49 protein-coding genes are annotated in these 57,671 nt (G+C 55.9%); 29 read left to right on the plus strand and 20 right to left on the minus strand.

The window, feature by feature from the left end; translation table 11 throughout:
- Positions 1 to 42: 42 nt before the first annotated feature.
- The 3 genes from artI to ACWYRJ_RS07245 form a co-directional block, all read right to left on the minus strand.
- On the minus strand, positions 43 to 774 hold the full coding sequence (gene artI, locus ACWYRJ_RS07235; RefSeq protein ID WP_455507640.1) for an arginine ABC transporter substrate-binding protein ArtI: 732 nt from the start codon (positions 772 to 774) through the stop codon (positions 43 to 45).
- Positions 775 to 793: 19 nt separating this feature from the next.
- A complete protein-coding gene (artP, locus tag ACWYRJ_RS07240; RefSeq protein ID WP_023310942.1) occupies positions 794 to 1,522 on the minus strand; it encodes an arginine ABC transporter ATP-binding protein ArtP in 729 nt (242 codons plus the stop codon).
- Positions 1,523 to 1,748: 226 nt separating this feature from the next.
- Entirely contained in the window at positions 1,749 to 2,267 is a 519-nt protein-coding gene (locus ACWYRJ_RS07245) for a lipoprotein (RefSeq protein ID WP_455507641.1), read from the minus strand.
- Positions 2,268 to 2,364: 97 nt separating this feature from the next.
- Between ACWYRJ_RS07245 and ACWYRJ_RS07250 the strand changes: the two genes are divergently transcribed.
- The 3 genes from ACWYRJ_RS07250 (at position 2,365) to ACWYRJ_RS07260 (ending at position 4,397) form a co-directional block, all read left to right on the plus strand.
- A complete protein-coding gene (locus ACWYRJ_RS07250; protein ID WP_008500028.1) occupies positions 2,365 to 2,688 on the plus strand; it encodes a heavy metal-binding domain-containing protein in 324 nt (107 codons plus the stop codon).
- Positions 2,685 to 3,515, plus strand: coding sequence for an N-acetylmuramoyl-L-alanine amidase (locus tag ACWYRJ_RS07255; protein WP_149366241.1), 831 nt, complete (start codon positions 2,685 to 2,687; stop codon positions 3,513 to 3,515). The genes ACWYRJ_RS07250 and ACWYRJ_RS07255 overlap by 4 nt, the downstream gene beginning before the upstream one ends.
- Positions 3,516 to 3,773: 258 nt before the next feature.
- A complete protein-coding gene (locus ACWYRJ_RS07260) occupies positions 3,774 to 4,397 on the plus strand; it encodes a helix-turn-helix domain-containing protein (protein WP_111963886.1) in 624 nt (207 codons plus the stop codon).
- A gap of 19 nt (positions 4,398 to 4,416) precedes the next feature.
- On the opposite strand, the gene ACWYRJ_RS07265 is transcribed toward ACWYRJ_RS07260, so the two are convergent.
- Both ACWYRJ_RS07265 and ACWYRJ_RS07270 read right to left on the minus strand, forming a co-directional pair.
- On the minus strand, positions 4,417 to 5,031 hold the full coding sequence (locus ACWYRJ_RS07265) for a hypothetical protein (RefSeq protein WP_455507642.1): 615 nt from the start codon (positions 5,029 to 5,031) through the stop codon (positions 4,417 to 4,419).
- Positions 5,031 to 6,605 (minus strand): peptidoglycan-binding protein, encoded by a 1,575-nt coding sequence (locus tag ACWYRJ_RS07270; RefSeq protein ID WP_455507643.1) that lies wholly within the window; start codon positions 6,603 to 6,605, stop codon positions 5,031 to 5,033. Before ACWYRJ_RS07270 ends, ACWYRJ_RS07265 begins: the two co-directional genes overlap by 1 nt.
- A 300-nt stretch (positions 6,606 to 6,905) precedes the next feature.
- Here ACWYRJ_RS07270 and gspC point away from each other — a divergent pair, with 300 nt between their 5' ends.
- From gspC to ACWYRJ_RS07345, 15 genes are all read left to right on the plus strand, one after another.
- Complete coding sequence (gene gspC, locus ACWYRJ_RS07275; protein WP_223582409.1) at positions 6,906 to 7,637, plus strand: type II secretion system protein GspC; 732 nt, start codon at positions 6,906 to 6,908, stop codon at positions 7,635 to 7,637.
- Positions 7,638 to 7,650: 13 nt separating this feature from the next.
- Positions 7,651 to 9,576, plus strand: a complete 1,926-nt coding sequence (gene gspD, locus ACWYRJ_RS07280) for a type II secretion system secretin GspD (protein ID WP_149366244.1) — start codon at positions 7,651 to 7,653, stop codon at positions 9,574 to 9,576.
- Between the two features lie 12 nt (positions 9,577 to 9,588).
- A complete protein-coding gene (gene gspE / locus ACWYRJ_RS07285; protein WP_455507644.1) occupies positions 9,589 to 11,067 on the plus strand; it encodes a type II secretion system ATPase GspE in 1,479 nt (492 codons plus the stop codon).
- A complete protein-coding gene (gene gspF / locus ACWYRJ_RS07290; protein WP_149366245.1) occupies positions 11,067 to 12,275 on the plus strand; it encodes a type II secretion system inner membrane protein GspF in 1,209 nt (402 codons plus the stop codon). The genes gspE and gspF overlap by 1 nt, the downstream gene beginning before the upstream one ends.
- A gap of 2 nt (positions 12,276 to 12,277) precedes the next feature.
- Complete coding sequence (gene gspG / locus ACWYRJ_RS07295; RefSeq protein WP_111963893.1) at positions 12,278 to 12,727, plus strand: type II secretion system major pseudopilin GspG; 450 nt, start codon at positions 12,278 to 12,280, stop codon at positions 12,725 to 12,727.
- Positions 12,727 to 13,212, plus strand: coding sequence for a type II secretion system minor pseudopilin GspH (gene gspH / locus ACWYRJ_RS07300; RefSeq protein ID WP_149366246.1), 486 nt, complete (start codon positions 12,727 to 12,729; stop codon positions 13,210 to 13,212). Before gspG ends, gspH begins: the two co-directional genes overlap by 1 nt.
- Positions 13,205 to 13,588: a type II secretion system minor pseudopilin GspI gene (gspI, locus tag ACWYRJ_RS07305; RefSeq protein ID WP_127730215.1), complete on the plus strand. Its 384-nt coding sequence runs from the start codon at positions 13,205 to 13,207 to the stop codon at positions 13,586 to 13,588. Before gspH ends, gspI begins: the two co-directional genes overlap by 8 nt.
- Positions 13,581 to 14,261, plus strand: coding sequence for a type II secretion system minor pseudopilin GspJ (gene gspJ / locus ACWYRJ_RS07310; RefSeq protein WP_455507645.1), 681 nt, complete (start codon positions 13,581 to 13,583; stop codon positions 14,259 to 14,261). The genes gspI and gspJ overlap by 8 nt, the downstream gene beginning before the upstream one ends.
- Positions 14,258 to 15,277, plus strand: coding sequence for a type II secretion system minor pseudopilin GspK (gspK, locus tag ACWYRJ_RS07315; protein ID WP_455507646.1), 1,020 nt, complete (start codon positions 14,258 to 14,260; stop codon positions 15,275 to 15,277). The genes gspJ and gspK overlap by 4 nt, the downstream gene beginning before the upstream one ends.
- 15 nt (positions 15,278 to 15,292) lie before the next feature.
- Positions 15,293 to 16,438, plus strand: coding sequence for a type II secretion system protein GspL (gene gspL, locus ACWYRJ_RS07320; protein WP_455507664.1), 1,146 nt, complete (start codon positions 15,293 to 15,295; stop codon positions 16,436 to 16,438).
- Positions 16,435 to 16,920: a type II secretion system protein GspM gene (gene gspM / locus ACWYRJ_RS07325; RefSeq protein ID WP_455507647.1), complete on the plus strand. Its 486-nt coding sequence runs from the start codon at positions 16,435 to 16,437 to the stop codon at positions 16,918 to 16,920. Before gspL ends, gspM begins: the two co-directional genes overlap by 4 nt.
- Positions 16,917 to 17,714: a prepilin peptidase gene (locus tag ACWYRJ_RS07330; protein WP_111963899.1), complete on the plus strand. Its 798-nt coding sequence runs from the start codon at positions 16,917 to 16,919 to the stop codon at positions 17,712 to 17,714. The genes gspM and ACWYRJ_RS07330 overlap by 4 nt, the downstream gene beginning before the upstream one ends.
- A gap of 259 nt (positions 17,715 to 17,973) precedes the next feature.
- Positions 17,974 to 20,742, plus strand: coding sequence for a glycosyl hydrolase family 18 protein (locus tag ACWYRJ_RS07335; RefSeq protein ID WP_455507648.1), 2,769 nt, complete (start codon positions 17,974 to 17,976; stop codon positions 20,740 to 20,742).
- Positions 20,743 to 20,874: 132 nt separating this feature from the next.
- On the plus strand, positions 20,875 to 21,324 hold the full coding sequence (iagB, locus tag ACWYRJ_RS07340) for a type III secretion system invasion protein IagB (protein WP_455507649.1): 450 nt from the start codon (positions 20,875 to 20,877) through the stop codon (positions 21,322 to 21,324).
- Between the two features lie 139 nt (positions 21,325 to 21,463).
- Positions 21,464 to 23,284 carry a glycoside hydrolase family 19 protein gene (locus tag ACWYRJ_RS07345; RefSeq protein ID WP_455507650.1) on the plus strand — a complete coding sequence of 607 codons (1,821 nt, stop codon included), beginning with the start codon at positions 21,464 to 21,466 and terminating at the stop codon, positions 23,282 to 23,284.
- 67 nt (positions 23,285 to 23,351) lie between these two features.
- Here the strand turns inward: ACWYRJ_RS07345 and ACWYRJ_RS07350 are convergent, their stop codons facing one another.
- The 4 genes from ACWYRJ_RS07350 to poxB all read right to left on the minus strand — a co-directional run bounded on the left by ACWYRJ_RS07350 (position 23,352) and on the right by poxB (position 28,663).
- Entirely contained in the window at positions 23,352 to 24,365 is a 1,014-nt protein-coding gene (locus ACWYRJ_RS07350) for an NAD-dependent epimerase/dehydratase family protein (RefSeq protein WP_149366254.1), read from the minus strand.
- A gap of 92 nt (positions 24,366 to 24,457) precedes the next feature.
- A complete protein-coding gene (locus tag ACWYRJ_RS07355) occupies positions 24,458 to 25,894 on the minus strand; it encodes a DUF2867 domain-containing protein (protein ID WP_455507651.1) in 1,437 nt (478 codons plus the stop codon).
- Between the two features lie 10 nt (positions 25,895 to 25,904).
- The gene (gene ltaE, locus ACWYRJ_RS07360; protein WP_149366256.1) at positions 25,905 to 26,906 is read right to left on the minus strand and encodes a low-specificity L-threonine aldolase; all 1,002 of its coding nucleotides are present in this window, start codon (positions 26,904 to 26,906) and stop codon (positions 25,905 to 25,907) included.
- Positions 26,907 to 26,944: 38 nt separating this feature from the next.
- Positions 26,945 to 28,663: a ubiquinone-dependent pyruvate dehydrogenase gene (gene poxB / locus ACWYRJ_RS07365; protein WP_041910648.1), complete on the minus strand. Its 1,719-nt coding sequence runs from the start codon at positions 28,661 to 28,663 to the stop codon at positions 26,945 to 26,947.
- 151 nt (positions 28,664 to 28,814) lie between these two features.
- Between poxB and ACWYRJ_RS07370 the strand changes: the two genes are divergently transcribed.
- The gene (locus ACWYRJ_RS07370; RefSeq protein ID WP_115874615.1) at positions 28,815 to 29,249 is read left to right on the plus strand and encodes a DoxX family protein; all 435 of its coding nucleotides are present in this window, start codon (positions 28,815 to 28,817) and stop codon (positions 29,247 to 29,249) included.
- Positions 29,250 to 29,337: 88 nt separating this feature from the next.
- Here ACWYRJ_RS07370 and hcr read toward each other — a convergent pair whose 3' ends face one another.
- The 4 genes from hcr to aqpZ form a co-directional block, all read right to left on the minus strand.
- On the minus strand, positions 29,338 to 30,309 hold the full coding sequence (hcr, locus tag ACWYRJ_RS07375) for an NADH oxidoreductase (protein WP_249576430.1): 972 nt from the start codon (positions 30,307 to 30,309) through the stop codon (positions 29,338 to 29,340).
- Between the two features lie 10 nt (positions 30,310 to 30,319).
- Entirely contained in the window at positions 30,320 to 31,972 is a 1,653-nt protein-coding gene (hcp, locus tag ACWYRJ_RS07380; protein WP_033145071.1) for a hydroxylamine reductase, read from the minus strand.
- Between the two features lie 144 nt (positions 31,973 to 32,116).
- A complete protein-coding gene (locus ACWYRJ_RS07385) occupies positions 32,117 to 33,016 on the minus strand; it encodes a lysine exporter LysO family protein (RefSeq protein WP_111963907.1) in 900 nt (299 codons plus the stop codon).
- A 170-nt stretch (positions 33,017 to 33,186) separates the two neighbouring features.
- Positions 33,187 to 33,882 carry an aquaporin Z gene (gene aqpZ / locus ACWYRJ_RS07390; protein WP_455507652.1) on the minus strand — a complete coding sequence of 232 codons (696 nt, stop codon included), beginning with the start codon at positions 33,880 to 33,882 and terminating at the stop codon, positions 33,187 to 33,189.
- A 288-nt stretch (positions 33,883 to 34,170) separates the two neighbouring features.
- On the opposite strand from aqpZ, the gene ACWYRJ_RS07395 reads away from it, so the two are divergent.
- Positions 34,171 to 35,829 (plus strand): ATP-dependent endonuclease, encoded by a 1,659-nt coding sequence (locus ACWYRJ_RS07395; protein ID WP_455507653.1) that lies wholly within the window; start codon positions 34,171 to 34,173, stop codon positions 35,827 to 35,829.
- Here ACWYRJ_RS07395 and ACWYRJ_RS07400 read toward each other — a convergent pair.
- Complete coding sequence (locus ACWYRJ_RS07400; RefSeq protein WP_455507654.1) at positions 35,826 to 36,782, minus strand: VirK/YbjX family protein; 957 nt, start codon at positions 36,780 to 36,782, stop codon at positions 35,826 to 35,828. The genes ACWYRJ_RS07395 and ACWYRJ_RS07400 overlap by 4 nt on opposite strands.
- Positions 36,783 to 36,947: 165 nt before the next feature.
- On the opposite strand from ACWYRJ_RS07400, the gene macA reads away from it, so the two are divergent.
- Together macA and macB are read left to right on the plus strand one after the other, a co-directional pair.
- Positions 36,948 to 38,057 carry a macrolide transporter subunit MacA gene (macA, locus tag ACWYRJ_RS07405; RefSeq protein ID WP_455507665.1) on the plus strand — a complete coding sequence of 370 codons (1,110 nt, stop codon included), beginning with the start codon at positions 36,948 to 36,950 and terminating at the stop codon, positions 38,055 to 38,057.
- Positions 38,054 to 39,994: a macrolide ABC transporter ATP-binding protein/permease MacB gene (macB, locus tag ACWYRJ_RS07410; RefSeq protein WP_455507655.1), complete on the plus strand. Its 1,941-nt coding sequence runs from the start codon at positions 38,054 to 38,056 to the stop codon at positions 39,992 to 39,994. Before macA ends, macB begins: the two co-directional genes overlap by 4 nt.
- 70 nt (positions 39,995 to 40,064) lie before the next feature.
- On the opposite strand, the gene cspD is transcribed toward macB, so the two are convergent.
- Complete coding sequence (gene cspD, locus ACWYRJ_RS07415) at positions 40,065 to 40,286, minus strand: cold shock-like protein CspD (RefSeq protein ID WP_008499993.1); 222 nt, start codon at positions 40,284 to 40,286, stop codon at positions 40,065 to 40,067.
- Positions 40,287 to 40,553: 267 nt separating this feature from the next.
- Here cspD and clpS point away from each other — a divergent pair, with 267 nt between their 5' ends.
- Together clpS and clpA are read left to right on the plus strand one after the other, a co-directional pair.
- Positions 40,554 to 40,874, plus strand: a complete 321-nt coding sequence (clpS, locus tag ACWYRJ_RS07420; RefSeq protein WP_006174393.1) for an ATP-dependent Clp protease adapter ClpS — start codon at positions 40,554 to 40,556, stop codon at positions 40,872 to 40,874.
- A gap of 27 nt (positions 40,875 to 40,901) precedes the next feature.
- Positions 40,902 to 43,181 carry an ATP-dependent Clp protease ATP-binding subunit ClpA gene (gene clpA, locus ACWYRJ_RS07425; RefSeq protein ID WP_014831269.1) on the plus strand — a complete coding sequence of 760 codons (2,280 nt, stop codon included), beginning with the start codon at positions 40,902 to 40,904 and terminating at the stop codon, positions 43,179 to 43,181.
- Between the two features lie 195 nt (positions 43,182 to 43,376).
- On the opposite strand, the gene infA is transcribed toward clpA, so the two are convergent.
- The 5 genes from infA to trxB form a co-directional block, all read right to left on the minus strand.
- Entirely contained in the window at positions 43,377 to 43,595 is a 219-nt protein-coding gene (gene infA, locus ACWYRJ_RS07430) for a translation initiation factor IF-1 (RefSeq protein ID WP_002211347.1), read from the minus strand.
- 284 nt (positions 43,596 to 43,879) lie between these two features.
- Complete coding sequence (gene aat, locus ACWYRJ_RS07435; protein WP_008499991.1) at positions 43,880 to 44,584, minus strand: leucyl/phenylalanyl-tRNA--protein transferase; 705 nt, start codon at positions 44,582 to 44,584, stop codon at positions 43,880 to 43,882.
- A 45-nt stretch (positions 44,585 to 44,629) separates the two neighbouring features.
- Positions 44,630 to 46,351, minus strand: a complete 1,722-nt coding sequence (gene cydC / locus ACWYRJ_RS07440; protein ID WP_249576892.1) for a heme ABC transporter ATP-binding protein/permease CydC — start codon at positions 46,349 to 46,351, stop codon at positions 44,630 to 44,632.
- Positions 46,351 to 48,117: a heme ABC transporter permease/ATP-binding protein CydD gene (gene cydD, locus ACWYRJ_RS07445; protein WP_455507656.1), complete on the minus strand. Its 1,767-nt coding sequence runs from the start codon at positions 48,115 to 48,117 to the stop codon at positions 46,351 to 46,353. Before cydD ends, cydC begins: the two co-directional genes overlap by 1 nt.
- 114 nt (positions 48,118 to 48,231) lie before the next feature.
- The gene (trxB, locus tag ACWYRJ_RS07450; protein WP_455507657.1) at positions 48,232 to 49,200 is read right to left on the minus strand and encodes a thioredoxin-disulfide reductase; all 969 of its coding nucleotides are present in this window, start codon (positions 49,198 to 49,200) and stop codon (positions 48,232 to 48,234) included.
- A gap of 544 nt (positions 49,201 to 49,744) precedes the next feature.
- Here trxB and lrp point away from each other — a divergent pair.
- From lrp to serS, 5 genes are all read left to right on the plus strand, one after another.
- Positions 49,745 to 50,239 carry a leucine-responsive transcriptional regulator Lrp gene (gene lrp, locus ACWYRJ_RS07455; RefSeq protein ID WP_000228469.1) on the plus strand — a complete coding sequence of 165 codons (495 nt, stop codon included), beginning with the start codon at positions 49,745 to 49,747 and terminating at the stop codon, positions 50,237 to 50,239.
- Positions 50,240 to 50,374: 135 nt separating this feature from the next.
- Positions 50,375 to 54,106 carry a DNA translocase FtsK gene (gene ftsK, locus ACWYRJ_RS07460; RefSeq protein WP_455507658.1) on the plus strand — a complete coding sequence of 1,244 codons (3,732 nt, stop codon included), beginning with the start codon at positions 50,375 to 50,377 and terminating at the stop codon, positions 54,104 to 54,106.
- A gap of 128 nt (positions 54,107 to 54,234) precedes the next feature.
- The gene (gene lolA, locus ACWYRJ_RS07465; RefSeq protein ID WP_021240884.1) at positions 54,235 to 54,849 is read left to right on the plus strand and encodes an outer membrane lipoprotein chaperone LolA; all 615 of its coding nucleotides are present in this window, start codon (positions 54,235 to 54,237) and stop codon (positions 54,847 to 54,849) included.
- A 9-nt stretch (positions 54,850 to 54,858) separates the two neighbouring features.
- A complete protein-coding gene (gene rarA / locus ACWYRJ_RS07470) occupies positions 54,859 to 56,202 on the plus strand; it encodes a replication-associated recombination protein RarA (protein ID WP_455507659.1) in 1,344 nt (447 codons plus the stop codon).
- A gap of 92 nt (positions 56,203 to 56,294) precedes the next feature.
- A complete protein-coding gene (gene serS, locus ACWYRJ_RS07475; RefSeq protein WP_008499983.1) occupies positions 56,295 to 57,587 on the plus strand; it encodes a serine--tRNA ligase in 1,293 nt (430 codons plus the stop codon).
- Positions 57,588 to 57,671: the final 84 nt, after the last annotated feature.

Genomic DNA, 57,671 nt, shown 5'->3' on the forward strand with positions numbered 1-57,671 from the left:
CCCGGCGGCGCTTGCTAAAGGAAAAATTTCATTCATCAGGAATTACTTCTGGAACCATTTTTTGTAGATGGTTTCGTAGGTGCCGTCTTTCTTCACTTTTTCCAGCGCAGCGTTGAATTTCTGCTGTAGCTCAGTGTTGCCCTGACGAACGGCAATCCCCAGACCGGTACCAAAATAATCCTTATCGGTCACTTTGTCGCCCACTGGCGCCAGCTTGTCGTTAGCTTTCAGCCACTCGGTCACTACCGCGGTATCACCGAAAACGCCGTCGATACGGCCATTCTGCAGATCCAGCTTGGCGTTCTGGTAGCTGTCATACGGAACGGTGGTGATTTCCGGATGCTTATCCATGATGAATTTCTGGTGGGTGGTACCGTTCTGCACGCCCACTTTTTTGCCTTTCAGCTCATCGACAGAGGTGAATTTGCCTTTCTGACCAATAAACAGGGCGGAGTTGTCGTAGTAAGGGGTGGTGAACAGCACCTGCTTTTCACGCTCAGGGGTGATGTCCATACCGGCCATTACGGCGTCGATACGGCGGAACTTCAGGCTTGGGATCAGGCTGTCGAACGCCTGGTTGCTGAAGGTACAGGTTGCATCGATCTCTTTACACAGGGCGTTAGCCAGGTCCACGTCGAAGCCAACAATTTTGTTGTTCGCATCGATGGACTCAAACGGAGGGTAGGAGGCTTCCGTAGCAAAACGAATGGTCTGAGCTGCGGTAGCGGAAAGGGTAACGCCAGCAAGCAGCACGGCAAGTAATACTTTTTTCATTATATTTCCCCTGACACAATCAATGAGATAAATAGTTTTTGAAGGCATCGGTTTGCGGGTTAGCGAAGCAGCTCGCATCACCTTGCTCAACGATATACCCGTTTTCCATGTAGACCACACGGCTGGCGGTTTTGCGCGCCACTTCCACTTCGTGGGTGACGATAACCTGCGTAATGTTGGTTTCCGCCAGCTCGCGAATGATGCTCACGATCTGGGCGGTGATTTCCGGATCCAGCGCCGCGGTCGGTTCATCAAACAGCAGTACCGCGGGCTCCATCATCAGCGCACGGGCAATGGCCACACGCTGCTGCTGACCACCGGACAGGTGCAGCGGGTAGCGGTCGCTGTAGGGCTTAAGGCGCAGACGATCCAGCAGCTTTTCAGCACGGGCGATCGCCTGATCCTTGCTTAACCCCAGCACGCGGCACGGGGCTTCAATCAGGTTCTGCAGCACGGTCAGGTGCGGCCAGAGATTGTATTGCTGGAAGACCATGCCGACGTTTTGACGCAGCTCGCGAATCGCTTTATCAGACGGCGTCTTCGCGAAATCAAAGTGGTTACCGGCAATCGCCAGCGTACCTGAACGGGGCATTTCAAGCAGATTAAGGACGCGCAGAAGGGAGCTTTTGCCTGCACCGCTTGGGCCAAGCAAAACCAGCGTTTCGCCTTCCGGGCAGTTCAGCGTGATGTCAAACAGCGCCTGGTGTGCGCCGTAGAAGCAGTTAATGCCGTTTAGTTTAATACTCATCGGGGCAGTCTTTACTCATCCAGGCAATCTATAGCAATTGAGGCCGCAGATAGTACCGTTGACAGAATAGTTATGCAATATTTCTGCGTTAAAAGTTAAATATAACCCGTGTTTCCTCTTAAACATAGCACAAAATAGCGAACGGCAAAGTCGGCGAGTATAAATGTCGGCATTCCGCAAGAAATGCCGCACATTTTACGGGGGTTACCAGGTTATATCGGCGGGTTTAGCGATTTTCAATCGACTGGCGCAGCGTGCCTGCCGGGGCATGAACGCTGCCGCCCACGTAGCGCACGTCGTCTACCGCCCAGCACTGTCCTTCACGGATCATCAGCACTTCATCCTGCCAGGTTTGGGTTCCCTGCGTCAGCTTAACGCGCAGTGGAATATTGCGGGCATCCGTGTTCGGAATGGTTGACGCGCTCGCCACTTCGGCGCTGTCCGGCAGCGTGGCGCGGCTGGAGAACGGATCGGATTTCAGCAGGGCGTTATGCTGAGGATCGCGGATGGCATCGTTAAGCAGTTTTGCCAGACCATCGCTCAGATACGGGCGCAGGCCGGTGAGATCGTTGCTGCGGTGCTGAATGCGATAATCATAGAACTGCTGCGCCACGGTGTCCGGACCGCCCTCAATGCAGGGGCCGCTGCGGGTACCGATATCCTTAAAGGCTGGCGTGACCGTGGTGGTACAGGCGCTGAGCACCAGCGCGCAGGGCACTAAAAGTGTTAAAGCTGAATAGCGCATGTTGATTTCCTTATTTATTAACTATCCTTTCAATCATAGCGTAACGAACCGATAATGCTGTGCCTAAGGCATTGAACGCTAAAGAAGGAGAGAAACCATGCAGTTTTCAACAACGCCAACCCTGGAAGGGCAGACCATCACCGAGTACTGCGGCGTGGTCACCGGTGAAGCGATTCTCGGCGCCAATATCTTCCGTGACTTTTTTGCCGGCATCCGCGATATCGTTGGCGGCCGCTCGGGCGCATATGAAAAAGAGCTGCGTAAAGCGCGTGAAATCGCCTTTAAAGAGCTTGGCGAGCAGGCGGAAGCCCTCGGCGCTGATGCGGTCGTGGGGATTGATATCGATTACGAAACGGTCGGGAAAGATGGCAGCATGCTGATGGTGAGCGTAAGCGGTACGGCGGTGAAAACCCTGAGATGAGGCGTTCGTTTGCCGCGCTGCTGCTGGCGCTGCTGCTGGCAGGATGCGCCACGGAAAAAGGGGTTATCGACAAAGGCGCCTACGAGCTGGATACGCGTCATCAGGCTCAGGCGGCTTATCCGCGCATCAAGGTGCTGGTGATCCACTACACCGCGGATGATTTTGACAGCTCGCTGGCCACGCTGACGGATAAAAACGTCAGCTCTCACTATTTGATCCCTGCCAGGCCTCCCGCACCGGACGGCAAGCCGCGCATCTGGCAGCTGGTACCCGAGAGCGAACTGGCCTGGCATGCGGGCATTAGCTTCTGGCGCGGCACCAACCGCATCAATGATACGTCTGTCGGCATTGAGCTGGAGAACCGTGGCTGGCAAAAAACGTCGGGCGTTAAGCGCTTTACCCCTTTTGAGCCAGCGCAGATTGCGGCGCTGGTGCCGCTCGCCAAAGACATTATCACCCGCTACAACATCAAACCTGAAAATGTAGTGGCCCATTCTGATATCGCCCCGCAGCGCAAAGACGATCCCGGCCCGCTGTTCCCCTGGCGTCAGCTGGCGCTGCAGGGGATTGGCGCATGGCCCGACCCGGCGAGGGTGGCGTTTTACCTGAACGGCAAGCCGCGAGATGAGCTTGTGGAGCCGAAGGTGCTGCTCGATCTGCTGGCGCGCTACGGCTATGAGGTGACCGATAAGATGACGAACGCACAGCAGAAGCGCGTGATCGTCGCGTTTCAGATGCATTTTCGCCCGGCGCGCTGGGACGGCGTGGCCGATCGCGAAACGCTGGCTATCGCGGAGGCGCTGTTAGAGCGCTACGGGCAGGGGTAATCCTTCGGGTTACCCGACTCCACTTCTATACGGTCTCCTTTTGGACTAATTTTCTAATCACATTCGCGGAGTAAATGTTTATAGTTTCCTCAGTCGAAATTACTCGCTAACGTGTTTGACAATATATCAGCACGCGAAATCAGAAATACTGATGTGCTGACGTCTTAGCTTTATTTACATTTATTAAATGGACTACGCATTTATGCGCTGTGATTGCACACGTTCATCTTTTCCAATTTAATATTAATGGGTATAACTATGTTAAGTATCTATAGTAAAAATAGCCGTCCACAAGAAGAACTTGACGCCATTATCGCGGCAACTGAAGGTTTTGAAGAAAGAACCTTACGCAAATGGCAGCGTATCAGTACCGAGAATAACGAAGATATTCATTTTATCATTAGCGGTGAAGTTGAATTCCGCCGCAAGTCGGATGAACTGTGTGTATTCACCTTACATAATAAATGTATTTTCGGTCTCTCCTCTATTTATTACAATTCAGCGCATATGTACGGCCTGGTTCGTGCCAATACCGTGGTGCGCACTATTAAAAAAGATGATTTTTTCCGTCTGATGAGCGAAAAAAACCTGTGGGAAGCCTTGAGCAAAGTCCTCTCCTGGTATATTTGCATGCTCAGCAAACGTGACGAAGTGCTCGTCGCCCGCAGCGCGTACTCGATTGTTCGCGAGTTCTTGCTGGAAATTAACGAACTGATGGTGCACCATCAGCACGATATTAATATTTACGACTATATTCAGGAATATACCAGCCTTGCCCGCAGCACCATTATTAAAATCCTCGCTGACCTGAAAAAAGGTAATTATATTCAGGTTGATAAAGGTCGTCTGATGTATTTGTCGACACTGCCGGAGAAATATTAATCGCTTTTTACCCCCCCTTTTAACTGGAAGAGGGACTATGTGTCAGTGAATTATTTGCCTGCGTTCCTGCCGTGGTTTCTTCCACGGGGGGCGTGGGTATTTTCCCTTGCGAATAATCTTTTCCCTGCTCTTTTAACGCCTTCATCAATAATGCCTTGATTGCCCCATCATCAAGTGTGTGACTGGTATTATCCTGTTCGGGAGTAGCAGAAACGTTCATTTCGGTCCCTGGCAATGTATCTCGGGATATATCATGCGATAATTCACCGTCTGGCGCCTGCTGCCAGTCGGTATCGCCGCTATCAATTGACATCTCCTGCAGCAGCGGCATCTCTTTTGTCATCGGTTCTTGCTTTGCTTCAGGCTGCGGGAACGGTTTACTGACATAGACATAATGCATGTCCGATAGCTTCGTTTCTGGCTTAACGGCGCTCGTTTTTATTGGCTCTGGTACCGGATGGCGCAGATCCCAGTAAAGATGAGTATAGAGTCCCGCAGCGATCGTCATCACTATTCCCACCACCCAGATCAGGGTGGCACAGACCATTTTTTTCAGCGAGGGGCGCCGGTAAGAAAACCAGACCGGTGCGTTCAGGGTATAGCTGCGCTGGGCAGCCAGAGTAATCGTCGACATTATAAATGCTTCTCCTGCGCGGTGGGGGTCGCAGATATATTTGCGGACTGAATAAGCACGCTTGGCGTAGTCCTGGTTTCACGCATTAACTGCATCAATGTCTCTTCACCCGCAATCCCGTCCACATGCAGATGCATTTTCTGCTGAAACTCGCGGGTACGTTGCATCAGTTCCGCCGTCCACACTTTTGCGTGGGTTTCGGGCAGATTCAGCGCCAGGCTAAGCTGCTGATCCATCCAGCCCAAATCTTTGACGCTACTTTCAGCGCTCACGGCATCTTTCCCCTGCGGCGTAAGGCGGTGCAATAGGGTGTAATTGCCCGTTGCATGCTGGTTAAACCATTTGCGGCTCACCTGCCAGGTGCGATTATTCATCAGCAGATCCAGCGAGTTATCATCTACTCTGGCCACCACGGCATAGTTCAGGTGATCGCCTGTTCTGATCTCGCCGATCCACGGGTAACCCTCTTTTGCCAGCTCCTCGAGCGGAGCGCTGCCCTCCTTACACATCAGGTTGACCCGCCCGGCGTTCTGGCAGAGCGCCTCTTCCATCGTGGCGTCATAACCCCACATGGTATAGAGCTGATGCATCGCATCGGGCTTATTCACCACTTCATTCTCAATAACCGGCACCACTGGGGCGTCGGTTTTTGGGGTCTGCGGTTTCCAGCTGGCCATCACGGGCAGCTGTACAGGCAGTCTGGCGGTAATGGCGGGCATCAATGTCCAGCCGCAGGCGGCAAACAGTACAGAGGCAAAAAGGCCCATAACGGCAAGGCGTTTGCCCTTCTGTTTTGCCGGCAGAACTTCTCCTGCGGCGAGGCGCAGATGGCGCGGCGATACCTGCGCTGAACGTTCGGTCCAGGCGGCGAGCATCGCAAGGTGCGCCAGCTCGTTGAGTTTGCCTGCCTGTCCTTTGGTCAGAACATGCATCTTGCGCACGCGGGCCCGGGTGAACGGCGTCGCGTCGCTGCCATGCGCTTCACACTGGGCCTGAACATAGCTCAGGGATTCGCGGCAGGTGAGAGGCCGGAGCGTGTGACGCGTATGAAGAGATTCACGCAACCCGGACTGCTGGAGGGCGGCTTCCTGGTCGGCCGATCCCATCAGCACAACCGACAGAGGCACATCCAGCTCCTGCGCGCGGGTTAACAGCATGGACAGTGCTTCATGGCAATTCGCTTTCATCGACTGAATATGCGAGATGACCAGCACTTTACGTGAGGTTTTGCTGGACAACATCTCGTCCTGCCACTGACGCAGCACAGCATCAATAGCCTGGATCCGGGTTTTGCTCTCTTTAGTGGTGGCGTTGAGTTTATAGAGCAGGCCGCTGGCGCTGAGTTTCGGGAAGGCGTTAATGGCAATCAGCGTGCCGTCATGCTTTTTAAGCGCATCGCAAAACTGCGAGGTGAGATAGCTGTCGTCGCTAAAGAGCGCAGTAACGCCTGTTGTCTGGCACTTCTCTTTCAGCAAACCGAACACATCCTGATGATACGGAACAAAAAAATCACCTGGCATCCGGCTGATAGTCCGGAAAGGCTGGGTAGTGAAATTAAAATGGCGCATATACATAGCGTATTACCGTCTCTTTCATTCATAACAAGGAGACGGAAAAGTAAAGGATACGGGCGGAAGGGGCAATTTGAATGCAGGATAAAAATATTCGGCCTGCGCTTTTAGCATAGGTTTATTTAACGTTCAATCTTTTTCTAAATTATTGTTGGCGGAAGTATAAATGGGCGGGGGGTAGGGAACTCATTAGTATTTACGCCACTTACTCATACAGCCCTGTGCTGTGAATTACTGACTGGCAGAAAGGCTCGTTAAAAAATGCGGATGTCATTTGTTAATCAATTGATTATGCCCTGCGTCATGTTTGTGCTGCTCATTTTCTGCGGCCAGCAAGGGTATATGGTTTATAAAGATTATAAGAAAGTTACGAACAGATTGTCTGATCCAAAGCAGAAGATGCAAAAAAAAAGTCATGATGAAACTCAGTTTGTACTTTTTACGCCGGCGGTGATGCCAGCGAAACAGCCAGCGGCGTTGAAAAAGCCGCTCAGTGCGGAAATCGAAGGTATTCTCAGCAGCGACGAAGCCTGGCTGTCCTTTGCGGTGATAAAAACCCCCTCCGGACAAAAGAGCTATCGCGAGGGCGAAATGCTCGCCGGTTTTGACAATGCCTATATTGCCGAAATTCATCCCGATAATGTGGTGGTGAATTATGAAGGCGCACCGCAGGTTATTTCACTTAAAAAACCAGACTATTTTAAAGGCGGCGTTGACAGCAGCCCGGTAACCAAATCGAAGAAAGATGCAGGATTGGATAATCTGCATCTGGATGATTACCTGGTGTTAAAACCATTAATCGAGAAAGGCCAGCTGGAAGGCTACAACATTAATCCACGCAATGCGTCTCCTTTCTACAGCCATGCTGGCCTGGAAAAAGGTGATGTAGTGGTAAAAGTTGACGATGTGGATATGACTAAAGAGGCGCAGGCAAAAGAGATCGTTGCCCGCTGGTCAAAAATGAAAGAGGCGGATGTCATTATTCGGCGTCACGCTCACCTTGAAAATATTCGGGTCAATGTTCTAAACAATTAATAAGTGTACAGACATGAAGAAATTTCCATGGGCGTGCGTAGCGCTGACCGCATTGTCATTATATTCCGGTTCGCTGTTCGCGGCGAACTTTAGCGCCAGTTTTAAAAATACCGATGTCCGCGAATTTATCGATACCGTAGGGCGTAACCTCAATAAAACCATTCTGGTCGATCCTTCCGTTCAGGGAACGGTGTCGGTCCGTACCTACAACGTGTTGACGGAAGAGGAATATTATCAGTTCTTCCTGAGCGTTCTGGATCTCTATGGTCTGTCGGTGATCCCGATGGATAACGGGATGGTGAAAGTCGTGCGCTCTTCGGTGGCCCGCATGTCGGGCGCACCGATTGCCGACAGCAAAAACCCCGGCAAAGGCGACGAAATCATCACCCGCGTGGTGCGGATGGAGAACGTCCCGGTACGTGAGCTGGCCCCCCTGTTGCGTCAGTTGAACGACGCCTCCGGCATCGGCAACGTGGTTCATTTTGAACCGTCAAACGTGCTGTTGTTAACCGGCAAAGCCTCGGTGGTTAACCGCCTGGTCGATCTGGTGCAGCGAGTGGATCAAAGCGGCGTCCAGCGCCGTGAAATCGTGCCACTGCGTTTTGCCTCGGCCAAAGATCTTTCTGACATGTTGAACAATCTCAACAACGAAGAGCAGAAAGGGCAAAACGCCCCGCAGCTGGCGACCAAAGTGGTCGCCGACGATGAAACCAACAGCCTGGTGATTAGCGGCAGCCCGGACGCGCGTCAGCGCACCCGGATGCTGATCTCCCAGCTCGATCGCGAGCAGAACAACGAAGGCAACACCCGCGTCTTCTACCTGAAATACGCCAATGCCAGCAAAGTGGTGCCGGTGCTGACGGGGATCGGAGAGCAATTGAAAGATAAAGCGGGCGGCGGTAAGAGCAAAGCCGCGCCGATGGCAGGCGACCTGAATATTACTGCCGACGAGTCTACCAATTCGCTGGTGATCACCGCCCAGCCAAACGTCATGAATTCGCTGGAGAAAGTGATCGACAAGCTGGATATCCGCCGTCCACAGGTGCTGGTGGAGGCGATCATCGCCGAAGTTCAGGACGGTAACGGCCTGGATTTGGGCGTGCAGTGGACCGGTAAACACGGTGGGGTTCAGTTTGGTTCGACCGGCCTGCCGATCAGCCAGATCAAGAAGTCAAAAGTCATTGGCAGCTATACGGGCCTGGCGACTGGTTTCTTTAACGGCGATTTTGGTGCGCTGATGACGGCGCTGTCCACTAACGGCAAAAACGATATTTTGTCGACACCGAGCGTGGTGACGCTGGATAACAAAGAGGCGTCGTTCAACGTCGGTCAGGATGTACCGGTACTCTCCGGTTCGCAGACCACCAGCGGCGATAACGTGTTTAACTCGGTGGAACGTAAAACCGTCGGTACTAAGCTGAAAATCGTACCGCAGATCAACGATGGCGACATGATCCATCTGAAGATTGAGCAGGAAGTTTCCAGCGTGGATAACACCTCGACGGCCGATGCCAGCCTGGGCCCAACGTTCAACACCCGCACCATCAATAACGAAGTGATGGTCCACAGCGGACAGACGGTGGTACTGGGAGGTTTGATGGAAAACGTCACTAAACAGTCGGTCTCGAAAGTACCGTTGTTGGGCGATATTCCGGTCGTGGGGCAGTTGTTCCGCTATACCTCGCAGGACAGCGCCAAACGTAATCTTATGGTGTTTATCCACACCACCGTACTGCGCGACGACGACAACTACAGCGCGGCGTCGAAAGAGAAATACGATCAGATCCAGGCGCGTCAGCAGCAGCGTATGGAAGAGCACAAGCTGGGCATTGTAGAGAATTCTGATTCCCCGATGCTGCCGGCCTATCCGTCCCAGAGCCGCGCCGCGCCGGTGAGCGCCAGTGCGCCGGTGTCGTCCCGCAACCCGTTTAAAGAGTAAGGCGGACGCGACATGACCGAGATGAGTAATGCGCTCTGTACCAGCACCTGGGCGAAAGAGAACGGGGTCCTGTTCTATAACAATGAGGTTTATATCCGCGAGGATGCGCAGGCGTATGCCCTGCTGGAGATGCGCCGCGTGCTGGGGCGCTCCTATGCCCCGACGATCTTGACGGCGGAAGCGTTTGACGAACTGCTGACCAAAATCTGGCAGCAGAACAGCGGCGTCTCGCAGCAGCTGGTGGACGACATGGACGCCGATATTGACCTGATGGCGTTAACCGAGGAGATCCCTGACAACGAAGATCTGCTCGATAACGACGAGAACTCACCGGTGATCCGCCTGATCAACGCCATTATGGGCGAAGCGGTGAAAGAGGGGGCCTCCGATATTCATATCGAGACCTTCGAGCGCACCCTGAGCATTCGTTTTCGCGTTGACGGCGTGCTGCGTCCGGTGCTGCAGCCGGCGCGCAAGCTCGCGCCGCTGCTGGTGTCGCGTATCAAAGTGATGTCCAAACTGGACATCGCCGAAAAACGTCTCCCCCAGGACGGTCGTATTTCGCTGCGCATTGGTCGTAAGGCTATTGACGTGCGTGTCTCCACTATTCCTTCTCAGTACGGAGAACGCGTGGTGATGCGTCTGCTGGATAAAAGCAACCTTAAGCCGGACATCAACAAGCTCGGTCTGATTGACGAAGAGCTGGTGAAGTTAAAGGGACTGATTGAACGTCCGCACGGCATCATCCTGGTGACCGGCCCGACCGGTTCGGGGAAAAGTACCACCCTGTACGCGCTGCTGTCGGCGCTTAACGGTCATGAACGCAACATTCTGACCGTGGAAGATCCGATCGAGTATGAACTGGAAGGGGTAGGACAGACCCAGGTCAACCCGCGCGTGGATATGACCTTTGCACGCGGGCTGCGCGCCATTCTGCGCCAGGATCCGGACGTGGTAATGATCGGGGAAATTCGTGACGGTGAAACCGCGCAAATCGCGGTGCAGGCGTCGCTCACCGGTCACCTGGTAATGTCTACCCTGCACACCAACAGTGCGGCGGGCGCCATTACCCGTCTGCGTGATATGGGGCTGGAGTCATTTTTAATTGGTTCGTCGCTGCTTGGCGTCATTGCCCAGCGTCTGGTGCGTCGGCTGTGTACGCACTGCCGCACGACCAGTCCGCTGGATGACAATGAGAAAGCGCTGTTCACCTTTATGGAAACGCCGCCCAAAGCGATTTATCGCGCCGTGGGCTGCGAACAGTGTCGCCAGAGCGGCTACCAGGGACGCGCAGGCATCCATGAATTTCTGGTGGTCGACAGCGCCATGCGCCGTGCGATCCATGAAGATAAAGATGAGATGTCCATCGAAACGCAGCTTTTCAAAGAGGCCTACAGCCTGCGTGAAAACGGTCTGCTGAAGGTGATCTCCGGCGTGACCTCGCTGGAAGAGGTGATGCGCGTCACCGCCGAGCGCGGAGGGGATGCGTAATGGCCTGGTATGCGTGGTCCGCGACGGACGCCGCCGGAAAAACCCAGCGCGGCAACCTGCAGGCCGAAGGGCCAAAGCAGGTGCGCCAGATGCTGCGCGAACAAAAGCTGATACCGGTGAATATCTCCCCAACCAGCGATCCGGCGGCGGGGAAAAACGCCCGTAAAGGGGCAAAACTGTCGATTCCGGTGCTGTCGATGTTTACCCGACAGCTTGCGACGCTGGTCAATGCCGCGCTGCCGCTGGAGAGTGCGCTAAAGGCGATTGCGAAGCAGACGGAAGATAAAACCCTGGCGGCGATGGTGACCGAGATCCGCGACAAGATCGTGGAAGGCCACACGCTGTTCGACGCCTTCAGCCAGTTTCCGCGCAGCTTCGATAAGCTCTATTGCACCCTGGTGATGGCCGGTGAAAAGACCGGTCATCTCGGGGGCGTGCTGGAAAAGCTCGCCGAATACAACGAGCAGCGCCAGAAGATGAAAAGCAAGCTCACCCAGGCGATGGTGTACCCCATCACCCTGACGGTAGTGGCGATCGCGGTGATCTCCATTCTGCTGGTCGCCGTGGTGCCGCAGGTCATCGACCAGTTCACCCATATGAAACAAGAGCTGCCGATGACCACCCGCACGCTGATTGCGGTGAGCGACTTTTTACAGGCATGGGGCATCGTTATCGCCGGCGGCCTGTTCGGGGCGTCGGCGAGCTTTAAATTTTGGATAAAAAAAGAAAAGAACCGATTTGTTTATCATCGGTGGCTGTTGCTAAATTCACCGCTGAAAAAACTGGTCTGCGCCATCAACAGCGCGCGCTACATCCGCACGCTGAGTATTTTGCAGGCCAGCAGCGTTCCGTTGCTGGAAGGGATGTATATCGCGATGGACGGAATTGAAAACCTTTATGCCCGGCAGGTGCTTGAGCAGGCGGCGGACACCGTGCGCCAGGGGGCATCTCTCTACAACGCGCTGGAACAGGCGAAAATCTTCCCACCCACCATGCTTTACATGGTGGCCTCCGGGGAGGAGAGCGGCGAGCTGGGCTCGTTGATGGATCGCGCGGCGGAAAACCAGGAATCTGCATTACAGCATCGAATTACTTTAACGCTGTCGGTATTTGAGCCGGCACTGGTAGTAACTATGGCGACCGTTGTTTTATTTATCGTTCTTTCAATATTACAACCGCTTCTTCAACTTAATAATATGGTGGGTTAATCATGTCTTTGAAAAAGAATAGCCTGAAGCGTCAGGCGGGATTCACGCTGCTCGAATTAATGGTAGTTATCGTTATTCTCGGTGTGCTGGCCAGTATGGTGGTGCCTAATTTAATGGGCAATAAAGAAAAAGCCGATATTCAGAAAGCGACCAGCGATATTGTGGCGCTGGAAGGTTCGCTGGATATGTACAAACTCGACAACCATCGCTATCCGACCACCGAGCAGGGGTTGCAGGCGCTGGTGACCAAACCTGAAATTGCGCCCATTCCGAAAGGCTACCGTGACGACGGCTATATTCGCCGCCTGCCGCAGGATCCATGGGGCAATGACTATATTCTGGTCAGCCCGGGAGAGCATGGCGCTGTCGATATTTTCTCAGCCGGTCCGGATGGAGAAGCGAATACTGCCGACGATATCAGCAACTGGTCTTTTGATAAAAAAGATAAGTAATGAATAAGCAACGTGGATTTACCCTGCTGGAAATTATCGTGGCGCTGGTGATATTCGCCCTGAGCGCCATGATGGTGGTCACCACCATTCCATCACGCAGCGGCGCAGATACATTTGGTCAGCAGCTAAAATCCCTCGTTGAATATGGTTCTGACCGTGCGGTAATGGACGGAAATATTGTCGGGCTGGTGATGACCTCGTCAGAATTTGAACTGGTGACACAGGTTGGAAATAACGGCGAAAGCCACTGGGCACCGCTAAAGGCGGGACGGATCGCGACCCGCGGCGAGTTTCCTGAGGAGATGCACGTCTCCCTCTCGCCGCGAACGCTGGCGGCCACGCTGGACGATGAACCGCAAATCATTTTTTTGCCGGACGGCGAGCTGAGCCGCTTCACGCTCAGCTTCGAAAGCCTCGATAAAAAGCAGCGCTTTCACGTGACGTCACAGGGCTCTGTTCCCGTGGTGGTGGAAAACGATGACTAAACGCAAAACCAAAGAGCAGGGGATGACCCTGCTGGAAGTGATGGTGGCGCTGGTGATTTTCTCCACCGCGGCGCTGGCGCTGATGAACTCCGTCACACTGAACGTGCGCTTTACCCACAGCCTGTCGGAAACACTGCAGGCCGGCTGGGTGGCGGAAAATCTACTGGCACAAGCTCAGCTTGCTCAGACCGATTTTCCGGATGCCGAGCAGGTGGGTACCGAAACCATGGGCGGACAAACCTGGACCTGGCATATCCAGCGGGTGAAAACCGCCGAAAATACCTTTGCCGATGAGGTAAGGGTTTACAGCGAAGGAAGCGATGCGCAACCGGTGGTGGCACTTCAGCTAGACGAACCGGAGGTGGATCGTGAGTAAGGCGCAGCCTCAGCAGGGCTTTACCCTGCTGGAAATTATGATTGCGCTGGCCATCTTCGCGGTGATCAGCATTCTCGCCTGGCAAATTCTTGACGGTGCGATGCGCACCTCGACGGCCAGCGACGAGGCGGCGACAAAAGTGACGGCGCTTCAGCGCACGTACAATCTGCTCTCGCGTGACTTTTATCAGCAGCAGGCGCGCGCGCCGCGCAACAGCGGCGAGGTGTTCGTTCAGCAGCAGAATGGTCTGGAAATGACAACCCTTAACGGCATCAGCGGTCAGGTGCAGCTAGAGCGGGTGAGCTGGACGTTAAAGGACAAGCGCCTGTGGCGCAACGTCTGGGCTGCTATCGATGGTCCCGCCAGCGCGCAGCCGGAAGAAGTTCCGATTCTGAACGATGTGAAAGCGATGAAATGGCGTTTCTGGCACGAAGGCTGGCAGGAGAAATGGACCGACATCGCCCATCAGCCTGATGGCGCTGAGCTGAATCTGACTATGGAAAACGGCGAAACCTGGCGCTGGGTTTTTATCACTCCCGGCGATATGCCCGAGATCCAGACCGCGCCAAAAGAGACGAATGCGGACCCGGCGCAGCCGGCAGCGGAGAATGCGGCGCAGCCCGTAACCAACCCGCAGCCCGATACGGCAGCACAACCAGGAGTGAGTTCATGAGCGGTAAACCTGCGCGGAAAGAGCGTGGCGTGGCGCTACTGGTGGTGCTGATCCTGCTGGTGATGATGTCCGCCCTGGCGGCGAAAATCAGTCAGCAGTTCTGCCGCCACCTGCAAAAAACGCATTATCAGGTCAGCCAGCAGACGCTGCGCTGGGCCATTGCCCGTCAACAGAAGGTACTGGAAAACGTATGGCAGAAAGCGGCCAGTTCAGAAGGGGCGGGGCTTTCGCCGCGAGGTGACTGGGCACAGCCGATGGAAACCCATGGGGATAATTACACCGTGGTGAGTCAGGTGGAGGATGCCCGGACCTGCTTTAACGTCAATAGTCTGCTGGCCGTTGATGCGGCGCCAGCGGCCCCGGCCGACGCCACTGCGCTGCCGGAAAAACCGGTCAAAGAGCAGATTGTCGAACAGCTGCTGGCAGAAGGCGGAGTCGGTACGCTGGCGGCAGAAGAGATTTACCAGCAACTGGTGGATTATCTTGACGCCGACGACGTGACGGCGAAACAGGGCCAGGAGGCCGATGCCTGGGCGAGCGTGACGCCCGCCCGTGGTCCGGCGAATCAAATGATGCGCACCATCAATGAAATCAGACTGCTGCCCGCCTTTCCGCAGGCCGCATGGCCGAAGGTCAGCAAACTGCTGTGCGCCTTGCCGGATACGGATGGCACCATAAATGTGAATACCTTAACACGAGAACAGTCGCCGCTGCTGGCGGCGGTTTTTACCGGCGTGTTAAACACGGACGATGCTGCCCGCCTGATCGATTCACGCCCGGAAGAGGGCTGGGAGTCGCTGGAGGCATTCAGCAAAGTGCTGGAGAGCAACTATCCGCAGACCAAAGATATCCTGGCGCAGATTCAGGACAGGGTTGCGGTCAACAGTCGCTATTTTCGGGTGGATACCACCGGCAATACCGATGATTTAACGCTGCGCGTCGTCAGCCAGCTTCACGTTGACAGTGAGGCGGGCAAGGTCGTTACCTGGCAACGCCGCTACCGAATGGTTGAATAAGATAAGTAGAAGATGATGAAAAAGGTGCTTTTTATTCGTCCCGATACCCGTGAGGACGGCAAAATTTGGTGGTGTGAATCCGGTAACGATCGGGTGGAATATCTGACGGGCTGGAGCGCACTGAGCGAACTTTCCTGCCATCCGCTTTCTCAGCAGGTGTGCCTTTTGCTGCCGGCGAGCGAGACGATCTTTCGTCATTTTACCCTGCCGAAAAAGGGACTTTCAGCCCAGACGGCGCAGTTCTCGTGGATGGCGGAAGAGACATTGCTCGGCGAGGTGGAGACGCTGCACTGGACGGTGCTGAACAAAAAGGGGCCAGAAGTGGATGCCGTGGCCATCGACGCTGAACGTCTGCGCCACTGGCTTGAGCTGTTCGCTCAGGCGGGGCTCACGGTGGTCCAGGCGCTGCCGGATGCCTGGCTGCTGCCGGTGAGCGAAGGGGGCACTACGCTGGTGAGCCTGGAAGAGAGCTACTGGCTGCGTTTTTCCCCCAGCAGCGCTGGCGAAGCCGATGAGGTCCTGCTGCCGCTGCTGTTGAGTAAATGCCCGGCGGGTGAGGTGTGCTGCTATGGCGATGCGCCGCAGGAGGTACAGGTGGATGAGCTGCTGGCGTGGCAGCATCCGCTGGTGCTGATCCAGACCCAGTGGCAGGGCTGTCGTATCAACATGCTGCACGGAGAGTTTTCCGGGCGCAGCGCCAGCGGCCCGCGTTTTCGCCACGCGAAAACGGCCCTCGCTGCGGCGGCGCTGGTTTGCGTCGGCCTGCTGATCGGCCCCCGCGTAGGTATGGCGTTGATGCTCACTCACCAGCAAAACGAGATCCACCGTGAGATGACCACCGTAGCGCAGCACTATTTCCCGACCCTGCGCCAGACCAGCAACCTGAAATACTACGTCGGGCAGTATATCAGCAAGGCTAAGAAAGGGATCTTCCTGCAGCTCGAAGCGCTGAATCAAATCAAGCAGTCACTGCCGTCTCTGGAGATCAACAACGTGGAATATGACGAAACGCAAAATCAGCTGACGTTGAATGTGAAATCCATGGATAAACAGACACTGCAGGATTTTGTCGCCCGCAGCGCCGAAACCTTTGAATTTGCGATGCAGCCGATTTCCGGCGAGGCGCCTTATACCGCCATTATTACCGGGAGCTATAAATGAAAACGCAAATAGCCCAGTTAAAAAACCGCTGGCAAAATTATAGTCCACGCGAGCGTAATTTATTTAAACTCTGCGGTGGGGCACTCTGCTGTGCGATGGTTTATTACGGCGCGATGATTCCGCTTGATACTCTGATCAAAAATAACGAGGCCGTGTTATTTAAGCAGAAGCAGACGCTGAACTGGATGCGCCAGGAAATTGATAAAAACCATCTCCAGTCCAGAATAGTCAATACCCCGAATCCGCGCAGCGTGGTGGAAGAAAGTGCCAAAGTCGTGCACGTCGCGTTGACAGACGTGCGTCAGGAAGAGCAGTCGCTAACCTTTGTTGTCGAACGCGTCAACATTTCTGCCCTGCAAAACTGGCTGCGTGAGATGAACGTCTCTTCCGGTATACATCTGGAAAAACTCGCGTTAACGCCGGTGGATCGTCAGAGTGAGGTGAAAGCGCATATTACGCTGAGCTGGGCGAAAAGCGCATGAACCCGCTAATGCTTTTGCAGCAAGCGAATCTGCCGGGACTGTGCGTGATGAGCGGAGCGCTGGGGGCAATCCTCGGCAGTTTCCTGGGCGTAGTCGGGGAGCGTATTCCGCCGCTGGTAATGGAAGAAGAGGGGGCAGGCAATCTGCTGTTTCCCGCCTCTCACTGCCCGGAATGCCACCATACCCTGAGCGCGTGGGAAAATATTCCCATCATTAGCTGGTGTGCGCTGCGCGGTCGCTGCCGTCACTGCCATAGCGAGATTCCGCTGCGGTTGCTGCTGGTGGAAGTCTGTAGCGCCGTCTTCTTTGCCGCCAGCGCGGCGCTGGCACCGTCGTTTTCGGCGCTAATCGCGCTGTGGGTGATGTGGAGTTTTCTGCTGCCGCTGTCGGTGATCGATGCGCACCATATGCTGCTGCCGGACTGCCTGACCCAGCCGCTGCTGTGGACGGGGCTGATGTTCCATGCCCTGTTCCGGACGCTACCGCTGACCGATGCTATCTTTGGCGCGGTGGCGGGGTATCTGTCGCTCTGGCTGGTTTACTGGGCATTCCGTCTGCTGACCGGTCGGGAAGGGTTAGGCTATGGTGATTTTAAGCTGCTGGCAGCGCTAGGCGCGTGGTGCGGATGGCAGGCGTTACCCTCTATTTTGCTGATCGCGGCGCTGGGGGGTATTATTATGCATTGCCTGTTAAAACCCTTTGAGAATAAAAATAACCTTATTTCCTTTGGCCCATACATTGCCTTTTCCGGGCTGGCTGTATTTATTTCTCAAATCCCCTATCTCATCTTTTAAATAATGCAGTCAAGTTTTTTTTGAGGTTTTTTCATTGAGGGAAGGAAAGGAGAAAATAAATTCCCCATTGTATTCTCTTCTCCGCAATAACAGATTTGTTGAATGTTTTATGAGTGGAGGAAGGTACGGCGTAATAATAAGCAGGTCTTTGGTGAACCAGAAGCGTTCACGATTAATTTATCAGTAAATAACGTTCGTCCATGTTTAATGGAAAAGCATGGGTATTTAATTTCACAAATCGTATTATCAGGATCAAATAATGAAATTTCTGAAGCCTAAATATCTGGCACTCTTCGTTGCAGCGGCTGCAAGCCCGGTGTTCGCAGCAGTGCCCGGTAAAGCAACTATCGCCAGTGGTAATGATAAATTTGCCATTGTCGAAGTTGATCAGTCTGCTTCTGCTTACAATAGCCTGGTCAAAGTCCATGATGGCGCCGATGTTAAAGTGCAGTGGGACGTCTGGAGCGGCGCGGCGCCGACTTCAGCGAAAGTGCTGCTCGACGGCAAAACCGTCTGGACCGGCGCAGGCAGCATGTCCGGCACGGCTACGTTTAAAGTGAAGAAAGGTGGTCGTTATCAGGAAACGGTTGAGCTCTGCAATGCCAGCGGCTGCAGCACCAGCGCCAGCAAACTGATTATCGTCGCGGATACCGACGGTAGCCATCTGCTGCCACTCAACACCACCATGCAGGAAAATAACAAAACCCTCTCTAAGCACACCGATAAAGGGGTGGGTGCTTATTTCCCTGAGTGGGGTGTTTACGACCGTAACTTCCCTGTAGACAAAATCCCGGCGGCTAACCTTAACCACATTCTTTATGGCTTCATTCCAATCTGCGGCGGCGACGGCATCAACGACAGCCTGAAAACCATCGAAGGCGGTAACAGCTTCGAAGCGCTTAAGCGCGCCTGTGCTGGCCGTCAGGACTTCCAGGTGGCGATTCACGACCCGTGGGCCGCACTGCAGAAGCCTCAGGCTGGCGTAAGCGGCTGGGACGATCCCTACAAAGGTAACTTCGGCCAGCTGATGGCAATGAAAAAAGCCAACCCTGGCCTGAAAGTGCTGCCGTCGATCGGTGGCTGGACCCTTTCCGATCCGTTCTTCAAAATGCATGACAAAGCGATCCGCGATCGCTTCGTGGCTTCCGTTAAAGATTTCCTGAAAACCTGGAAATTCTTCGACGGTGTGGATATCGACTGGGAATTCCCGGGCGGCGGCGGTCAGAACGAAACGCTGGGCAACCCGCAGCAGGATAAAGAGACTTATACCGCACTGATGCGCGAACTGCGCGCCATGATGAATGAACTGTCAGCCGAAACCGGCCGTACCTTTGAACTGACCTCAGCTATCGGCTCAGGCAGCGACAAAATTGAAGACGTTGATTACACCACTGCACAGCAGTACATGGATCACATCTTCCTGATGAGCTACGACTTCTACGGCGGCTGGAGCAACACCGATCTGGGTCACCAGGCGGCACTGCGTGCGCCGGCGAACAAACCGGATACTAATTACACCACCGAAAACGGCGTGAATGCGCTGCTCGCGCAGGGTGTACAGCCTGGCAAAATTGTCGTGGGGACGGCCATGTATGGTCGCGGCTGGACCGGCGTTCACGGTTACAGCAATAACAACCCGTTCACCGGCACGGCAACGGGCATGGTGAAAGGGACCTGGGAACCGGGCGTGGTTGACTATCGTCAGATCGTTAACGAGTACAAAGGCAAAGCGGGCTGGGAATACAACTATGATGCTACCGCTGAAGCGCCGTATCTGTTTAACAAAACCACCGGCGATCTGATTACCTATGAAGATGCGCGTTCCGCAACGGCGAAAGGTCAATATGTGCTCGCGAAAAACCTGGGCGGTCTGTTTGCCTGGTCTATCGACTCCGATACCGGAGACATTCTGAACGCGATGAATGAAAGCCTGACAGGCGGTGGCGCTGCGCCGGTTGATCCGGTAGTGACCAACCATGCGCCTGTGGCGACTGCCGCTGACCAGAGCGTAACCGGTCCGGCGACGGTGACCCTGGATGGCTCGGCTTCCACCGATCCGGATGGCGATGCCATCACCTACAAGTGGACGCAGATCTCTGGCCCGTCGGTGACTATCACCAACAGCACCAAAGCGAAAGCGACCTTCAACGTTGCCGCTGTCACCAGTAACCAGACTCTGGCGTTCCGCCTGACGGTTACTGACGCGAAAGGGTTGAGCAGTACTGCTGACGTCCAGGTCGTGAACAAAGCGCCGAAAGCAAACCAGGCGCCGGTTGTGAACCAGATGGAAGCCGTGACGCTGGAAGCGGGCCAGAGCTACTCTCTGCACGCTCAGGCTAACGATCCTGATGGCGACGCGCTGACCTACTCCTGGAGCGTTCCTGCGAATATGCAGGCGACAGGCGCAGATACCGCGAACCTGAACATCACCGCGCCGGACGTGGACACGGAATCAACTTACACGCTGAGCGTGCTGGTAAGCGATGGCAAGTCCAGCGTACAGACTAACGTACAGGTGACGGTAACGCCTAAAGCAGCGGAAACGCCGTCTGACGAAGGCAACACCCCATCCGATGAAGGCAACGCGCCGTCTGACGAAGGAAATACCCCATCCGATGAAGGCAACACGCCATCTGACGAAGGTAACACCCCATCAGATGAAGGCAACACGCCGTCTGACGAAGGTTCTGCCACCAATAGCTGCGATAAGCCTGTTGACGCCAACGCCAGTAAATATGCTGCCTGGAGCGCAAGCAAGGTTTACAACGCGGGGAATACCGTCAGCTTCGACAACCTGGTCTGGAAAGCAAAATACTGGACTCAGGGCAACCAGCCGGGCTTCGGTGTGGATGCATGGGAGCTGGTAAGTCAGGTGAAATTCAACTGGCGCTCCGACGTGGTTTATAACGGCGGCGACACCACTACCTACAACGGTTACACCTACACCGCGAAATGGTGGACGAAGGGTGATAAACCAGGTAGCAGCGATGTATGGGTGAAAAAAGGCCCGGCGACTGACTGCCAGTAAGCCACTGCTATAACGATGCGGGTAAGAAATTTGCCCGCTATTACGGTCCACGTCCCGAGACGGACGTGGGCCGTAAATCAGGAAAAGAGTAATAACCGCGTAAGGAGACAATGAAAAAGAGCCGGACTGAAAATGAAAACGTTATTTTTATTGTTGCTGGTAATAAGCCATAGCGTCTTTGCCAACTGCTGGGATAAAGCCGCCAGTTATTATCATGTGGATCCTTATCTGTTATATGCCATTGCTAACGTTGAATCGGGAATGAATCCCAATGCGATTGGACTGAATCATGATGGCACGCGTGATGTCGGACTGATGCAGATTAACAGCTCACATTTTTTCGAGCTGGAGCGCAAAGGCATTAATGAATACCGGTTAATTACCGAGCCCTGCACCTCGATTATGGTTGGCGCATCGATATTATCCGGAATGATTAAAATTTATGGCTATAACTGGGAGGCGGTCGGCGCCTATAATGCGGGCCTGAAAAAAGAGAATTTCGCGCAGCGCATGGTCTATGCCCGTAAGGTCTGGAATAAATATCAGAAGTTAAAACGTAGCACCCGCACCCATTATTATTGATTTTTGTTTTTTGAAGAGTACCGAATGGTGTTCTTCATAAAACGAAAACTGCTCCCGGGTTTATTTATTAAATGATTAATAAATAAACCGCGAAAATTAACTTTTATTGACCCTTAATATAATTAAGAGGACTAGTGACATGAACAAAAGGACATTACTCAGTGTTCTTATCGCGGGCGCATGCGTTGCACCGTTTATGGCTCAGGCAACCCTGCTGCAGGCCAGCAGCGAACCTTACACCGTTAAGGCCAGCGATCTGCAAAAGAAAGAGCAGGAGTTGACCAACTTCCCGCTTATGGCTTCAGTGAAGTCAACCATCCGCACGCTGGACAACAGCCTGGTGGAACAAATTGAGCCGGGTAAATCGACAAACCCGGAAAACGTCAAGCGCGTGGAAGGGATTATCAAGGCCAGCGACTGGGATTATCTCTTCCCACTGCGTGCGCCGGAATATACTTACAGCAACTTCCTGAAAGCGGTCGGTAAATTCCCTGCACTGTGCCAGACCTATACCGATGGTCGTAACAGCGATGCCATCTGCCGTAAGTCTCTGGCAACCATGTTCGCGCACTTCGCGCAGGAAACCGGAGGCCACGAGTCCTGGCGGCCGGAACCCGAGTGGCGTCAGGCGCTGGTCTACGTGCGTGAGATGGGCTGGAGCGAAGGTCAGAAGGGCGGCTACAACGGTGAATGTAACCCGGATGTCTGGCAGGGTCAGACCTGGCCGTGCGGTAAAGACAAAGATGGCGATTTCGTTAGCTACTTTGGTCGCGGTGCGAAACAGCTCTCCTATAACTACAACTACGGCCCGTTCTCTGAAGCGATGTACGGCGACGTACGTGTACTGCTGGACAAACCTGAGCTGGTGGCGGACACCTGGCTGAACCTTGCTTCCGCGATCTTCTTCTTCGCCTACCCGCAGCCGCCAAAACCGAGCATGCTGCAGGTTATCGACGGCACATGGCAGCCGAACGATCACGATAAGGCGAATGGTCTGGTACCAGGCTTCGGCGTGACCACGCAGATCATCAACGGCGGCGTGGAGTGTGGCGGCCCGACTGAGATCGCCCAGTCTCAAAACCGTATCAAATATTACAAAGAGTTCGCCAACTACCTGAAAGTACCAGTTCCTTCTAACGAAGTGCTGGGCTGCGCCAACATGAAACAGTTCGACGAAGGCGGTGCCGGCGCGCTGAAGATCTACTGGGAACAGGACTGGGGATGGAGTGCGGATACTCCATCAGGCCAGACCTACTCTTGCCAGCTGGTGGGTTACCAGACGCCATTCAGCGCCTTTAAAGAGGGGGACTACACCAAATGCGTGAAGCATTACTTCAATGTGAACGTGGTGGGTGAAGACGGGACTTCCGACGGCGGTAACGTCACGCCAACCCCGGCGCCAACACCTACCCCGACCCCTGTCGACCCAACGGACGAAGGCAACACCACGCCGGTGCCAGACGATAATACGCCAGCGCCTGTAAACCATGCGCCAGTAGCAAAAATCTCCGGCCCGGTGGGAGCGGTTGAAGCGGGTAAATCAGTTTCTCTGAACGCGTCTGGCTCGACTGACGAAGACGGTAACCACCTGACTTATACCTGGACGGCTCCGAACGGCCAGACCGTAAGCGGCGAAGATAAAGCCATTATTACCTTCAATGCACCAGAAGTGGCAGCGGCGACGCAGTACCAGATCAACCTGACCGTCAGTGACGGCGAGCTGAGCAGCACCACCAGCTATACGCTGAACGTACAGCCTAAACAGGCCAGCGGCGGCCAGACCGGGACTTACCCGACCTGGACGTCCAAAACCAAATGGAAAGCAGGCGATATCGTTAACAACCGCGGCCAGCTGTTCCAGTGCAAACCTTACCCATACAGCGGCTGGTGCAATAACGCGCCATCCTACTACGAGCCTGGTAAAGGGATTGCATGGCAGGACGCGTGGACTGCGCTGTAATCAGCAAAATGACAAACGGCAACCTTCGGGTTGCCGCTTTTTTCATCGTAAAAATGCCGGACCCGATCTACCGAGGAAGTTTCCCGTGATCCCGCAGCCACGCCGCGGTGCGCATAATCCCTTCATCCAGCGTCACAATCGGTTTATACCCTAGCTCATTCTCCGCACGCGAAATATCCAGCGTGAAGTCAAAGTTAAGTTTAGAGACGCCGTAATGCGTCAGCGCAGGCTCTTTGGCTGATTTACTGCCAAAGCGCTCCATGCTGCGGGCAATCATATCCAGCATTGGATAGGGAACAGAACGGATACGGCAGTCGATCTGCAGCTCGTCAATTAAGCGCTGCACAATGCTGCGCAGCGTACAGGGTTCGCCGTTAGTGATGTTGTAGGCGCGACCGGAGGTAAGCTTATCGCAGTCCGGCTGGCTTGCCAGCCACATGGCGTGAACGGCATTTTCGTAATAGGTCATATCGACCAGCGCATCGCCGCCGCGCGGCAGCAGCACGCTGCCGTAGTGGTGCATCATCTGCGCCAGACGCGGAATAAACACCTTGTCGTGCGGCCCGAACAGGCTCTGCGGACGCAGGACCGTAAAGCGGGTATGCGGGTTTGACTGCGCCAGCAGGTCGATGACCTCTTCGCTGGCCGCCTTGCTGCGGGCAAACTCGCAGGCAAAGCGAGCAGGGCGGAAATCTTCCTGCACGTCACGATGGTGGTGATAGTCGAAATAGAGTGACGGTGACGAGATATGAATAAAGTTACGCACGCCCCAGGCAACGGCCCATTCACCCAGACGGCGGGTAGCCCGCACGTTGGCGAGATCGAAGGCTTCCTGGGTTCCCCACGGGGAGGTAAAACTGGAGCAGTGCCACAGCGTGTCGATACCGGCGAGCATCATTTTCGCCTGCGAGGAGACCAGCTCCGTCAGGTCGGCATGGACGAACTCTGCGCCCATTTTTTGCAGCAGTTTTCCCATCGCTTCGTTGCGACCGGTAGCCCTGACGCTGATGCCCTTGTTGCGCAGAAATTCGACCGCATTTCGGCCTAAGCCGCTGGTCGCCCCGGTAACCAGTACCTTCATATCAATCCACTGTGTTGAAAAGAATTTCGTGCGCATTCTTTCGTGAATTACGGCGCTATGCAATGGGAAAGGTGAAAGAAAGAGAGTTTTATTTAGATCTTTTCCGTCTTTTGTTCTGCCAGTTGCGCAATGCGTTTCGCCATCCCACGGAAGATAAACAGGTGGGCAGGGATCATCAACAACCAGTAGAACAGACCCGGCATTCCGTGCGGATGCCACCAGGCGCGCACGTCCAGTTCACGATAATCCCCTTTGTCTTTCAGGGTAAAGCAGAGTCGACCCAGCCCCGGGGCTTTCATACCGAACAGCAGCGCCAGCTGTTTTTCCGGCTCGACGATGATCACCTTCCAGCTGTCTACCGTGTCGCCCACCGCAAGATACGGGTTTGCCGGGCGGCCTTTTGCCAGCCTGTGGCCCACCAGCAGGTCCATCGCCCCGCGCGTTTGCCAGAGGATATTACCGAAGAAATACCGTTCTTTGCCGCCAATCTGGTTCACCACTTCCCACAGCGCGGCCAGGCTGGCGTGGGTTTTCACCGTGCAGCCCGCCTGTTTTGGGTAATAGCCGTACTCCGGGCGCCAGCGGGCAAACGCCTGAGCGTCGTAACCCCAGTCGCTGGAGTTCACCAGCTGTTCTTCTTCCTTGAGCGTTTTGCGCACGGCATCGTCAAAGCGGATCAGCTCCTGGGGAATGAGTGCCCGCAGTTCGCGATCGTCCGCCAGTAAATCGTGCTTCAGCCCCTGGATCAGCGCTTTGGCGGTCGTCGGCGGCACGGAGGTGATCACATTCAAAAACCACACCGAAATCCAGCGGGTCGGGAAGGGAATGGGGATCAGCCAGCGGCGGCGGCCGCTGACGCGCATGAAGTGTTCGAACTGCTCCTGATAGCTCAGCACTTCCGGGCCTGCCGCCTCCAGCACGCGGTGCTGCTCCGCCGGGCGATCCAGCAGGGCTACCAGATAATGCAGCAGGTTCTCCAGCGCAATCGGCGTGGTGCGCGAACGCACCCAGCGCGGCGGCGTGAGTACCGGCAGGTTGTAGACCATATCGCGCATCACTTCGAAGGCGGCGGAGCCTGCGCCAACGATGATCCCGGCGCGCAGTTCGGTGACGGGAATATTGGCGCCGCGCAGGGTCTCAGCCGTTAGCTGGCGGGCACGCAGATGATCGGATTGCTCATGCTCGGGAGCCTGAAGCGAGCTTAAAAAAATCACCTGCTTAACCGGGGTTTGCAGCAGCGCATCGCGGACGTTCATCGCCACCTGTCGCTCGTGGGCGATGAAATCCCCGCCTTCGCCCATGCTGTGCACCAGGTAGTAAAGCGTGTCGACCCCTTCCAGCAGGGCGGGAAGTTCCTTCGGCCAGTTGAGGTCAACGCTGTGGCAGGTAACGCCAGGCAAACCGAGTTTTTGCAGGCGTTCGGTGTTGCGTGCCGCAGCCAGCACCTGATGTCCCTGCTGGCTTAACGCCGCGGTGAGATGCTGACCGATATACCCGCTGGCGCCGAGCACCAGAATGCGTTGCGGCACGTGATGCTCCTTATCGCTGTAAAAACGCCTGCCAGTGTTTCACCACGTCCGCCAGCTGTTCGCGGCTCACGTCGAGATGCATGACCAGGCGCACGACAGGAGAGGCGTTGATCAGCACGCCACGTGTTTTCATAAATTCGCCAAGCGCAGCGGCGCGATCCTCGCCCACTCGGACGAACAGCATGTTGGTGTCGTGGCGCATCACGTCGGCGCCAATCTCGCGCAGCTGCGCCGCCATCCACGCGGCGTTGTCGTGATCGTTCTTCAGACGCGCCACGTTGTTTTTCAGGGCATACAGCCCGGCAGCCGCCAGAATACCCGCCTGACGCATCCCGCCGCCGGTCATTTTGCGCCAGCGGTTGGCGCGCTTGATGTAGTCCGTATTGCCAACCAGCAGTGAACCTACAGGCGTGCCCAGTCCTTTTGACAGGCAGATAGTGAACGAGTCGCAGTACTGCGTAATCTCTTTCAGCTCGCAGCCATACTCCACTACGGCGTTAAAGATACGCGCGCCGTCCACGTGCAGGGCGAGTTTACGCTCGCGGGTAAATTCCCACGCCGCCTTCAGGTACTCGCGCGGCAGCACTTTGCCGTTGTGGGTGTTTTCGAGGCTGAGCAGTTTAGTGCGGGCGAAGTGAATATCGTCGGCTTTGATTTTCGCCGCGACTTTATCGAGCGGCAGGGAGCCGTCCGGCGCGGCGTCAATCGGCTGCGGCTGAATGCTGCCGAGCACGGCCGCACCGCCGGCTTCGTAGAGATAGTTATGCGCGCCCTGGCCGACGATATACTCTTCACCTCGCTCGCAGTGGCTGAGCAGCGCGACCAGGTTCGCCTGTGTGCCTGTCGGCATAAACAGGGCGGCCTTCTTGCCGCTCAGTTCTGCCGCATAGCGCTGCAGTTCGTTTACCGTCGGATCGTCACCGTAGACGTCGTCCCCGACCGGAGCGGCCATCATCTCTTCGAGCATGGCCCGACTCGGGCGGGTAACGGTATCACTGCGTAAATCAATCATTTCACATCCCTTTAATTTAAGAGGTCATGCGAAATGTTTTACCTGAGCCAGTTGGTTTTTGCCAGTTCGATCACCTCGTCGCCTCGGCCGCTGATGATTGCGCGCAGCATGTACAGGCTAAAGCCTTTGGCCTGCTCAAGCTTAATCTGCGGCGGGATCGCCAGCTCTTCTTTGGCGACGACGACATCCACCAGCACCGGGCCGTCGATGGAGAAGGCGCGCTGCAGGGCTTCATCTACCTCGGAGGCTTTCTCCACGCGAATACCGGTGATGCCGCAGGCCTCGGCGATGCGCGCGAAGTTGGTGTCGTGCAGCTCGGTACCGTCCGTGAGATAGCCTCCGGCCTTCATCTCCATCGCTACGAAGCCCAGCACGCTGTTGTTAAATACCACGATTTTTAGCGGGAGCTTCATCTGTACCACCGACAGGAAATCCCCCATCAGCATGCTGAACCCGCCGTCGCCGCACATCGCCACCACCTGACGCTCCGGCGCCGTGGCTTTTGCGCCCAGCGCCTGCGGCATGGCGTTGGCCATCGAGCCGTGGTTGAACGAGCCGAGCAGGCGACGCTTGCCGTTCATCTTCAGATAGCGTGCCGCCCAGACGGTTGGCGTGCCCACGTCGCAGGTAAAAATGGCGTCGTCGTCCGCGAAATGGCTGATTTGCTGCGCCAGGTACTGCGGGTGAATGGCTTTGTCGCTTGGTTTTGCGAGGTCGTCCAGCCCCTTGCGGGCATCGCGATAGTCGCTTAGCGCCTTATCAAGGAACTTGCGGTCGGTTTTCTCTTCCAGCAGCGGCAGCAGGGCGGCAAGGGTAGATTTGATATCGCCCACCAGCGCCATATCGACCTTGCTGTGCGCGCCGATACTGGCAGGGTTGATATCAATCTGAATGATTTTGGCATCCGTCGGGTAGAACGCGCGATACGGGAACTGGGTACCAAGCAGGATCAGCGTGTCGGCGTTCATCATGGTATGGAAGCCGCTGGAAAAACCGATCAGTCCGGTCATGCCAACATCGTAGGGGTTGTCGTACTCGACGTGCTCTTTGCCGCGCAGGGCGTGGACAATCGGGGCTTTCAGCTTTCCGGCAAATTCCAGCAGCTCCTTGTGCGCGCCAGCGCAGCCGCTGCCGCACATCAGGGCGATATTGCTGGAGTAACGCAGCAGCTGCGCCAGCTTTTTCAGCTCCTCTTCTGCTGGTGTGACGACGGGCTGCGGGGCGTGATACCAGTGAGTGCTTGCCCCTTCTGGCGCAGCCTTGAGGGCCACATCGCCCGGAATAACGACCACAGAAACGCCGCGATTCAGCACGGCTTTACGCATGGCGATCGCCAGCACCTGAGGGATCTGCTCCGGGGATGAAACCAGTTCGCAATAGTGGCTGCATTCACGGAACAGCTCCTGCGGATGCGTCTCCTGAAAATAGCCGCTGCCGATTTCGGACGAGGGGATGTGGGCGGCAATCGCCAGCACCGGCACGTGATTGCGGTGACAGTCGAAGAGACCGTTGATCAGATGAAGGTTACCCGGTCCGCACGAGCCCGCACACACGGCCAGTTCACCCGTAAGCTGCGCTTCAGCGCCTGCGGCGAAGGCGGCAACCTCTTCATGGCGGGTCGGCATCCATTCGATGGTCTTCATCTTGTTAAGGCTGTCGCTGAGTCCGTTCAGGGAGTCGCCGGTGACGCCCCAGATACGTTTTACGCCAGCCTGTTCGAGCGTTTTCGCTATATATGCAGCCACGGTTTGTTTCATGGTTGTCCGTCTCCTTTTTGTGATAACGCTTACAAGCTTAGAAGAAAGTCTCCGTATTGCCCGTCGTATCCCCACAATTAAAAGGTGCTTTTCACGCGCAATTATTCGGCATAATCTGGCAGTGTCTCAGTTAAAACAGGAATAATTTCAAATGGTTAAATCATTGTTAATTGCTGTTAATGAAAAGCTATCGTGCGACGATCTTGGCAAACTCTTGTTACGACTTGCCGTCGGCGGGCTGATGCTTTTTCACGGTTTGCACAAGCTTTTTGGCGGCGTGGGGTTTATCAGCGGCATGCTGGTGGAAAAAGGGCTGCCGGGATTTATCGCCTACGGCGTGTTGGTTGGCGAAGTCGTGGCGCCGATCCTGATTATTGTCGGGTTGTTTACGCGGCCGGCCGCGCTGGTACTGGCGTTTACGATGATTGTGGCGTGGCTGATGGTGGGAATGGGTGAAACGTTCGCCCTTGATAAGGTTGGGGCATGGGCGATTGAAAGCCTGGTGTACTTCTTTATCGGCTCGCTGGCTGTCGCGTTTTTAGGGGCAGGGCGGTTTGCGCTGGGTAAAGCGCCCGCGTGGCGGTAAAATTGTTGGTCGGGTAAACGCAGTACCGCCCGGCAAAAAAGCCCGGTGGCGCTGACGCTTACCGGGCCTACGAACGAACGTTTATCGTTTATGCGAGGACCAAATCCCCCAGCGGATGGCACGAGCACGCCAGCACGTAACCCTCGGCAATTTCCGCGTCAGACAGCGTCATGGTGCTGGTGACGGTGTACTCACCGGAAACCACTTTGGTTTTACAGCAGCCACACACGCCAGCACGACAGGCAGCTGCTACCGGCACCTTGTTGCTTTCCAGCGCCTCCAGCAGCGTGGTCCCCACGCGGCCAAAGAAGGTCTGGGCAGGCTGCAGTTTGGTGAACTTAACGCCGCCGTTGCTTGCCGCTTCCGCCACCGGCGTGAAGAACTGCTCTTTGAAGAAGCGGGCTACGCCAAGCGCTTTCACTTCTTCTTCCACGATAGCCATGTACGGCGCCGGGCCGCAGGTCATCACCGTTCGGTTCGCAACATCCGGCACGCTTTGCAGCAGCTCGCGGCTCAGGCGACCAGGCACAAAACCGTGGGTCGCGTTGTGTTCCGCCACCAGCGTCACCGGATATTCACGCCACTCCTCGGCAAAAATCACATCTTCCGGGGAACGGACGCTGAAGATCGTCTGCACGTCGGCCTGGGGGCGGTTCTTCGCCAGCCAGCGGCGCATCGACATAATTGGCGTTACGCCACAGCCCGCCGCCAGCAGCAGGAATTTATCGTCATCTTTGTCGTCACAGGTGAATTCCCCCTGCGCGTCGGACAGCCAGATGTAATCCCCGCGCTTCACGTCCTGCGTCAGCCAGTGGGAGCCCGCGCCGTCGTCAATGCGGCGGACGGTGAGCGTAATGTATTCGCTCACGCCCGGCGTCGAGGAGATCGTGTAGGCGCGCAGGGTGTCCGCCGAATTGCGAATGCTGACCAGCGCATACTGGCCTGCACGATATGGATAGTAGTCATGGCAAAGCAGCGACAGCGTCCACACATCCGGCGTCTCCTGATGGATGTGATGAACCTGCATCCGCCACGGGCATTGTGAGGTTGGCATGGTCATGAATCCCTCCTTACGCGCTCAGCAGCTGCTTCATATCGTCTTCAACGTTGGTCACGGAACGCAGACCGAATTTCTCGTTCAGCACGGCCAGCAGGTCCGGCGTCAGGAAGCCTGGCGCGGTCGGTCCGGTCACGATGTTGGTGACGCCAAGAGAGAGCAGGGTCAGCAGGATGACAATCGCTTTCTGCTCAAACCATGACAGCACCAGGGACAGAGGCAGATCGTTCACGCCGCAGCCCAGTTTCTCCGCCAGGGTGACCGCCAGAATGATGGCCGAGTAAGCATCGTTACACTGGCCCGCATCAATCAGGCGCGGCAGGCCTTCGATATCGCCGAAGTCCAGCTTGTTGAATCGGTATTTACCGCACGCCAGGGTCAGGATCAGGCAGTCTTCCGGCACGCTGGTGGCGAAATCGGTGAAGTAGTTACGCTCGCCGCGCGCGCCGTCGCAGCCGCCGACGAGGAAGATGTGGCGCAGCTTTTCACGGCTGACGAGATCGATCAGTGAATCGGCGGCGCCGAGAAGCGTCTCGCGACCGAAGCCGACGGTGATCAGGTGCGGGATCTCGCTGTACGGGAAGCCCGCCATCTGCTGCGCCTGGGCGATAACCGGACCGAAATCATCACCTTCAAGATGGCTCACGCCCGGCCAGCCGACGATGCTGCGGGTCCAGATGCGGTCATCGTACGCGCCGACGGTAGGGTCGATGATGCAGTTAGATGTCATCACGATAGGGCCTGGGAAGCGGGCGAACTCAACCTGCTGATTCTGCCAGCCGCTGCCGTAGTTACCGATCAGATGCTTAAATTTACGCAGCTCCGGGTAGCCGTGCGCGGGCAGCATTTCACCGTGGGTATAAACGTTAACGCCGGTGCCTTCGGTTTGCTTCAGCAGGTTGTAGAGATCTTTCAGGTCGTGACCGGAGATCAGGATGCACTTGCCTTCGGTAGCCTTGACGTTGACCTGCGTTGGCGTCGGGTGGCCGTAGGTGCTGGTTTCACCGGCGTCCAGAATGCTCATCACCCTGAAGTTCATCTGGCCGATTTCCATTGAGCACTCAAGCAGGGCATTCATATCGGCAGGCCAGGTGCCCAGCCACGCCATGATTTTGTGGTACTGCGCATAAATCTCATTGTCGTACTGACCCAGAACGTGCGCGTGCTCCATATACGCCGCAGCGCCTTTCAGGCCGTACAGGCACAGCAGGCGCAGGCCGAGAATGTTCTCCCCAATCGCCGCTTTGTCTTTGTTCGGGGTGAATTCTGCCGCCTGGCGCTGGAGGTCGCCGAGATCGTCGCTGACCAGCTGAAGTTCTGACATCGGGTTTTCCACGCGGGCGCTGGCATCCGCCTTCAGACACTGTGCCTTCAGCGCTTCACGCAGGGCAATCGCTTCGCGGGCGTAGCCGACAATGCGCGGAGAGTCGAAGTTAACGTTGGTCAGCGTGGAGAAAAACGCGCGCGGGGCGAAGCTGTCGACGTAGTGGTCGACTATGCCGTATTCGCGGGCTTTGAACGCCCAGGCGGAAAGGCCTTGCAGAGCCGCAATCAGCAGGTCCTGCAGGTCAGATGTTTCTGCGGTTTTGCCGCACATACCCTGTGCGTAGGAGCAGCCGTTGCCTGCCGGGGTACGGATGGTTTGTTCACATTGCACACAAAACATAATCACACCTGTTAAAGTTATATTTGATATACATGTTTAAGGTTATGCTCGTGCCGGAACGGTGAAAAGGGCTTTCTGCTACAAAATAGAGGGAGATTGATTTAGCGCAATTTTGGCGGCAGGAAACCTACCGCCAAAGAAGTATCAGGCTGAGAAAAAGGCCATCAGAACCGGAACCAGCAGGCTTAAAATAAAGCCGTGAACGATAGCCGCGGGCACCATCTCCAGCCCCCCGGAGCGTTGTAATACCGGCAGGGTAAAGTCCATCGACGTCGCACCGCACAGGCCCAGCGCGGTAGAACGACTGCGGCGAACCAGGCTCGGGATCAGCATGATGGCGATCAGCTCTCGCGCCAGATCGTTAAAGAAGGCGGCGCTGCCGATCACCGGGCCGAATGATTCAGTAAGCAGAATACCGGAGAGGGAGTACCAGCCAAAACCTGACGCCATCGCCAGGCCGGTTTTCAGCGGCAGATCGAGCACAAAGGCATTAATGACGCCCGCCACCATTGAACTGGCGACAACAATGACGGCAACCATCATTCCCCGACGGTTCAGGACAATTTGCCTCAGGGTCATGCCATTATTTCGCAGCTGAATACCAATAAGGAACAGCAGGAAGATCAGCGTATATTCGCTGGCCTCAGTTGCGTGCTGCAAAAAAGCCCAACCGGTCAGCCCAAGAAGAAAACCGAGCACCACGACGCCGCATAATTTTAATGATTCAAGCGCCATTGCAATTCGTGAAGGAAGCTTTTCCTGATGATGGTGATTTTTCCATGGAATAGTGCGTTCCAGCCACAGCAGCGCGGCAATATTGCACAGCAAAATAACGACTACGGTGACGACAGAATAATGGAGAATTGAGAGTAAATTCGCTGACAGGTTGTCCAGAAATGCCAGGCTAATCCCCATAAAGAAAAGAATCACGTAGACAATCCAGCTGAGAAATCGATTAATGAGCCTTAATGCGGATTCACGATGGAGCGGAATAAGATAGCCCACGATCAAGGGCAACAAAATGATGAGGAGTCCTGAAAACATGAACAGCCGGTCCTTTTTGAGTATCGGTTAAGCGCCAGAGACACTACCCAATAAAGGCTGTTCAGTAAAGCGGCAAAAGAGAGCCGGGTAGCGGCTGCGCCTTACCCGGCCTATAAGTGCACTCTCACGTAGGTCGGGTAAGCGTTAGCGCCACCCGACACCGCGAGCAATTAATCGCGTTTTTCCAGCATGGTGCGGTACAGCACGCCGCCCAGGATACCACCGATAATTGGCATCACCCAGAACAGCCACAGCTGCTCGAGTGCCCAGCCGCCCTGGAAGATGGCGACGGCGGTACTGCGTGCCGGGTTAACGGAGGTGTTGGTGACCGGAATAGAAATCAGGTGGATAAGCGTCAGCGCCAGACCAATGGCAATCGGGGCAAAACCAGCTGGCGCATGTTTGTCGGTTGCGCCGTGGATCACCAGCAGGAAGCCGGCGGTCAGCACAATTTCAATCACGATGGCAGACAACATGGAGTAGCCGCCCGGAGAATGCTCGCCGAAGCCGTTAGAGGCAAAGCCGCTGGCCGCCGCGTCGAACCCGGCTTTACCGCTGGCAATTACGTACAGAACGCCAGCCGCAATAATACCGCCAACCACCTGCGCCACAATATAACCAATTACCTCTTTCGCCGGAAAACGACCGCCAGCCCATAAACCTAACGTCACGGCCGGGTTAAAATGACCGCCGGAAATATGCCCGACGGCAAACGCCATGGTTAACACGGTTAAACCAAAAGCCAGCGCGACGCCGACAAAACCAATGCCTAATTCCGGGAATGCTGCTGCCAGAACGGCACTACCGCAGCCACCAAATACCAGCCAGAATGTACCAAAGCATTCTGCTGCCAATTTTCTAAACATAACCACCTCAAAAATTTCCGCACGCTTTCCCGCGCGCGGGATATATCGCCATAAAGGGATGACGACTCGAAGAGCCCGTATTTTAGAAACCAACAACATCCCTTCGCCACTTAAATAAATTCGATTAATTTGATTTAAGGCAATGTGATGTCAATCCTTGTTCAAATCAGCGGTAAATAGAGCATAGACCAATTCTTGTAAGGGTGAATGTTATGCTGTCGTGACAGAGCACCTCCCGCTATACTGCTGATAACTTGAAGGAAAAAGTGATCATTTGTCGGGGGATTTATGCTTCTCGAACGTGTGGAAATTGTCGGGTTTCGCGGTATTAACCGCCTGTCACTGCAGCTGGAGCAAAACAACGTCCTGATCGGCGAGAACGCGTGGGGCAAGTCCAGCCTGCTGGATGCATTGACGCTACTGCTTTCGCCCGAGGACGATCTGTATCACTTTGTCCGCGACGATTTCTGGTTTCCACCCGGCGACGTGACGGGGCGCGAGAAGCACCTGCACATCATCCTGACGTTCCGCGAATCCGAGCCCGGACGTCACCGCGTGCGTCGCTTCCGCCCGCTGTCACACTGTTGGGTGCCGTGCGATGACGGTTTTCAACGGATTTTCTATCGGCTGGAAGGTGAGATGGCGGAGAACGAGGGGGTACTCACCCTGCGTGATTTTCTCGATGAGAAAGCTAACCCCATCCCGCTGGACAATATCGACGATCTGGCCCGTCACCTGATCCGTCTGACGCCGGTGTTACGCCTGCGCGATGCGCGATTTATGCGGCGTATTCGTAACGGTACCGTACCCAATATGCCGGAAGTGGAAGTCACCGCCCGCGAGCTGGATTTTCTGGCAAGAGAGCTGGTGTCGCGTCCGCAGAATCTTACTGATGGCCAAATTCGTCAGGGGTTGTCCGCAATGGTACAGCTTCTGGAGCACTATTTTTCCGAACAGGGAACGTCTGAGTCGCGCCATCGCCTGATGCGCCGCCGCTCTCATGATGAGCAGCGAAGCTGGCGTTATCTCGACATCATTAACCGGATGATCGACCGGCCCGGAGGTCGTACCCATCGGGTGATTCTGCTGGGGCTGTTTTCAACGCTTCTGCAGGCCAAAGGCACCGTTCGTCTTGACCGGGACGCCCGGCCGCTGCTGCTGGTGGAAGACCCGGAAACGCGCCTCCATCCCATCATGCTCTCCGTGGCATGGCATCTGCTGAATCTGCTGCCGCTCCAGCGTGTCACGACCACCAATTCCGGGGAGCTATTATCGCTGACGCCGGTAGAACACGTCTGTCGCCTGGTGCGTGAATCCTCCCGCGTCTCCGCTTTCCGGCTTGGGCCGGGCGGTTTGAACGCGGAAGACGGGCGGCGCATCGCTTTCCATATTCGCTTTAACCGGGCGTCGTCGCTCTTTGCCCGCTGCTGGCTGCTGGTTGAGGGGGAAACAGAAACCTGGGTCATCAACGAACTGGCGCGCCAGTGCGGCCACCATTTTGATGCGGAAGGCATCAAGGTTATCGAGTTCGCCCAGTCGGGATTAAAGCCACTGATAAAATTTGCCCGCCGGATGGGGATCGAGTGGCACGTTCTGGTCGACGGCGATGAGGCTGGCAAAAAATATGCCTCGACCGTGCGAAGCCTGCTGAGTAACGAGCGAGAGGAAGAGCGCGACCATTTAACAATGCTGCCCGCCATGGACATGGAACACTTTATGTATCGTCAGGGGTTTGACGACGTATTCCACCGAATTGCCATGGTGCCGGTCGATGTCCCGATGAATATGCGGCGCGTGATCGCCAAAGCTATTCATCGTTCCTCAAAACCGGATTTAGCCATTGAAGTGGCGACGGAGGCGGGGAGGCGGGGCGTGGAGGCTGTACCGACCCTGTTGCGGAAGATGTTCTCCCGCGTGCTGTGGCTGGCTCGCGGGAGAGCGGATTAACGTTGGGTCGCCTGTTTCACCTGCTGAATCAGGCTATCCAGCAGCTCGTAGCGGCGGCGATATTCGGAACGCTTTTTGCTGGCGATCTCTTCCATCGGTTTACGCGGCATGACGAGCGGCAGCATAAAGTTACCGCTGTCCTGCTTTTCACCGCCGATGGAGAGCCAGAAACTGTCGTAATCGGCCAACAGTTTCCCCTCTTTTTTCTTGCGGTAGCGCCAGCTGCGGTAAATGTGCGTATCGTTACTGACGGCGACAATTTGCTCTACCGGGAACGCGGCGCCGAGGGTCATGGCGGCCTCGACCAGCAGACGTTTCGGGAACAGGCCATGGCAGGCTTTCGTCGCACCCTGGATCAGCTCATGGGGAACATGCGCTTTTGCGCCCTGCAAACCGCCAATGAACAGCGTCGATTTTCCCTCAAACTGGCAGAGGGTAAAGGTCATCTCCGCCAGCGCCGTATTTTGACCGTCACAGAAAACGAGGGTAGCTTCTCCCTCTTTATCCATAAACGCATCGGCACACAGACGGACGGTAAATTGCTGTTCATCTTTTCCGGTTAAGGTCAGCAGAGTCACGCCCTGCTTTGAAAGATAACCACTGGTCAGCTTTGCCGGCAGCTGGCGACACATCATCTGATAGTGCCATGACAGCGATTCCAGCGTACGCTGTCTATCCATATTGACCGTCAACCACGGACGATGAAGGCGGCAGGGCAGTCCCGGCTGAACCTGGAGCATTTGCATCAGGTGCGGATGTTCTGCAAGGTCAGACAGCAGGCGAGCGGTGCTGAGCGGTGTCGCCAGTGAACGCAGCATGAACTTACGTCTGTAGGCGGTTTTTTCCCATGCCAGCCCGGGCGCGATCTCACCGAAAGCCAGTTTTTTGAAGAGTTGCCAGCCGGATTTAGGCTGCGGCAGGTTTGAAAGTGATGTGTCGACGATAGAAGACATGGTAGATCCTGATCCTTTTGGAATATCGCTATTTCAACAGGAGAAATGTCAACGTCTCGTAAACAAATTAGGGCGATTTCAGAGAACAGGGGTTTCGTTGAGGAGTCGTGTATATAGAATAAACATTTATAATTTACAGGACAGTTGTTTTGTATATTTTTTTATATAAATGGAAAAAGCAGAACGCTGGTTCTGCTGCTGGCGGTCGTGGTTTTAGCCGGTGGGTACTGGCTATGGCAGGTGCTGAATGCGCCGGTGCCGCAGTATCAGACACTGATTGTTCGCCCGGGGGAACTGCAGCAAAACGTCCTTGCGACGGGCAAGCTTGACGCTTTGCGCAAGGTTGACGTCGGCGCGCAGGTTAGCGGCCAGCTGAAAACGCTGTCGGTTGAGATTGGCGATAAGGTGAAAAAAGGCCAGCTGCTCGGCGTTATCGACCCTGAGCAGGCTGAGAACCAGATCCGCGAGGTGGAAGCCACGCTGATGGAGCTGCGCGCGCAGCGTGCGCAGGCGCTGGCAGAACGTAACCTGGCGCAGGTGACGCTGACCCGACAGCAGGCGCTGGCCAAAACCCAGGCGATTTCGAAGCAGGATTTAGACACGGCCACCACGGAACTGGCGGTGAAACAGGCGCAGATTGGCACGATTGACGCGCAAATCAAGCGCAATCAGGCCTCGCTGGATACGGCGAAAACCAACCTCGACTACACCAAAATCGTTGCGCCGATGGCGGGTGAAGTGACCCAGATCACTACGCTGCAGGGCCAGACGGTGATTGCCGCGCAGCAGGCGCCAAACATTCTGACGCTGGCGGACATGAGCACTATGCTGGTCAAAGCCCAGGTTTCAGAGGCGGATGTTATCCATCTTAAGCCGGGACAGAACGCCTGGTTTACGGTGCTGGGCGATCCGCAGACGCGCTACGAAGGCGTGCTGAAAGACATTCTGCCGACGCCGGAAAAAGTTAACGACGCTATTTTTTACTATGCCCGCTTTGAGGTGCCAAACCCGCAGGGCGTGCTGCGTCTGGACATGACCGCACAGGTGCATATCCAGCTGACCGGCGTGAAGAACGTGCTGACCATTCCGCTCTCTGCGCTCGGCGAATCCGCCGGGGATAGCCGTTATAAAGTGAAAGTGCTGCGCAACGGCGAAACGCGCGAGCGTGAGGTTGTGATAGGCGCGCGCAACGACACCGACGTGGTGGTGGTGAAAGGGCTGGAAGAGGGCGAGGAGGTTGTTGTCAGCGAAAGCCTGCCCGGAGCCGCCAAATGACGGCGCTGCTTGAGCTGAAGGACATTCGTCGCAGCTATCCGTCGGGCGACGGCCCGGTGGAGGTGCTGAAGGGCATCTCCCTGCGCGTGGAGGCGGGCGAGATGGTGGCGATTGTCGGGGCATCGGGTTCCGGTAAATCGACGCTGATGAACATTCTCGGCTGTCTGGATAAACCCACCAGCGGCACGTACCGCGTGGCCGGAACGGATGTCTCCACGCTGGACGGCGACGCGCTGGCGAAGCTGCGCCGGGAACATTTCGGCTTTATCTTCCAGCGTTACCATCTGCTTTCTCATCTTAATGCGGCGCAGAACGTTGAAGTGCCCGCGGTGTATGCGGGCGTCGAGCGGAAAAAGCGACTTGAACGCGCGCAGATGCTGCTGACGCGTCTGGGGCTGGCGGAGCGGGTGGAATACCAGCCCTCGCAGCTGTCCGGCGGCCAGCAGCAGCGCGTGAGTATTGCCCGTGCCCTGATGAACGGCGGGCAGGTGATCCTCGCGGATGAGCCGACCGGGGCGCTTGACAGCCATTCCGGCGAAGAGGTGATGGCGATCCTGCATCAGCTTCGCGATCGGGGGCACACGGTTATCATCGTGACCCACGATCCGCAGGTGGCGGCACAGGCGGAGCGCATTATTGAGATCCACGACGGCGAGCTGGTCAGCAACCCGCCGCCGCGTGAGTCCAGAGCAGCGGCATCTAAAGAAGCGTTGCCAGCATCAACCGGCTGGGGACAGTTTTCCAGCGGCTTTCGTGAAGCGCTGACCATGGCCTGGCTGGCGATGGCGGCCAATAAAATGCGTACCCTGCTGACGATGCTCGGCATCATCATCGGTATTGCCTCGGTGGTGTCGATTGTGGTGGTGGGCGACGCGGCCAAGCAGCTGGTGCTGGCAGATATCCGCGCTATCGGCACCAATACCATTGACGTCTATCCCGGCAAAGACTTTGGCGATGACGAGCCGCAGTATCAACAGGCACTGAAATACGACGACCTGGCGGCCATTCAGAAGCAGCCGTGGGTGAACTCCGCCACGCCAGCGGTGTCGCAGAACCTGCGTCTGCGCGTGGGTAATGTTGACGTTGCCGCCAGCGCTAACGGCGTGAGCGGAGACTACTTCAACGTCTACGGTATGACCTTCAGCGAAGGCGCCACCTTCAACGCCGAGCAGCTGGCTGGCAGGGCGCAGGTGGTGGTGCTGGACGCGAATTCGCGCAGACAGCTCTTCCCCAATAAAGCCAACGTGGTGGGCGAAGTGATCCTGGTCGGCAACATGCCTGCCACGGTTATCGGCGTGGCGGAAGAGAAGCAGTCGATGTTTGGCAGCAGCAAGATCCTGCGCGTCTGGCTGCCCTATACCACCATCTCCGGGCGGATTATGGGGCAGTCCTGGCTCAACTCCATCACCGTGCGCGTGAAGGAGGGCTACGACAGCGCGCTGGCCGAACAGCAGCTTGAGCGGCTGTTAACCCTGCGCCACGGGAAGAAAGATTTCTTCACCTGGAATATGGACGGCCTCTTGAAAACGGCGGAAAAGACCACACGTACTCTTCAGCTGTTCCTCACGCTGGTGGCGGTGATTTCGCTGGTCGTCGGCGGTATCGGGGTGATGAACATCATGCTGGTGTCGGTAACCGAACGTACCCGGGAGATTGGCATCCGCATGGCGGTCGGGGCCCGGGCCAGCGACGTGCTGCAGCAGTTTTTGATTGAAGCCGTGCTGGTGTGTCTGGTCGGCGGTGCGATGGGGATTGCGCTCTCGATGATGATCGCCTTCGCGCTCCAGCTCTTTTTACCCGGCTGGGAGATTGGCTTCTCGCCGGTGGCCATTATTACCGCATTCTTGTGTTCAACCTTTACCGGCATTTTGTTTGGCTGGTTGCCCGCCCGCAACGCGGCGCGGCTGGATCCGGTGGACGCGCTGGCTCGGGAATAACCCGAAAATAAAAATGCCAGCCGATCGGGCTGGCATTTTGACTGCGGGATGTACACAATAAAACAGAGAGCTATGCAACCGTCTCAGCTTCAATGGGGACGATAAGGCTGGCATGATTGCCTTTTGGTCCCTGGTGAACATCGAACCGGACGGACTGCCCGGCTTTGAGCGTTCTGTAACCATCCATCTGAATGGTGGAATAGTGAGCGAAGATATCCTCGCCGCCGCCTTCGGGGCAGATGAAGCCAAACCCTTTGGCGTTGTTGAACCACTTAACAGTACCCATTTCCATGCTTCGACATCCTTCGTAAATCTTATAAGTTAAGATGGAATGAACCGGTGGTGGAGTGGGGGCTGTTCAAAACCTCGCCATCTCACGCTTGTACAATTTAGAGAAACGAAAGAAGTCGTCAAGCGTTTGGCGCTGGAGATGGGACAATAATCAACCAAAGTTTGAAGCAGTTAACGCTATTGCAACAGTTTGTGACAGACATCGCGGATGACAGTAATAGATGATTGTTATCTAACATCTGAGGTAGATTCAAAGTGGTTATGCATAATGGGTAAGACCAACGATTGGCTGGATTTTGACCAGCTGGCGGAAGACAAAGTGCGCGACGCGCTAAAACCGCCATCTATGTATAAAGTTATGTTAATGAACGATGATTACACGCCGATGGAATTTGTTATTGACGTGCTACAAAAGTTCTTTTCTTATGATGTAGAACGTGCAACGCAACTGATGCTTACCGTTCATTATCGTGGCAAAGCTATCTGCGGCATCTTCACAGCCGAAGTGGCGGAAACCAAAGTGGCGATGGTGAACGACTATGCGAGGGAGAACGAGCATCCGTTGCTGTGTACGCTGGAAAAGGCCTGATAAGGCATAAAATTGGGGGAGGTGCCTATGCTCAATCAAGAACTGGAACTCAGTTTAAACATGGCTTTCGCCAGAGCGCGTGAGCACCGACATGAGTTTATGACCGTCGAGCATTTACTGCTCGCACTGCTTAGCAACCCATCTGCCCGCGAAGCGCTGGAAGCCTGCTCCGTGGATCTGGTGGCGCTACGTCAGGAACTCGAAGCCTTCATCGAACAAACCACACCGGTGCTGCCAGCCAGTGAAGAAGAGCGCGACACGCAGCCGACGCTCAGCTTCCAGCGCGTGCTGCAGCGCGCGGTATTCCACGTCCAGTCTTCCGGGCGTAGCGAAGTGACTGGCGCAAACGTCTTGGTCGCCATCTTCAGCGAGCAGGAGTCACAGGCTGCCTATCTGCTGCGCAAACACGAAGTCAGCCGCCTCGACGTGGTTAACTTTATCTCTCACGGAACGCGCAAAGACGAGCCTAACCAGGCATCGGATTCCAGCAATCAGGTCAATAACAATGAAGAGCAAGCAGGCGGGGAGGATCGTATGGAAAACTTCACCACCAACCTTAACCAGCTTGCTCGCGTTGGCGGTATCGACCCGCTGATTGGTCGCGATAAAGAGCTGGAGCGCGCGATCCAGGTGCTGTGCCGTCGCCGCAAGAACAACCCGCTGCTGGTGGGGGAGTCAGGCGTGGGTAAAACCGCGATTGCCGAAGGGCTTGCCTGGCGCATTGTCCAGGGCGACGTGCCGGAAGTGATTGCCGACTGCACCATCTACTCGCTGGATATCGGCTCGCTGCTGGCGGGTACGAAATACCGCGGTGATTTTGAAAAACGCTTCAAGGCGCTGTTAAAACAGCTGGAGCAGGACACCAACAGCATCCTGTTTATCGATGAAATTCACACCATCATCGGGGCAGGTGCGGCCTCCGGTGGCCAGGTGGATGCGGCTAACCTGATCAAACCGCTGCTCTCCAGCGGCAAGATCCGCGTGATTGGCTCCACCACCTACCAGGAGTTCAGCAACATCTTTGAGAAAGACCGTGCGCTGGCGCGCCGCTTCCAGAAAATCGACGTGACCGAACCGTCCGTCGAGGAAACGGTGCAGATCATCAACGGCCTGAAGCCGAAGTACGAAGCGCACCACGACGTGCGTTACACCGCGAAAGCGGTACGTGCGGCGGTGGAGCTGGCGGTGAAATACATCAATGACCGTCATCTGCCGGATAAGGCGATTGACGTGATTGATGAGGCCGGGGCGCGTGCGCGCCTGATGCCGGCCAGCAAGCGTAAGAAAACCGTTAACGTGGCGGATATTGAGTCCGTGGTGGCCCGCATCGCGCGTATCCCTGAGAAGAGCGTCTCTCAGAGCGATCGCGACACGCTGCGCACCCTCGGCAATCGCCTGAAAATGCTGGTCTTTGGTCAGGATAAAGCCATTGAGGCCTTAACCGAAGCGATCAAGATGGCCCGTGCCGGACTGGGGCATGAGCACAAGCCTGTCGGTTCCTTCCTGTTTGCCGGCCCGACCGGCGTGGGGAAAACCGAGGTAACGGTTCAGCTTTCCAAAGCGCTGGGCATTGAGCTGCTGCGCTTTGATATGTCCGAGTATATGGAGCGTCACACCGTCAGCCGTTTGATTGGTGCGCCTCCGGGCTACGTGGGCTTTGACCAGGGCGGCCTGCTCACCGACGCGGTGATCAAGCACCCGCACGCGGTACTGCTGCTCGATGAAATCGAGAAAGCGCACCCGGACGTGTTCAACATCCTGCTACAGGTGATGGACAACGGGACGCTGACCGACAACAACGGGCGCAAAGCTGACTTCCGCAACGTGGTGCTGGTAATGACCACTAACGCCGGGGTGCGAGAAACCGAGCGTAAGTCCATCGGCCTGATCCACCAGGATAACAGCACCGATGCGATGGAGGAGATCAAGAAGATCTTCACGCCGGAGTTCCGTAACCGTCTGGACAACATTATCTGGTTCGATCACCTGTCTACCGAGGTGATCCATCAGGTCGTGGATAAGTTCATCGTCGAGCTGCAGGTTCAGCTGGATCAGAAAGGCGTGTCGCTGGAAGTGAGCCAGGAGGCCCGAAACTGGCTGGCCGAGAAAGGCTACGACCGTGCGATGGGCGCCCGTCCAATGGCGCGTGTAATTCAGGACAACCTGAAGAAACCGCTGGCGAACGAGCTGCTGTTTGGCTCGCTGGTGGACGGCGGCCAGGTGACCGTGGCGCTGGATCAGGCGAAGAACGAACTGACGTACGATTTCCAGAGTGCGGCGAAGCACAAGCCGGAAGCGGCTCACTGATTTCTTACGTAGGTCTTAAAAACCGGGCAATAGCCCGGTTTTTTTTATGCCTGCCTTTCGCCCTCTCTCTGTGGGAGAGGGTATCGGCTGCCCTAAAATATATCTTCCCGCAGACCCACTTTAAAGCCACAAATAAAAAAGGCCGGGATTAACCCGACCTTTTATATATTCATCTGCCATTACAGGCGAAAACAATTAGCGACTACGGAAGACAATGCGGCCTTTGCTCAGGTCGTACGGGGTCAGTTCAACAGTCACTTTGTCGCCCGTCAAAATGCGGATGTAGTTTTTGCGCATTTTACCGGAGATGTGCGCAGTTACCACGTGACCGTTTTCCAGCTCTACGCGAAACATGGTATTAGGCAACGTATCAAGTACGGTACCCTGCATTTCAATATTGTCTTCTTTGGCCATCTAATCCTCTGGGGTATCACTACCAAGTTTTGAACCGGCAAGATAATGCCGAAATTCATCAATTAAGTAAAGAATTGCGCGATTAAAACGCAGCAAAACAGTTTCGGCGCATTGCCCAAGCGTCACGGTACAACCGAACAGGAAGCGCATTCGTAAAGGGGAGACAACAGGATAAACGTCAGGACGTTATCTGAAGCGAGGGTCCCAAACGGCGGCGGGGCAACAGGCAGAAGCTACTCTGCGGCATAATTATAACACCCTCACAAAAAATATGCGGAAAACATTTAGGCATTGGGCATAAAGAGCGTTCTCGGTATCCAGAAGTCGCGGGGGAGCTTCTCCTGACGGCTGGCATCCAGATGCTCAATGTACTGGCGTCGCGGGATCTCAACGGCACCGAGAGAGGCCGTGTGCTCGTTGAGCACCTGACAATCGATCAGGCGTCCGCCGCGCTGGGCAAATGCCTGGCAGAAGACCAGCAGCGCCGTTTTCGAGGCGTTAACCGCGCGGGAGAACATCGACTCGCCGCAAAACAGCGTACCCTGCGCCACGCCATACATGCCGCCGACGAGTGCTCCGCCGTCCCACACCTCGATTGAGTGGGCGTAGCCAAGCTCATGAAGCTGATGGTAGGCGGTAATAATATCGCGGGTTATCCATGTTCCCTCAAAGCGGTCTTCGGCACAGCCTTCAATGACCTGACCAAAGGCATGATTAAGGGTGACGCGGTACGGTGATTTTGCATGGAAACGCTTCATGCTGCGGCTCAAGTGAAACTGCTCTGGCCACAGCACTGCGCGCGGATCGGGAGACCACCATAAAATGGGGTCGCCGGGAGAAAACCAGGGGAAGATACCGCGCTGGTATGCCATCAATAGTCGAGCAGGACTGAGGTCACCGCCAAGGGCCAGCAGCCCATTGGGCTCACGCAGCGCCCCTTCCGGAGAAGGGAACGCGATGTTATGACGAGAAAGCTGGACCAGGCGCATGACAGCAAAACTCCAGTACGCGAGTGAGGACGCTACAAATATAGTCTACAGACGCTGTTTAAACTGGTAGTAGCGACCCTGTTTCGCCAACAGCTCTGCGTGACTACCTTGCTCAATAATGTGTCCGTTGTCCATCACAATTATCCGATCAAAACTCGCCAGTCCGCGCAGGCGGTGCGTGACCATCAGGACGGTTTTACCGGTCATGACATTGGCCAGCAAATCAAGGATTTGACTCTCGGTCGTGGCGTCCAGCCCTTCGGTGGGCTCGTCAAGCAGCATCAGCGGCGCATCGTGCAGCAGCGCGCGCGCAATTGCCAGACGGCGCAGCTCACCGCCGGAAAGCTGACGGCCGCCTTCACCCAGCCAGCTGTTCAATCCCTCGTCTTCAAGCAGCTTATGCAGACCAACCTGTTCCAGCACGGCGCGAAGCGCATCATCAGTGGCCTCTGGGGCTGCCAGCAGCAGGTTATCGCGCAGTGTGGCGCTAAACAGATGCACGCGCTGCGGAACGACGCTGACGGTTTTGCGCAGGGCTTGCTCGCTAAAATCGGTCAGCGACGTGTTATTAAAACGAATCTGACCGCGCTGCGGATCCCAGGCGCGGGTCAGCAGCTGCAGCAGCGTCGATTTACCGCAGCCGGTACGGCCGAGGATCGCAATCCGCTGTCCGGCATTAACAGAAAGGGTGATACCCTCCAGCGCGTTCTGTGCCTGTTTGTCATAGCTGAAGGTGACATCGTCAAGCGTCAGCGCAACCTGCTCAGGTACCGCGGTCTGCCCGGCACTGAACGTAACTTCCGGTTCCTGCTCGGCGATCTGGGTGATGCGCAGGGCAGAGGCGATCACCTGACCCAGGTGCTGGAAGGCGCCCGTCACCGGAGCCAGTGCTTCAAATGCGGCCAGCGCACAGAAAACGAAAAGGGCAATAAGAGGACCCGGCTGTGTATTTCCCCCGATATCGCCGGAAGCCAGCCACAGCATGGCAATCACCGCCACACCGCCGATTAGCATCATTAGCGCCTGAGAAAAGGCCGTCAGTTCCGACTGGCGGCGCTGGGCTTCATGCCAGTTTAGCTCCGTACTTTCCATGCGGGCGCGGTAGCGCTTGCTGGCACCAAAAATGGTCAGCTCTGCCTGGCCCTGAAGCCAGGAGGTCAGCTGCTGACGATAGTCCCCACGCAGACGAGTCAGGTTTTCCCCGGTGGATTTCCCGGCGCGGTAAAACAGCGGCGGCAGAACGATAAGCGTTAACAGCATTATCCCGCCCAGCGTCAGCGCAACGGGAACATCCAGAACAGACAGCCCCAGCGTGACCACCACAATCACCACAAACGCGCCCACGATGGGGGAAATTACGCGCAGATAAAGGTGATCCAGCGTGTCGACATCCGCCACCACGCGGTTAAGCAACTCGCCCTGACGAAAACGCGCCAGCCCGGCAGGGGAGAGGGGCAGTAGTTTGCTGAAGGTGTAGATACGCAGGTGCTGCAGCACGCGGAAGGTGGCGTCGTGGCTCACCAGGCGTTCGAAATAGCGTCCGGCAGTACGGGTGATGGCGGTACCGCGAACCCCAGCAGCCGGAAGCATATAGTTGAAGCTGTATAAACCGGCGAACCCTGCGACGGCCGAGGCCGACAGGAACCAGCCGGAAAGCGTGAGCAGACCGATGCTGGCGAGCAGCGTGACAATGGCCAGCACAATCCCCAGCGTCAGCATCCATTTGTGGCGTTTATAGAGCGCAAGATAAGGCAGCAGAGCGCGCATCAGATATCCTCCTGACGGTTCGCCAGCAGGGCGGCAAATGGTCCCTGGGCGGCAACGAGAGAGGCGTAATCGCCTTGCTCAACAATACGACCGTTCTCCATGACCCAGATCTGGTCCCAGTCGGCAATGCCTTCCAGCTGGTGGGTAACCATCAGGGTGGTTTGCTGCCGGGAGGCAGCGTTCAGGGCCTCCATTACGCGCTGCTCGCTGTGGGCATCCAGGCTTGCTGCGGGCTCGTCCAGCAGCATCAGCTGGCATGGGTTAAGCAGCGCTCGGGCAACGGCCACGCGCTGCGCCTGCCCGACCGACAGCCCGGCGGACTGATCGCCGACCACAGTATCCACCCCTTTCGGCAGCAGAGGCAGAAATTCGCTGACCCAGGCGCGGTCGAGAACCGATTGCAGCTCATCTTCACGCGCGTCCGGGCGCGCCAGAAGCACGTTTTCATGCAGCGTAGAAGCCGGGAGCTGCGGGTTTTGTCCTACCCAACTGAGCTGTTTACGCCAGGCGTCAGGCTCGAGGTTGCGCAGTTCGGTTTTGTTGATCCGCAGTGAACCCGTGTAGGCCATAAAACCGGATAGCGCGTTCAGTAGAGAGCTTTTCCCGGAACCGCTGGTGCCGACGAGCACCACGCGTTGTCCGGCAGGTAAAGTAAAGTTCAGCGGACCGGCGAGGATTTTGCCTTCGGGCGACAGAATGGAAAAGTCCTGCGCTTCAATCGTCACCGGATCTTTAGTATTCAGCGTTACGTCACCCCGCTCCGGGTGGGCCAGCGGCGTTTCCAGAAACGTTTTCAGGCTATCGGCGGCGCCAACCGCCTGCGCTTTGGCGTGATAGAAGGCTCCCAGATCGCGAAGCGGCTGGAAAAATTCCGGCGCCAGGATCAGCGCCAGGAAACCGGCAGAAAGGGTCACCGCCGTGCCGTAATGGCCGAAATCCAGCGCGCCAAGGTAGGAGAAGCCGAAGTAGACCGCCACGAGGGCGATCGACAGCGAGGTGAAGAATTCCAGGACGCCGGAAGATAAGAAGGCGAGGCGTAAGACTTCCATGGTGCGCTGACGGAAGTCCTGTGACGCCATGCGAATATTTTCGGTTTCCGCTTCACCGCGGCCAAAAATGCGCAATGTCTCCATGCCGCGAAGACGATCGAGGAAATGGCCACTCAGGCGACCCAATGCCAGGAAGTTACGGCGGTTGGCATCCGCTGCCCCCATCCCGACCAGCGCCATAAACAGCGGGATCAGCGGGGCGGTTCCCATCAGAATCAGCGCCGCCATCCAGTTCACCGGGAAGATAGCGATAACGATCAGCAGCGGAACGAAGACGGCAAGGGCCATCTGCGGCAGATAGCGCGCGTAGTAGTCGTGCATATCGTCAATCTGCTCAAGGATCAGCGTCGCCCAGCTACCGGCCGGTTTACCCTGGATCCAGGCAGGCCCGGCTTCCTGAAGCCTGTCGAGCACCTGACGGCGGATCTCGTAACGGATGTGCTGTCCGGCGTGAAAACCGACGCGCTCACGCAGCCATACCACCCAGGCGCGCAGAACAAAAATCAGGATCAGGACAATAAAGGGCAGCAGGAGCGCTTCGCGCGGGATGTTCTCCATGATCATGTGATTAAGAATGCGGGCCAGCAGCCATGCCTGGGCAACAATCAACAGACCGCTAACGAACCCCAAAAGACGGGAAATCGTAAGCCAGCGGCGGGAAATAACGCTTTGCTGTTTCAGCCAGCGTGTTAACTCTTGTTGACGGGTTTTTTCCATTGCGTACTTTGCAGGTGACGTTATTAGAAGTTGGGCAGCGCAATGTTACAACGGGGAGACAATAAAGGCGACTTATCGCCGCCTTTATTTACGTTTGTTACTGACTTGTAAAGATTATTTACCTTGTTCAGCCAGTCCATCGAGGTAGCGTTCAGCGTCCAGCGCGGCCATACAGCCGGTGCCCGCAGAAGTAATCGCCTGACGATAAATATGGTCCATCACGTCGCCAGCCGCAAAGACGCCCGGGATGCTGGTCTGGGTCGCATTACCGTGAATGCCGGACTGCACTTTGATGTAGCCGTTTTCCAGCTCCAGCTGACCGTCGAAGATCGCGGTGTTCGGACTGTGACCGATCGCCACAAACAGGCCCGCTACTTCCAGCGTTTCAACGTTATCGGTGTTCTGGGTATCACGGATACGCAGACCGGCAACGCCCATCTGGTCGCCCGTCACCTCTTCCAGGGTACGGTTGGTATGCAGCACGATGCTGCCACTTGCTACTTTATCCATCAGACGTTTGATCAGGATCTTCTCCGCGCGGAAGGTTTCGCGACGGTGGATCAGGTGCACCTCAGAGGCAATGTTTGCCAGATAGAGCGCTTCTTCCACTGCGGTGTTGCCGCCGCCGATGACCGCGACTTTCTGATTACGGTAGAAGAAACCGTCGCAGGTTGCGCAGGCAGAGACGCCGCGGCCTTTGAACGCTTCTTCGGATGGCAGACCGAGGTAACGGGCAGAAGCACCCGTGGCGATGATCAGCGCGTCGCAGGTGTATTCGCCGCTGTCGCCCGTCAGGCGGAAAGGACGGTTCTGAAGATCGACCTTGTTAATGTGGTCGAACAGAATTTCGGTTTCGAATTTAGCGGCATGCTCGTGCATACGTTCCATCAGCAGCGGCCCGGTCAGGTCGTTCGGGTCCCCTGGCCAGTTTTCCACTTCGGTGGTGGTGGTCAGCTGACCGCCTTTTTCCATACCGGTGATGAGTACCGGGTGCAGGTTAGCGCGTGCAGCATAGACCGCTGCGGTATATCCCGCAGGTCCAGAACCAAGGATTAGCAGCTTACTGTGTTTGGCCGTGCCCATGAGATCCCCATTGTTGTTGGCAGACATTTGGCTGGATTGTAGGGAATTTGTTGCCGTAAAAAAAGAGCGCAGCAATTTTGATATCAATCTGTGTAATAGCCGTGGACGATGAATAGCGCGCGATAACCTCACGCTTTCTCGATAAAAGCGGTCGTTTCTAAGGCAATAAAATGAGGATTAATACCCTGCCGTAATGAATATCCGGCATGTTGTACTAAAAAACGATGTTTTGCTTTGACAATCCCCTGCGCTTTTGCGAAAACATTCAAGGAAGAAAAAAAACCGCGTTAACCGTATGCCGCATAGGCATGCACGTAAATGCCATTTTTACCGGGTCAGTGAAATCTACGCATGGCGTGGACAGACGCCATACGTGATGTCGGTGACAGCCTTCGGGCAACGGTCTTCTTACCAACAGAACCCGAATCCGCATCGCGTCTATTACATAATCAGGCGATGTGATGACTAACGGGTACAGGCTCTGAACAGTGATGTGCACAGGGTCCAGGCAGGAGTAGGGAAGGAATACAGAGAGACAATAATAATGGTAGATAGCAAGAAGCGCCCTGGCAAAGATCTCGACCGTATCGATCGTAACATTCTTAATGAATTGCAAAAGGATGGGCGTATTTCCAACGTCGAGCTTTCAAAACGTGTGGGACTTTCCCCGACGCCGTGCCTTGAGCGTGTGCGCCGACTGGAAAGACAGGGTTTCATTCAGGGCTACACTGCTCTGTTGAACCCGCATTATCTGGATGCCTCACTTCTGGTATTTGTTGAGATTACTCTGAATCGTGGTGCGCCGGATGTGTTTGAACAATTCAACGCCGCTGTACAAAAACTTGAAGAAATTCAAGAGTGTCATCTGGTGTCCGGTGATTTCGACTACCTGTTGAAAACCCGTGTGCCTGATATGTCCGCCTACCGTAAGCTGCTGGGGGAAACCCTGCTGCGTCTGCCAGGCGTGAACGACACCCGTACATATGTGGTGATGGAAGAGGTCAAACAGAGCAATCGTCTGGTTATTAAGACGCGCTAACACGGAACAGGTGCAAAATCAGCGTAGTTTGATTACACTCCTGTTAATCCATACAGCAACAGTGCCGGGGAGTCCCGGCGCTGTTGTCCGTTTTAGCAAAAAGGCAGGATATGCCTGATACCTGGAGAGCCTTTTTTGAGCCAGGAATACACTGAAGACAAAGAAGTCACACTATCGAAGCTAAGCAGCGGACGTCGTCTCCTCGAGGCTTTGCTGATTGTTATTGCCCTTTTTGCCGTCTGGCTGATGGCAGCCTTATTCAGTTTCAATCCTTCAGATCCCAGCTGGTCACAAACTGCATGGCATGAGCCTATCCATAATTTAGGCGGTGTCCCTGGTGCCTGGCTGGCGGATACGCTGTTTTTCATTTTCGGTGTGATGGCCTACACCCTCCCCGTTATTATCATTGGCGGCTGCTGGTTTGCGTGGCGTCATCGTCAGAACGATGATTACATCGACTATTTCGCCGTGTCGCTGCGCCTGATTGGCGCGCTGGCGCTGATCCTTACTTCGTGCGGGCTAGCGGCAATCAATGCGGATGATATCTGGTACTTCGCCTCTGGCGGTGTAATCGGCAGCTTACTCAGTTCTGCGCTACAGCCGATGCTGCACAGCAGCGGCGGCACGCTGGCGCTGCTGTGCATTTGGGCGGCCGGGCTAACGCTGTTTACCGGCTGGTCCTGGGTGAGCATTGCCGAGAAAATTGGTAGTTTTATCCTCACCATTCTGACCTTCGCCAGCAACCGTACCCGCCGTGACGATACGTGGGTTGATGAAGACGAGTACGAAGATGAAGAGGAAGATGACGCGCCTGTGCAGCGTCGCGAATCTCGTCGTACGCGTATTCTGCGCGGCGCGCTGGCGCGTCGTCAGCGTGTTGCTGAGAAATTTGCCAACCCGCTAGGTCGTAAAACCGATGAGGCGCTCTTCTCCGGTAAACGCATGGATGAAGACGAGCAGGTGGCGTATCGCGCTGCGGGTGTCGCAGTCGATCCTGACGATGTGCTCTTCTCTGGCAGCCGGGCCACGCCCGGGGACTTTGACGAATACGACCCGCTGTTAAACGGTCACTCGGTCACTGAACCGGTTGCGGCAGCCGCAGCCGCGACAACCGCAGCGCAGGCGTATGCCGCGCCTGTCGACGCCGTGATGCCATCCGCGCCGGTTTCGCCGCCGGAATCCGTTATTCAGCAACCTCAGGTTGACTGGCAGACTGCTCCCGGTGTTCACACGCCGGAGCCTGTTATCGCGCCTGAACCAGAGAGCTATGTCCCTGTGCAGCAGGAGCAGTGGCAGCAGCCATATCAGCCGCCGCAGCCTGCGTATGAACCGCAAGATTACCCTCACTTTGAACAGCCAGTGGCCCAACCGTATCAGGAGTATGTGCCTGAACCGGTTGAACCTGTGCAGCCTCATGTAGCGCCGCAGCCTGAACCTGAGATCGTGGAAGAGGTGAAGCCAGCCCGTCCACCGCTGTACTATTTTGAAGAAGTCGAAGAGCGCCGCGCGCGTGAACGCGAACAGCTGGCCGCCTGGTATCAGCCTGTGCCTGAATCGGTGCAGGAGCCGGTGACGAAAGCGCCTTCTGTCCCAGTTCCACCGGTCGACTCGACACCTGTAGTTGCACCCGTAGCGGAAAGCGTGAAGCAGGCTACCGCGGCCGCTGCCGTGGCTGCACCTGTCTTTAGCCTGGCAACAGGGGGCGCGCCACGTCCTCAGGTGAAGGAGGGGATTGGTCCGCAACTGCCTCGTCCTAACCGCGTTCGCGTACCAACCCGTCGTGAACTTGCCTCTTATGGTATCAAGCTGCCTTCCCAGCGCATGGCAGAAGAGAAAGCGCGCGAGCCAGAGTACGAAGATGACGCCGATGAGATGCAACAGGACGAGCTGGCCCGCCAGTTCGCCGCGCAGCAGAATCAACGCTACGGTGAAGAATATCAGCACGGTGAACCTGTGCCTGAAGACGAAGATGACGCTGCAGAAGCGGAATTAGCGCGCCAGTTCGCCGCCACCCAGCAGCAGCGTTATTCCGGTGAACAACCGGCTGGTGCAAATCCGTTCTCACTGTCTGATTTTGAATTCTCGCCGATGAAGGATCTGGTGGATGATGGCCCGAGCGAGCCTTTATTTACCCCGAGCGTGATGCCGGAAGTTGAGCCTGTGCGCCAGCAGCCAGCACCACAGGCCTATGCACAGCCGCAACAACCTGTTCATCAGCCGTATGCGCAGCCGCAGCAGCCCGTTCAGCAGCCATATGCGCAACCGCAACAACCAGTTCAGCAACCGCAGCCGCCGCAGTTCCAGCAGCCTGCGCCTCAGCAGCAAGAGAGCCTGATTCACCCGCTGCTGATGCGTAACGGTGACAGCCGTCCGCTGCAGCGTCCAAGCACGCCGCTGCCGTCTCTTGATCTGTTAACGCCGCCGCCGTCGGAAGTGGAACCCGTCGATACCTTCGCGCTGGAGCAGATGGCGCGTCTGGTGGAAGCCCGTCTGGCCGACTTCCGTATCAAGGCTGACGTGGTGAACTACTCGCCGGGCCCTGTTATCACCCGTTTTGAACTGAACCTGGCGCCAGGCGTTAAAGCCGCGCGTATTTCTAACCTGTCCCGCGACCTGGCGCGTTCCTTGTCGACCGTTGCGGTACGTGTGGTGGAAGTGATACCGGGCAAACCTTACGTTGGTCTTGAGCTGCCGAACAAGAAACGTCAGACCGTCTACCTGCGTGAAGTGCTGGATAACACCAAATTCCGCGATAACCCATCCCCGCTGACAGTGGTGCTGGGTAAAGATATCGCTGGCGATCCGGTGGTGGCAGACCTCGCAAAAATGCCTCACCTGCTGGTCGCGGGTACTACCGGTTCCGGTAAGTCTGTCGGTGTGAACGCCATGATCCTCAGCATGCTCTATAAAGCGCAGCCGGAAGATGTGCGTTTCATCATGATCGACCCGAAAATGCTCGAACTTTCGGTCTACGAAGGCATCCCGCATCTGCTGACCGAAGTGGTCACCGACATGAAAGACGCCGCCAACGCCCTGCGCTGGAGCGTCAATGAGATGGAACGCCGCTACAAGCTGATGTCTGCGTTGGGCGTACGTAATCTGGCCGGTTATAACGAGAAAATCGCCCAGGCTATGCGTATGGGACGTCCGATCCCGGATCCTTACTGGAAGCCAGGTGACAGCATGGATGCCCAGCATCCGGTGCTGGAAAAACTGCCTTATATCGTCGTGCTGGTCGATGAATTCGCTGACCTGATGATGACCGTTGGTAAGAAAGTGGAAGAGTTGATTGCCCGTCTGGCGCAGAAAGCGCGTGCGGCTGGTATTCACCTTGTGCTGGCGACCCAGCGTCCTTCCGTGGACGTTATCACTGGTCTTATCAAAGCGAACATTCCGACGCGTATCGCCTTTACCGTATCAAGCAAAATTGACTCCCGTACCATTCTTGATCAGGGCGGCGCAGAGTCGCTGCTGGGAATGGGGGACATGCTCTATTCCGGCCCGAACTCCACTTCTCCGGTGCGTGTTCACGGTGCGTTTGTCCGCGACGAGGAAGTTCACGCTGTCGTGCAGGACTGGAAAGCGCGCGGTCGTCCACAATATATTGACGGCATTACCAGCGATACGGAAAGCGAAGGCGGCGGCGGTGGCTTCGACGGTGGTGAAGAGCTGGATCCGTTATTCGATCAGGCGGTTAACTTCGTTACCGAAAAACGCAAAGCGTCCATCTCAGGCGTGCAGCGTCAATTCCGCATCGGCTATAACCGCGCAGCGCGTATCATCGAGCAGATGGAAGCGCAGGGCATTGTGAGCGAGCAGGGGCATAACGGTAACCGCGAGGTGCTGGCGCCGCCGCCGTTTGATTAACCTTCAGCGTTTGCAAAGAAGGGTAAATCAGCCAAAATTAAGCATTTTCTTCTGTCGCCTGCCTTCGGGCAGGTCCAGAATAGAAGACGGAAATCCCATATCGGGAAGACGTATTTTAAGGAATAACAATGAAAAAAATCGCCATCGCCTGTGCATTACTCACCAGTTTTGTTGCCAGCAGCGTCTGGGCTGATGCAGCCAGCGACCTTAAAAGCCGACTGGATAAAGTAAGCAGCTTCCACGCCAGCTTCACGCAAAAAGTGACGGACGGCAGCGGCAACGCGGTGCAGGAAGGCCAGGGAGATTTGTGGGTAAAACGCCCAAATCTGTTCAACTGGCACATGACCCAGCCGGATGAGAGCATCCTGGTGTCTGACGGTAAAACCTTATGGTTCTACAACCCGTTCGTTGAGCAGGCTACTGCGACCTGGCTGAAAGATGCCACCAGCAATACGCCGTTTATGCTGATTGCCCGAAACCAGGCCAGCGACTGGCAGCAGTACAATATTAAACAGACGGGTGACGAGTTCGTCCTGACGCCGAAAGGCAGCAACGGCAACCTGAAGCAGTTCACCATTAACGTGAGCACCAACGGTACCATTAATCAGTTCGGCGCGGTTGAGCAGGACGATCAGCGCAGCAGCTACCAGCTTAAATCTCAGCAGAACGGCGCCGTTGATGCATCGAAATTCACCTTTACCCCGCCGAAGGGCGTGACGGTGGACGACCAACGCAATAAGTAAGAGGCGTGAGTGGGCAATCTGTCGCTCGATTTTTCAGATAACGCGTTTCAACCTCTGGCCGCCCGTATGCGGCCAGAAAATTTAGCGCAGTACATCGGCCAGCAGCACCTGCTGGCTGCCGGTAAGCCATTGCCACGCGCCATTGAGGCCGGGCATCTTCACTCCATGATCCTCTGGGGGCCCCCTGGCACCGGCAAGACCACGCTTGCAGAAGTGATCGCCCGCTATGCCAACGCGGACGTTGAACGCATCTCGGCGGTGACCTCCGGCGTGAAGGAGATCCGTGAGGCGATCGAGCGTGCGCGGCAGAACCGCAATGCCGGGCGGCGCACCATCCTCTTCGTGGACGAAGTACACCGCTTCAACAAGAGCCAGCAGGATGCCTTCCTGCCGCATATTGAAGACGGCACGATCTTCTTCATCGGCGCGACCACCGAGAATCCGTCGTTTGAACTGAACTCGGCGCTACTCTCCCGCGCGCGCGTTTATCTGCTCAAATCGCTGACTACCGAGGATATTGAAAAGGTTCTCACCCAGGCGATGGACGACAAAGCGCGCGGCTACGGCGGGCAGAATATCGTTCTGCCCGACGACACGCGTCGTGCGATCGCGGAGCTGGTCAACGGCGATGCGCGTCGGGCGCTGAATACGCTGGAAATGATGGCCGATATGGCCGAAGTCGACGATGCCGGGAAGCGGGTGCTTAAACCGGAATTGCTCACCGAAATTGCTGGTGAACGCAGCGCCCGTTTCGACAATAAAGGCGACCGTTTTTACGACCTGATCTCGGCGCTGCATAAGTCGGTACGCGGCAGCGCGCCGGATGCGGCGCTTTACTGGTACGCGCGCATTATCACTGCGGGCGGCGATCCGTTGTATGTCGCGCGCCGCTGTCTGGCGATTGCGTCTGAAGATGTTGGCAATGCCGATCCACGCGCTATGCAGGTCGCGCTGTCGGCCTGGGACTGCTTCACCCGCGTTGGACCCGCGGAGGGCGAACGTGCCATTGCGCAGGCGATTGTTTATTTGGCCTGCGCGCCGAAAAGCAATGCGGTTTATACCGCGTTTAAAGCGGCAATGTCGGATGCGCGTGAACGCCCGGACTACGATGTGCCGGTTCATCTGCGTAATGCACCGACCAAACTGATGAAAGAGATGGGGTATGGGCAGGAGTACCGCTACGCTCATGATGAACCCAATGCCTACGCCGCAGGGGAGGAATATTTCCCGCAGGAGATGGCACAAACGCGCTATTATCGCCCCACAAACAGAGGTCTTGAAGGCAAGATTGGTGAAAAGCTCACCTGGCTCGCCGGACAGGATCAAAATAGCCCTATAAAACGCTACCGTTAGTTCAATCGTTGCGGTAATGTTGGCGTAGTATCCTTGTGGCCGCAGGCTGTGGTCACATTTCCCTATTTTAATTCGATAAGCACAGGATAAGCATGCTCGATCCCAATCTGCTGCGTAATGAGCCAGACGCAGTCGCTGAAAAACTGGCACGCCGGGGCTTTAAGCTGGATGTAGATAAGCTACGCGCTCTTGAAGAGCGTCGTAAAGTACTGCAGGTACAAACTGAAAATCTGCAGGCAGAGCGTAACTCTCGATCGAAATCCATCGGCCAGGCGAAAGCGCGCGGGGAAGATATTGAGCCATTACGCCTGGAAGTGAACAAGCTGGGTGAAGAACTGGATCAGGCGAAAGCTGAGCTGGACGTTCTTCAGGCCGAGATTCGTGATATTGCCCTGGCTATCCCGAATATTCCTGACGACAGCGTGCCTGTCGGCAAAGATGAAAACGACAACGTTGAAGTGAAGCGCTGGGGTACGCCTCGTGAGTTTGACTTCGAAGTACGCGATCACGTGACGCTGGGCGAAATGCACGCGGGCCTGGACTTTGCGGCAGCGGTTAAGCTGACAGGTTCTCGCTTCGTGGTGATGAAAGGCCAGATTGCCCATCTGCACCGCGCGCTGGCGCAGTTCATGCTGGATCTGCACACCGAGCAGCATGGCTACAGCGAAACCTACGTGCCGTATCTGGTCAACCACGATACGCTGTACGGTACGGGCCAGCTGCCAAAATTTGCCGGCGATCTGTTCCATACCCGTCCTCTGGACGAGGAAGCAGACAGCAGCAACTACGCGCTGATCCCAACCGCTGAAGTGCCGCTGACTAACCTCGTGCGTGATGAGATCATCGATGAAGACGACCTGCCAATTAAGCTGACGGCACACTCTCCGTGCTTCCGTTCTGAAGCAGGTTCTTACGGTCGCGACACGCGCGGTCTGATCCGTATGCACCAGTTCGACAAAGTTGAGATGGTGCAGATCGTTCGTCCTGAAGAATCTATGGACGCGCTGGAAGAGATGACCGGCCACGCGGAGAAGGTTCTGGAGCTGCTGGGTCTGCCGTACCGTCGTATGGCTCTGTGTACCGGTGATATGGGCTTTGGCGCCTGCAAAACCTTCGATCTGGAAGTGTGGGTGCCTGCGCAGAACACCTACCGTGAAATCTCCTCCTGCTCTAACGTCTGGGATTTCCAGGCGCGCCGCATGCAGGCACGCTGCCGCAGCAAATCTGACAAGAAAACCCGTCTGGTACATACCCTGAACGGTTCTGGTCTGGCTGTGGGTCGTACCCTGGTTGCCGTGCTGGAAAACTATCAGCAGGCAGACGGTCGTATCGAGATCCCTGAAGTGCTGCGTCCATACATGAAAGGCCAGCAGTACATCGGTTAATATTTGTCTTAAAACAAAAAAGCGCCTCAGGGCGCTTTTTTTATGCTTATGAATTGATACGACGCAATACCCCCTCCCTCTAAA

This window comes from Enterobacter sp. (assembly GCF_977039595.1).

Excerpts from the sequence above, each read along its gene's own strand:
- ACWYRJ_RS07385 (WP_111963907.1), bottom strand. The coding sequence starts at position 33,016 with ATGTTTTCAGGACTCCTCATCATTTTGTTGCCCTTGATCGTGGGCTAT.
- ACWYRJ_RS07395 (WP_455507653.1), top strand. The coding sequence starts at position 34,171 with ATGCTTCTCGAACGTGTGGAAATTGTCGGGTTTCGCGGTATTAACCGC.
- ACWYRJ_RS07255 (WP_149366241.1), top strand. The coding sequence starts at position 2,685 with ATGAGGCGTTCGTTTGCCGCGCTGCTGCTGGCGCTGCTGCTGGCAGGA.
- lolA (WP_021240884.1), top strand. The coding sequence starts at position 54,235 with ATGAAAAAAATCGCCATCGCCTGTGCATTACTCACCAGTTTTGTTGCC.
- infA (WP_002211347.1), bottom strand. The coding sequence starts at position 43,595 with ATGGCCAAAGAAGACAATATTGAAATGCAGGGTACCGTACTTGATACG.
- gspH (WP_149366246.1), top strand. The coding sequence starts at position 12,727 with ATGAATAAGCAACGTGGATTTACCCTGCTGGAAATTATCGTGGCGCTG.
- macB (WP_455507655.1), top strand. The coding sequence starts at position 38,054 with ATGACGGCGCTGCTTGAGCTGAAGGACATTCGTCGCAGCTATCCGTCG.
- gspM (WP_455507647.1), top strand. The coding sequence starts at position 16,435 with ATGAAAACGCAAATAGCCCAGTTAAAAAACCGCTGGCAAAATTATAGT.
- poxB (WP_041910648.1), bottom strand. The coding sequence starts at position 28,663 with ATGAAACAAACCGTGGCTGCATATATAGCGAAAACGCTCGAACAGGCT.
- gspI (WP_127730215.1), top strand. The coding sequence starts at position 13,205 with ATGACTAAACGCAAAACCAAAGAGCAGGGGATGACCCTGCTGGAAGTG.
- aat (WP_008499991.1), bottom strand. The coding sequence starts at position 44,584 with ATGCGCCTGGTCCAGCTTTCTCGTCATAACATCGCGTTCCCTTCTCCG.
- ACWYRJ_RS07335 (WP_455507648.1), top strand. The coding sequence starts at position 17,974 with ATGAAATTTCTGAAGCCTAAATATCTGGCACTCTTCGTTGCAGCGGCT.
- ACWYRJ_RS07265 (WP_455507642.1), bottom strand. The coding sequence starts at position 5,031 with ATGTCGACGATTACTCTGGCTGCCCAGCGCAGCTATACCCTGAACGCA.
- gspD (WP_149366244.1), top strand. The coding sequence starts at position 7,651 with ATGAAGAAATTTCCATGGGCGTGCGTAGCGCTGACCGCATTGTCATTA.
- ACWYRJ_RS07260 (WP_111963886.1), top strand. The coding sequence starts at position 3,774 with ATGTTAAGTATCTATAGTAAAAATAGCCGTCCACAAGAAGAACTTGAC.
- ACWYRJ_RS07350 (WP_149366254.1), bottom strand. The coding sequence starts at position 24,365 with ATGAAGGTACTGGTTACCGGGGCGACCAGCGGCTTAGGCCGAAATGCG.
- clpS (WP_006174393.1), top strand. The coding sequence starts at position 40,554 with ATGGGTAAGACCAACGATTGGCTGGATTTTGACCAGCTGGCGGAAGAC.
- gspE (WP_455507644.1), top strand. The coding sequence starts at position 9,589 with ATGACCGAGATGAGTAATGCGCTCTGTACCAGCACCTGGGCGAAAGAG.
- clpA (WP_014831269.1), top strand. The coding sequence starts at position 40,902 with ATGCTCAATCAAGAACTGGAACTCAGTTTAAACATGGCTTTCGCCAGA.
- hcp (WP_033145071.1), bottom strand. The coding sequence starts at position 31,972 with ATGTTTTGTGTGCAATGTGAACAAACCATCCGTACCCCGGCAGGCAAC.
- cydD (WP_455507656.1), bottom strand. The coding sequence starts at position 48,117 with ATGGAAAAAACCCGTCAACAAGAGTTAACACGCTGGCTGAAACAGCAA.
- ACWYRJ_RS07370 (WP_115874615.1), top strand. The coding sequence starts at position 28,815 with ATGGTTAAATCATTGTTAATTGCTGTTAATGAAAAGCTATCGTGCGAC.
- lrp (WP_000228469.1), top strand. The coding sequence starts at position 49,745 with ATGGTAGATAGCAAGAAGCGCCCTGGCAAAGATCTCGACCGTATCGAT.
- trxB (WP_455507657.1), bottom strand. The coding sequence starts at position 49,200 with ATGGGCACGGCCAAACACAGTAAGCTGCTAATCCTTGGTTCTGGACCT.
- aqpZ (WP_455507652.1), bottom strand. The coding sequence starts at position 33,882 with ATGTTTAGAAAATTGGCAGCAGAATGCTTTGGTACATTCTGGCTGGTA.
- ACWYRJ_RS07345 (WP_455507650.1), top strand. The coding sequence starts at position 21,464 with ATGAACAAAAGGACATTACTCAGTGTTCTTATCGCGGGCGCATGCGTT.
- ACWYRJ_RS07400 (WP_455507654.1), bottom strand. The coding sequence starts at position 36,782 with ATGTCTTCTATCGTCGACACATCACTTTCAAACCTGCCGCAGCCTAAA.
- ACWYRJ_RS07270 (WP_455507643.1), bottom strand. The coding sequence starts at position 6,605 with ATGTATATGCGCCATTTTAATTTCACTACCCAGCCTTTCCGGACTATC.
- iagB (WP_455507649.1), top strand. The coding sequence starts at position 20,875 with ATGAAAACGTTATTTTTATTGTTGCTGGTAATAAGCCATAGCGTCTTT.
- ACWYRJ_RS07330 (WP_111963899.1), top strand. The coding sequence starts at position 16,917 with ATGAACCCGCTAATGCTTTTGCAGCAAGCGAATCTGCCGGGACTGTGC.
- gspL (WP_455507664.1), top strand. The coding sequence starts at position 15,293 with ATGAAAAAGGTGCTTTTTATTCGTCCCGATACCCGTGAGGACGGCAAA.
- ACWYRJ_RS07245 (WP_455507641.1), bottom strand. The coding sequence starts at position 2,267 with ATGCGCTATTCAGCTTTAACACTTTTAGTGCCCTGCGCGCTGGTGCTC.
- gspG (WP_111963893.1), top strand. The coding sequence starts at position 12,278 with ATGTCTTTGAAAAAGAATAGCCTGAAGCGTCAGGCGGGATTCACGCTG.
- ltaE (WP_149366256.1), bottom strand. The coding sequence starts at position 26,906 with ATGATTGATTTACGCAGTGATACCGTTACCCGCCCGAGTCGGGCCATG.
- artI (WP_455507640.1), bottom strand. The coding sequence starts at position 774 with ATGAAAAAAGTATTACTTGCCGTGCTGCTTGCTGGCGTTACCCTTTCC.
- hcr (WP_249576430.1), bottom strand. The coding sequence starts at position 30,309 with ATGACCATGCCAACCTCACAATGCCCGTGGCGGATGCAGGTTCATCAC.
- cspD (WP_008499993.1), bottom strand. The coding sequence starts at position 40,286 with ATGGAAATGGGTACTGTTAAGTGGTTCAACAACGCCAAAGGGTTTGGC.
- ACWYRJ_RS07250 (WP_008500028.1), top strand. The coding sequence starts at position 2,365 with ATGCAGTTTTCAACAACGCCAACCCTGGAAGGGCAGACCATCACCGAG.
- gspC (WP_223582409.1), top strand. The coding sequence starts at position 6,906 with ATGTTTGTGCTGCTCATTTTCTGCGGCCAGCAAGGGTATATGGTTTAT.
- artP (WP_023310942.1), bottom strand. The coding sequence starts at position 1,522 with ATGAGTATTAAACTAAACGGCATTAACTGCTTCTACGGCGCACACCAG.
- cydC (WP_249576892.1), bottom strand. The coding sequence starts at position 46,351 with ATGCGCGCTCTGCTGCCTTATCTTGCGCTCTATAAACGCCACAAATGG.
- serS (WP_008499983.1), top strand. The coding sequence starts at position 56,295 with ATGCTCGATCCCAATCTGCTGCGTAATGAGCCAGACGCAGTCGCTGAA.
- gspK (WP_455507646.1), top strand. The coding sequence starts at position 14,258 with ATGAGCGGTAAACCTGCGCGGAAAGAGCGTGGCGTGGCGCTACTGGTG.
- gspF (WP_149366245.1), top strand. The coding sequence starts at position 11,067 with ATGGCCTGGTATGCGTGGTCCGCGACGGACGCCGCCGGAAAAACCCAG.